47 protein-coding genes (2 of these 47 running past the window's edge) are annotated in these 57,671 nt (G+C 36.6%); 23 read left to right on the top strand and 24 right to left on the bottom strand.

Annotated elements, in window-relative coordinates:
* From J2X31_RS03490 to J2X31_RS03475, 4 genes are all read left to right on the top strand, one after another.
* Nucleotides 1–900 carry the end of a transporter-like protein gene (locus J2X31_RS03490; RefSeq protein ID WP_310024443.1) on the top strand. The gene continues 1,170 nt to the left of window position 1, outside the view, so the window shows 900 of its 2,070 coding nt (coding positions 1,171–2,070); its start codon lies beyond the left edge, outside the window; the stop codon is at nt 898–900.
* 22 nt (nt 901–922) lie between these two features.
* A complete protein-coding gene (gene dinB / locus J2X31_RS03485; RefSeq protein ID WP_310024440.1) occupies nt 923–2,005 on the top strand; it encodes a DNA polymerase IV in 1,083 nt (360 codons plus the stop codon).
* A gap of 84 nt (nt 2,006–2,089) precedes the next feature.
* On the top strand, nt 2,090–2,605 hold the full coding sequence (locus tag J2X31_RS03480; protein WP_310024438.1) for a PAS domain-containing protein: 516 nt from the start codon (nt 2,090–2,092) through the stop codon (nt 2,603–2,605).
* A 32-nt stretch (nt 2,606–2,637) separates the two neighbouring features.
* Nucleotides 2,638–3,675 (top strand): NADP(H)-dependent aldo-keto reductase, encoded by a 1,038-nt coding sequence (locus tag J2X31_RS03475; protein WP_310024437.1) that lies wholly within the window; start codon nt 2,638–2,640, stop codon nt 3,673–3,675.
* Between the two features lie 134 nt (nt 3,676–3,809).
* Here J2X31_RS03475 and J2X31_RS03470 read toward each other — a convergent pair whose 3' ends face one another.
* From J2X31_RS03470 to radA, 6 genes are all read right to left on the bottom strand, one after another.
* Entirely contained in the window at nt 3,810–5,174 is a 1,365-nt protein-coding gene (locus tag J2X31_RS03470) for a PQQ-dependent sugar dehydrogenase (RefSeq protein WP_310024436.1), read from the bottom strand.
* A 70-nt stretch (nt 5,175–5,244) separates the two neighbouring features.
* The gene (locus J2X31_RS03465; RefSeq protein WP_310024435.1) at nt 5,245–6,312 is read right to left on the bottom strand and encodes an endonuclease/exonuclease/phosphatase family protein; all 1,068 of its coding nucleotides are present in this window, start codon (nt 6,310–6,312) and stop codon (nt 5,245–5,247) included.
* Between the two features lie 114 nt (nt 6,313–6,426).
* The gene (locus J2X31_RS03460; protein WP_310024434.1) at nt 6,427–8,043 is read right to left on the bottom strand and encodes a DUF4139 domain-containing protein; all 1,617 of its coding nucleotides are present in this window, start codon (nt 8,041–8,043) and stop codon (nt 6,427–6,429) included.
* Nucleotides 8,044–8,048: 5 nt separating this feature from the next.
* Complete coding sequence (locus J2X31_RS03455) at nt 8,049–8,810, bottom strand: hypothetical protein (RefSeq protein WP_310024432.1); 762 nt, start codon at nt 8,808–8,810, stop codon at nt 8,049–8,051.
* Nucleotides 8,811–9,112: 302 nt separating this feature from the next.
* Nucleotides 9,113–11,086 carry a transglycosylase domain-containing protein gene (locus J2X31_RS03450; RefSeq protein WP_310024431.1) on the bottom strand — a complete coding sequence of 658 codons (1,974 nt, stop codon included), beginning with the start codon at nt 11,084–11,086 and terminating at the stop codon, nt 9,113–9,115.
* An 80-nt stretch (nt 11,087–11,166) separates the two neighbouring features.
* Entirely contained in the window at nt 11,167–12,531 is a 1,365-nt protein-coding gene (radA, locus tag J2X31_RS03445; RefSeq protein WP_310024430.1) for a DNA repair protein RadA, read from the bottom strand.
* Between the two features lie 233 nt (nt 12,532–12,764).
* Here radA and J2X31_RS03440 point away from each other — a divergent pair, with 233 nt between their 5' ends.
* From J2X31_RS03440 to J2X31_RS03425, 4 genes are all read left to right on the top strand, one after another.
* Nucleotides 12,765–16,448, top strand: a complete 3,684-nt coding sequence (locus J2X31_RS03440) for a RemA C-terminal-like gliding motility protein (protein ID WP_310024429.1) — start codon at nt 12,765–12,767, stop codon at nt 16,446–16,448.
* Nucleotides 16,449–16,453: 5 nt separating this feature from the next.
* Nucleotides 16,454–16,684, top strand: a complete 231-nt coding sequence (locus J2X31_RS03435) for an Fjoh_0651 family PID-CTERM protein (RefSeq protein ID WP_310024428.1) — start codon at nt 16,454–16,456, stop codon at nt 16,682–16,684.
* Between the two features lie 113 nt (nt 16,685–16,797).
* The gene (locus tag J2X31_RS03430) at nt 16,798–17,418 is read left to right on the top strand and encodes a LuxR C-terminal-related transcriptional regulator (protein WP_310024427.1); all 621 of its coding nucleotides are present in this window, start codon (nt 16,798–16,800) and stop codon (nt 17,416–17,418) included.
* Nucleotides 17,419–17,430: 12 nt separating this feature from the next.
* Nucleotides 17,431–19,326: a tetratricopeptide repeat-containing sensor histidine kinase gene (locus J2X31_RS03425; RefSeq protein ID WP_310024425.1), complete on the top strand. Its 1,896-nt coding sequence runs from the start codon at nt 17,431–17,433 to the stop codon at nt 19,324–19,326.
* Between the two features lie 2 nt (nt 19,327–19,328).
* On the opposite strand, the gene J2X31_RS03420 is transcribed toward J2X31_RS03425, so the two are convergent.
* Genes J2X31_RS03420 through panC form a run of 4 tightly spaced genes read right to left on the bottom strand, consistent with a single transcriptional unit; the run spans nt 19,329 to nt 22,694 of the window.
* Complete coding sequence (locus J2X31_RS03420; protein ID WP_310024423.1) at nt 19,329–20,465, bottom strand: alpha/beta hydrolase; 1,137 nt, start codon at nt 20,463–20,465, stop codon at nt 19,329–19,331.
* 50 nt (nt 20,466–20,515) lie between these two features.
* The gene (locus tag J2X31_RS03415; protein ID WP_310024422.1) at nt 20,516–21,478 is read right to left on the bottom strand and encodes a lysylphosphatidylglycerol synthase transmembrane domain-containing protein; all 963 of its coding nucleotides are present in this window, start codon (nt 21,476–21,478) and stop codon (nt 20,516–20,518) included.
* A gap of 3 nt (nt 21,479–21,481) precedes the next feature.
* The gene (panD, locus tag J2X31_RS03410; protein WP_310024421.1) at nt 21,482–21,832 is read right to left on the bottom strand and encodes an aspartate 1-decarboxylase; all 351 of its coding nucleotides are present in this window, start codon (nt 21,830–21,832) and stop codon (nt 21,482–21,484) included.
* A gap of 13 nt (nt 21,833–21,845) precedes the next feature.
* A complete protein-coding gene (panC, locus tag J2X31_RS03405; protein WP_310024419.1) occupies nt 21,846–22,694 on the bottom strand; it encodes a pantoate--beta-alanine ligase in 849 nt (282 codons plus the stop codon).
* A gap of 107 nt (nt 22,695–22,801) precedes the next feature.
* On the opposite strand from panC, the gene J2X31_RS03400 reads away from it, so the two are divergent.
* The 9 genes from J2X31_RS03400 to J2X31_RS03360 all read left to right on the top strand — a co-directional run bounded on the left by J2X31_RS03400 (nt 22,802) and on the right by J2X31_RS03360 (nt 36,021).
* A complete protein-coding gene (locus tag J2X31_RS03400) occupies nt 22,802–23,608 on the top strand; it encodes a glycogen/starch synthase (RefSeq protein WP_310024417.1) in 807 nt (268 codons plus the stop codon).
* Nucleotides 23,609–23,630: 22 nt separating this feature from the next.
* On the top strand, nt 23,631–25,370 hold the full coding sequence (gene bamH, locus J2X31_RS03395; protein ID WP_310024416.1) for a BamH family beta-barrel-assembly machinery protein: 1,740 nt from the start codon (nt 23,631–23,633) through the stop codon (nt 25,368–25,370).
* Nucleotides 25,371–25,378: 8 nt separating this feature from the next.
* Nucleotides 25,379–27,226 carry a glutamine--fructose-6-phosphate transaminase (isomerizing) gene (gene glmS / locus J2X31_RS03390; protein WP_310024414.1) on the top strand — a complete coding sequence of 616 codons (1,848 nt, stop codon included), beginning with the start codon at nt 25,379–25,381 and terminating at the stop codon, nt 27,224–27,226.
* A gap of 289 nt (nt 27,227–27,515) precedes the next feature.
* Nucleotides 27,516–30,317 carry a TonB-dependent receptor gene (locus J2X31_RS03385; RefSeq protein ID WP_310024412.1) on the top strand — a complete coding sequence of 934 codons (2,802 nt, stop codon included), beginning with the start codon at nt 27,516–27,518 and terminating at the stop codon, nt 30,315–30,317.
* 36 nt (nt 30,318–30,353) lie between these two features.
* The gene (locus J2X31_RS03380) at nt 30,354–31,895 is read left to right on the top strand and encodes a G-D-S-L family lipolytic protein (protein ID WP_310024410.1); all 1,542 of its coding nucleotides are present in this window, start codon (nt 30,354–30,356) and stop codon (nt 31,893–31,895) included.
* A gap of 230 nt (nt 31,896–32,125) precedes the next feature.
* A complete protein-coding gene (gene atpD, locus J2X31_RS03375) occupies nt 32,126–33,637 on the top strand; it encodes a F0F1 ATP synthase subunit beta (RefSeq protein ID WP_310024409.1) in 1,512 nt (503 codons plus the stop codon).
* Between the two features lie 69 nt (nt 33,638–33,706).
* Complete coding sequence (locus tag J2X31_RS03370) at nt 33,707–33,988, top strand: F0F1 ATP synthase subunit delta/epsilon (protein ID WP_310024407.1); 282 nt, start codon at nt 33,707–33,709, stop codon at nt 33,986–33,988.
* Nucleotides 33,989–34,321: 333 nt separating this feature from the next.
* Nucleotides 34,322–35,590 (top strand): Y-family DNA polymerase, encoded by a 1,269-nt coding sequence (locus J2X31_RS03365; RefSeq protein ID WP_310024406.1) that lies wholly within the window; start codon nt 34,322–34,324, stop codon nt 35,588–35,590.
* Entirely contained in the window at nt 35,581–36,021 is a 441-nt protein-coding gene (locus J2X31_RS03360; protein WP_310024405.1) for a LexA family protein, read from the top strand. The genes J2X31_RS03365 and J2X31_RS03360 overlap by 10 nt, the downstream gene beginning before the upstream one ends.
* Before the next feature lie 5 nt (nt 36,022–36,026).
* On the opposite strand, the gene J2X31_RS03355 is transcribed toward J2X31_RS03360, so the two are convergent.
* The 5 genes from J2X31_RS03355 to tyrS all read right to left on the bottom strand — a co-directional run bounded on the left by J2X31_RS03355 (nt 36,027) and on the right by tyrS (nt 40,375).
* A complete protein-coding gene (locus J2X31_RS03355) occupies nt 36,027–36,320 on the bottom strand; it encodes a type II toxin-antitoxin system RelE/ParE family toxin (RefSeq protein ID WP_310024403.1) in 294 nt (97 codons plus the stop codon).
* Between the two features lie 4 nt (nt 36,321–36,324).
* On the bottom strand, nt 36,325–36,522 hold the full coding sequence (locus tag J2X31_RS03350) for a hypothetical protein (protein WP_310024401.1): 198 nt from the start codon (nt 36,520–36,522) through the stop codon (nt 36,325–36,327).
* 124 nt (nt 36,523–36,646) lie between these two features.
* Entirely contained in the window at nt 36,647–37,690 is a 1,044-nt protein-coding gene (locus J2X31_RS03345; RefSeq protein ID WP_310024399.1) for a UDP-glucose--hexose-1-phosphate uridylyltransferase, read from the bottom strand.
* A gap of 3 nt (nt 37,691–37,693) precedes the next feature.
* Entirely contained in the window at nt 37,694–38,863 is a 1,170-nt protein-coding gene (gene galK / locus J2X31_RS03340; RefSeq protein WP_310024396.1) for a galactokinase, read from the bottom strand.
* 216 nt (nt 38,864–39,079) lie between these two features.
* The gene (gene tyrS / locus J2X31_RS03335) at nt 39,080–40,375 is read right to left on the bottom strand and encodes a tyrosine--tRNA ligase (RefSeq protein ID WP_310024394.1); all 1,296 of its coding nucleotides are present in this window, start codon (nt 40,373–40,375) and stop codon (nt 39,080–39,082) included.
* Nucleotides 40,376–40,603: 228 nt separating this feature from the next.
* Between tyrS and J2X31_RS03330 the strand changes: the two genes are divergently transcribed.
* Entirely contained in the window at nt 40,604–41,779 is a 1,176-nt protein-coding gene (locus J2X31_RS03330; protein WP_310024393.1) for an NAD-dependent epimerase/dehydratase family protein, read from the top strand.
* On the opposite strand, the gene J2X31_RS03325 is transcribed toward J2X31_RS03330, so the two are convergent.
* The 3 genes from J2X31_RS03325 to J2X31_RS03315 are packed head-to-tail and all read right to left on the bottom strand — an operon-like array spanning nt 41,776 to nt 44,316.
* Entirely contained in the window at nt 41,776–42,225 is a 450-nt protein-coding gene (locus tag J2X31_RS03325) for a DUF4296 domain-containing protein (protein ID WP_310024392.1), read from the bottom strand. The genes J2X31_RS03330 and J2X31_RS03325 overlap by 4 nt on opposite strands.
* Before the next feature lie 11 nt (nt 42,226–42,236).
* Entirely contained in the window at nt 42,237–43,577 is a 1,341-nt protein-coding gene (locus J2X31_RS03320) for a dihydroorotase (protein WP_310024390.1), read from the bottom strand.
* 13 nt (nt 43,578–43,590) lie between these two features.
* Nucleotides 43,591–44,316 (bottom strand): polyprenol monophosphomannose synthase, encoded by a 726-nt coding sequence (locus tag J2X31_RS03315; protein WP_310024387.1) that lies wholly within the window; start codon nt 44,314–44,316, stop codon nt 43,591–43,593.
* Between the two features lie 305 nt (nt 44,317–44,621).
* On the opposite strand from J2X31_RS03315, the gene J2X31_RS03310 reads away from it, so the two are divergent.
* From J2X31_RS03310 to J2X31_RS03295, 4 genes are all read left to right on the top strand, one after another.
* Nucleotides 44,622–45,287 carry a DUF4271 domain-containing protein gene (locus J2X31_RS03310; protein ID WP_310024384.1) on the top strand — a complete coding sequence of 222 codons (666 nt, stop codon included), beginning with the start codon at nt 44,622–44,624 and terminating at the stop codon, nt 45,285–45,287.
* Nucleotides 45,288–45,307: 20 nt separating this feature from the next.
* Nucleotides 45,308–46,060, top strand: a complete 753-nt coding sequence (locus tag J2X31_RS03305) for a uroporphyrinogen-III synthase (RefSeq protein ID WP_310024383.1) — start codon at nt 45,308–45,310, stop codon at nt 46,058–46,060.
* A gap of 111 nt (nt 46,061–46,171) precedes the next feature.
* Complete coding sequence (locus tag J2X31_RS03300; RefSeq protein WP_310024380.1) at nt 46,172–46,927, top strand: SGNH/GDSL hydrolase family protein; 756 nt, start codon at nt 46,172–46,174, stop codon at nt 46,925–46,927.
* A 690-nt stretch (nt 46,928–47,617) separates the two neighbouring features.
* Nucleotides 47,618–49,030, top strand: a complete 1,413-nt coding sequence (locus tag J2X31_RS03295; RefSeq protein ID WP_310024378.1) for a T9SS type A sorting domain-containing protein — start codon at nt 47,618–47,620, stop codon at nt 49,028–49,030.
* Between the two features lie 84 nt (nt 49,031–49,114).
* Here the strand turns inward: J2X31_RS03295 and J2X31_RS03290 are convergent, their stop codons facing one another.
* The 4 genes from J2X31_RS03290 to J2X31_RS03275 all read right to left on the bottom strand — a co-directional run bounded on the left by J2X31_RS03290 (nt 49,115) and on the right by J2X31_RS03275 (nt 52,173).
* Nucleotides 49,115–49,444: a 2Fe-2S iron-sulfur cluster-binding family protein gene (locus J2X31_RS03290; RefSeq protein ID WP_310024376.1), complete on the bottom strand. Its 330-nt coding sequence runs from the start codon at nt 49,442–49,444 to the stop codon at nt 49,115–49,117.
* Nucleotides 49,445–49,447: 3 nt separating this feature from the next.
* Nucleotides 49,448–50,500 carry an NAD(P)/FAD-dependent oxidoreductase gene (locus J2X31_RS03285; protein WP_310024372.1) on the bottom strand — a complete coding sequence of 351 codons (1,053 nt, stop codon included), beginning with the start codon at nt 50,498–50,500 and terminating at the stop codon, nt 49,448–49,450.
* Nucleotides 50,501–50,733: 233 nt separating this feature from the next.
* Nucleotides 50,734–50,973 carry a NifU family protein gene (locus tag J2X31_RS03280; RefSeq protein WP_026704627.1) on the bottom strand — a complete coding sequence of 80 codons (240 nt, stop codon included), beginning with the start codon at nt 50,971–50,973 and terminating at the stop codon, nt 50,734–50,736.
* A 69-nt stretch (nt 50,974–51,042) separates the two neighbouring features.
* The gene (locus J2X31_RS03275) at nt 51,043–52,173 is read right to left on the bottom strand and encodes an Mrp/NBP35 family ATP-binding protein (RefSeq protein WP_310024368.1); all 1,131 of its coding nucleotides are present in this window, start codon (nt 52,171–52,173) and stop codon (nt 51,043–51,045) included.
* Nucleotides 52,174–52,412: 239 nt separating this feature from the next.
* On the opposite strand from J2X31_RS03275, the gene J2X31_RS03270 reads away from it, so the two are divergent.
* Nucleotides 52,413–53,705: a Fic family protein gene (locus J2X31_RS03270; RefSeq protein ID WP_310024367.1), complete on the top strand. Its 1,293-nt coding sequence runs from the start codon at nt 52,413–52,415 to the stop codon at nt 53,703–53,705.
* A 33-nt stretch (nt 53,706–53,738) separates the two neighbouring features.
* Here the strand turns inward: J2X31_RS03270 and J2X31_RS03265 are convergent, their stop codons facing one another.
* Nucleotides 53,739–55,037 carry a TolC family protein gene (locus J2X31_RS03265; protein WP_310024365.1) on the bottom strand — a complete coding sequence of 433 codons (1,299 nt, stop codon included), beginning with the start codon at nt 55,035–55,037 and terminating at the stop codon, nt 53,739–53,741.
* Between the two features lie 216 nt (nt 55,038–55,253).
* Nucleotides 55,254–57,671, bottom strand: partial view of an ABC transporter permease gene (locus tag J2X31_RS03260; protein ID WP_310024363.1) — the 3' portion only. Its footprint extends 3 nt past the window's final position; 2,418 of the gene's 2,421 nt are visible here — the last part of the coding sequence; its start codon lies beyond the right edge, outside the window; it ends in the stop codon at nt 55,254–55,256.

The raw sequence follows: 57,671 nt of genomic DNA, 5'->3' as shown, positions 1-57,671 counted from the left end.
AATTATTCGTTTGGTTTTATCGCCATCTACATTCTGGGTTTCACCCTTGCCACAAAGCAACCCGCCATGACCGCTGCCGCATTAGTTAGGGCTTTGGAAGAGGGAAAAAAGAAACAAGGCGATAAGATTGAAAAGTATGGTGCGTTTGCAATTCTTTTTGCGAGGGTTTTCCGTTCACAGTTTATAGCCTTTGTAGGCAACGTGATTATGGCTTTCCCCGTTTCGTTGTTGGGTATTTGGCTCATTGATTATGCTTTTGATTATAATCTCGCTCAAGACAAATGGCTGAAACTTCTAACCGACATCAGTCCTTTGCATTCTGCCGCTATTTTTCATGCCGCAATTGCAGGGGTTTTCCTTTTCCTGTCGGGAATTATATCGGGAAGTGTAGCCAATAGGGACAAACATGCTCAAGTATATTTCCGAATTCAGGAGCATCCTTTTCTAAAACGAACCATCGGCAAGAAACGCACATTGAAATTGGCCAACCTTTACGAAAAAAGATGGGCCGGAATTATATCCAACTTTTGGTTTGGTATTTTTATGGGAAGCACGGCTTCAATAGGAATGTTCTTGGGATTGAATCTCGATATCCGACACATTACTTTTGCCAGTGGCAACCTTGCCCTTTCGATGTATGGATCCAAGTATGTAATGGACAATGCCATGCTCTTTTGGGGTATTTTCGGAATAGGAATGATTGGTTTGGTCAATTTCTTGGTTAGTTTCGGACTCTCATTAGGACTGGCTTTCCGTTCAAGGGATATTTCGATATTTGAACTGCGTTTTGTGACGGGTGCCATTTGGAAGCATTTCAAAAGAAAACCCTTGAGTTTCTTTTTGCCAACCGAAAGAAAGAAAAAAACCATCGTTGAAGATAAATTTCTTCATCATGAATAATTAATTCCATATCATTTTAGCAATGTATCCTTTTAATACCGACAGGAAAATTATCCATGTAGATATGGATGCTTTTTATGCATCGGTAGAACAAATGGACAATCCTGAACTTCGCGGAAAACCGGTTGCCGTTGGCGGAAGCGAAATCCGAGGTGTGGTTTCGGCGGCAAGTTATGAGGCGAGAAAATTTGGAGTTAGGAGTGCCATCAGTGGTGTTTTGGCCAAGAAATATTGTCCACATATTATTTTTGTTCGACCAAGATTTGATAGGTATAAGGAGATTTCACGTCAAATCCATAAGATTTTTCATGATTATACGGATATGGTCGAACCGCTTTCGTTGGATGAAGCCTATCTGGATGTTACCCAAAACAAAAAAGGAAACCCAAGTGCAACATTGATTGCCCAGGAAATCCGGAAAAGGATTTTTTATGAAGTGGGTTTGACGGCTTCGGCAGGAATTTCAGTCAATAAATTCATAGCAAAAGTAGCCTCGGACATCAATAAGCCAAACGGACAAAAAACAGTAAATCCCCATGAAATTCTTGAATTTCTAGAAGAACTTCCCATCCGAAAGTTCTACGGAGTTGGAAAAGTCACGACCGAAAAAATGTACCAGCTCGGCATTTTTAAAGGATCTGATTTAAAAGCAAAATCACAAGAATTTCTGGAGAAGCATTTTGGGAAGTCGGGGGCCTACTATTACAATGTGGTTCGTGGCATCCACAACAGTGAAGTAAAAGCAGAACGTATTGCAAAATCCGTTGCAACAGAGCATACTTTTGACGAAAACATTTCTTCGGAAATTTTTATGATCGAAAAGCTAGAAATAATTGCCCAACAACTCGAAAAGCGTTTAAAAAGACACAATGTTGCAGGAAAAACCGTCACCCTGAAAATCAAATACAGCGATTTTACCCAGCAAACCCGAAGCAAGACTTTGCCTTATTTTATTTCGGATAAGGCTCTTCTTCTAGAAACTGCAAAGGAATTGCTCTATCAGGAACGAATGAAGGATTCGGTTCGATTACTCGGAATTTCGCTTAATAATCTAAATACCGAACAAAAGAAGGCGGTTGCAGTTCAGTTGAAATTTGACTTTTGATACTGCCTAAACAACAGTTAAACTTATACTTATTTATTTTTTGGTTTGATTTAAAAGATAACTTTGCTTAAAATTATTCATACAATGGTTGGTTTAAAAGAATACGAAAAAGCTCAATCGGACTATTCAAGCAACTTGACTTTAAACAGGATGCCTCTTGCTTCGTGGGATTTTTATGGTGCATTTCTTCAAGATCTAAACAGTAATTTCTTGGATCTAAAACAACTTAAAGCATTGACAATTAACAACAATTGGATTTCTGATTTTGATTTTGAAACAGAACTGCAAGACGAAAATGTGATTGTGGTTACGGATTCAACCCTGAAAATCGTTTTTGCCAGTCATACTATTCTTAAAATGACGGGTTATCAAAGCCAGGAAGTTATCGGCGAAAGCCCAAAACTATTTCAAGGCAAAGCAACTTCTCGAAAAACAAGTGCCGAAATCAGGATGGCAATTGAAAATCAGGAACCATTTGAGAAAACGGTTGTGAACTATCGTAAATCTGGTGAAACCTATGATTGCCATATTAAAGGTTTTCCTATTTTTAATAAAAAAGGAAAACTCTCCCACTTTATTGCTTTCGAAAAAGTGGCATAAGTGTTACTTTTGCATACTTTCAAACTATTCAAATGAACTATACTACACTGCCTGGAACTGATGTGAAAATCAGCGAAATTTGCTTGGGAACCATGACTTTTGGTCAGCAAAACTCCGAAGCCGACGGGCATTCTCAAATTGATTTTGCATTAGATAAGGGAATAAATTTCATTGATACGGCCGAAATGTATTCGGTTCCGTCAAGGGAAAAAACGTCTGGAAGTACCGAAAAAATCATCGGAACATGGTTGAAAAAATCGGGCAGGAGAGATGAGGTGGTTTTGGCAACGAAAATTGCGGGACCCAACCGCGGATTGGAATACATCCGGGAAGATTTGACTTTTAATAATACTACGATTCGACTTTCGGTTGAAAAAAGCCTGCAACGCCTTCAAACCGATTATATCGATTTATACCAATTGCATTGGCCGGAACGGAATGTGAATTTCTTCGGACAACGAGGTTTTAAAGTAAAAGAGGAAACTTGGGAAGATAACATCCAGCAGGTTTTGGAAACGATTCAAGCTTTGATTAAAGAAGGAAAAATAAAACATTTTGGACTTTCAAACGAAACTCCTTGGGGTTTGATGCGTTTTTTGGAAGAAAGTAGAAAGCACAATCTGCCAAAAATTGCAACGGTTCAAAATCCGTATTCGCTCTTGAACAGGAGTTTTGAGGTTGGAAATGCAGAAGTTTGTTGCCGAGAAAATGTCGGGCTTTTGGCCTATTCGCCTTTGGCTTTCGGGGTTTTGTCGGGTAAATTTCTAGCAGACGAAAATCATCCGAATGCAAGAATCAATTTGTTTCCGAATTTTTCACGGTATAATTCTGAAAATTCCAGAAGGGCTTCGGTTTTGTATAATGAAATTGCCAAGAAGAATGATTTGAGCTTAACGGAAATGGCATTGGCGTTTATCCGTCAGCAAGAATTTGTTTCGGCTACAATTATTGGAGCTACAACATTGGAACAATTGGAGGAAAACATCAATACAACTTCGGTTTTCCTTTCGGAAGAAATTCTAAAGGAAATAGAAAAGGTGCAAAATCTTATTCCAGATCCTGCACCTTAAAATATAAGTTACCAATTCTATACATTGTATTCTACAAATTTGTCATTCCGAGGAACGAGGAATCTCATAAAGTAGCTCTTATAACCTTGATTCAGATTATGAGATTCCTCGTTCCTCGGAATGACAAACAGGTGTTACTTCACAGCCAATTTAGAAGTAGCATTTCCTCCTGCATTATCGGTAACATTCACCATATAAATTCCAGATTCCAATCCGCTTGTGTTGATGGCGGTTTGGTTGCTTTCGATTTTTGCATCAATCAATAATTTTCCGGTTATATCATAAATGCTGACAGTTGCCGGAAAATCGATATCCGAAAGATAAAGTGTTTCTTTTGCCGGATTTGGGTACATTTTAAACTTCTTCAATTCAGTTTCCTTAACCGAAAGTGGATTGGTATCCACCAATTTATAAACCACTCCATTATCGGCGGAAGCCACATAAATTTCTCCATTGATATCTACACCAAAAGAAGTATAGGAACCACCAGGCATTGTTGGAGAGAAGGTCAAGGTGCCGTCTGTTTCAACCTTTCCGATTTTATTGGAGCAATAATCGGCAAAGAAATACTTGCCTTGCATGGCAGGATAGGTATTTCCTCTATAAACATATCCTCCGGTAATAGAGCAATATGGACTTCCAGTTGCAGATGAATATTCGGCATAAGGAAAGGTCATGGTTCCAATTGGAGCACAACCTGATGTTGCATAAGGAGCACTTCCTTCGTAGCATTTCCAACCGTAGTTTAGGCCAGCTGAAGTGTATGGTTCTTTGTTGATTTCCTCTACGTTTTGCTGGCCAACATCGGCAATCCATAAATCGCCATTCAAACTGTCAAACGAGAACTTCCAAGGATTTCTGAGTCCGATTGCCCAAATTTCATCGGCTCCTGCAACTCCAACATACGGATTTGTTGCCGGACTTGTGTAAGGTGCTGTCCCATCTACATCGATACGGAGCATTTTTCCTAGAAGGCTGTTGATGTTTTGTCCATATCCATTGGGATCACCACCGCTTCCGCCATCCCCCATTCCGATGTAGAGATAACCGTCAGGACCAAATTTTATGGTTCCTCCGTTATGGTTGGAGAAAGGCTGATTAATAGTAAGTAGGATCGTTCCAGGGGTTTGTGCCAAATTTGGATTACTAGTATTAACCGAATAACGGGCAATCACTGTATGTCCGCTTGTATTGGTATAATTCACATAAAAATAGCCATTGTTTGCATAATCCGGATGGAACGCCAAACCAAGAAGTCCACGTTCGCCTCCAGTACTGATTAGGGTTGAAATATTCAAGAAAGGAGTTGTGGTTACAGTTCCTGTAGCACTAACGATTTTTATGGTTCCGCCTTGTTCTACTACGAAAAGACGGTTGTCTCCAGCATTTACAATTTCAACTGGATCAGAAAATCCTGTGGCAAAGGAAGTCAATCCTAGCGTTTGGGCAAACAAAGCATTTGCAAATAAAAGTAATAATGAGAGTAGTGTTGTTTTCATAAAAAATACATTTGGGTTTAAGTAAAGTTAGTTAATATAATAATCTAAAAATCTTATTGTTAAGTTAATTTTATAGAGGCTCGTCTTTAATTCCGGCTTCAATTTTTTCTTCCACTAATTCCTTGTCTTCGGCATCGGCGGTCATTTTATTTTCTTCGTCCTCATGCGAAAGCAATAGGCATATGCTAATCGGGAAATGGTCGGAATTGATATGTTCTTCCACTTTCATATCTACTAACCTGAAATGACTGCTCACAAAATAATGGTCTAACGGCCAACGAAGTAGTTTGTATTTTGCATGGAAAGTGCTGTACATTCCCCGACCACGTCTGGGATCCAGCAACTCGCTCGATTTCAGGAATAGTTTTGTGGTATAGCTCCACGCCACATCGTTCAAATCGCCAATAACCAAACAAGGCTTGTCGTATTCCTTAGCCATTTTTCCAATCAATAGAATTTCGGCATCACGATCGGTACTGTGCGGATTTTCTTGGGGAACGGGTGGTGTTGGATGCAATCCGTAAATCCGAACAATTTCATTGTCAAATTTCACATCGGCAATGATGGACGGAATTTCTTCATCAATCAAGTAATTAATTTCGTGATGCACAAAAGGAAGCTTGCTGTAAAACAACAAACCATAGGTGTTTTCTTGTGGAATTTCAATATGATGCGGATAATTTTCCCGAAGCGATTTTACGCCTTCCAGCCATTTTTTATCGGTTTCCAAGAGGAAAATAATATCTGGATTTCTTTTTTCAACCAAACTCAAAAGTTTTTGATAATTGGTATTGTGTTGATAGATATTGGCAACCAATAAATTCAGGCATTCTTTTCCATCGCTTTTTTTAACTTCACTAATCATTTTTTTGCCGAAAGGCGTGAAGGGAAGAATCAGGTAACCGAGATACAGAAACGAAATTCCAAGCGAAGCCATCAGGATAATATCAAAGAGGATTTCGGTTTTCGGGAAAAAAGCCATCCATAAAACCGACAGTATTCCTACGATGGTAAATTTCTGAAACCTCGGATAATCAAAAACGCGGAACATCCAAAAATCCTTCTTGATAAAAGGAATCAGGACCGTTAGCAAGGCAAGTATCGAAAAAAGGTAAAGTGTAATTTTAAAAATAGTCATCTTTGGGTTTTGATGTCCTAAAGATAGAAATTTATTTTTTTAGGCTTTTCCGATTTGTTAAAGTTTTAGGAGACAAAAAAAGGTGCCGTTTTTGAGCGACACCCTTTCTTAGGTTTATAAATTATCGATAATCCTATCCTTTGGATATTTCACCTTATAACTGATGCGGATTTTCTTGGTTTCATTCGGTTTCAAATTCAAATCCCAAGTCAGGATTCCCGTTTCGGTATTGATTTTGGCTCCATCACTTTCTTTGAGTTCAATCTCGATTTCCTTGTCAGAACTCAACGGATATTGGTCTTTCAGCAACAACTCAACCGCTTCTTTTTTATTGTTTCGAGTTGTGATGTCAAATGTGAAAGTCTGCTCTTTTTTGGAAGACAGGAATTTAGTACCCGATTTGTCCACCACTTTTTCTCTTTTGATGGAGATTTTCTTGTCCCTTCCCATACTCAAATTCAACGTGTCAGAAGTTTGATTTGGGTTGATGAAGGTTTTTCCAACATACATGCCTTCGAAGATGATATTCGCTTCGCCTTGCAACAAATTATACTTTGAATAATCGCTGATTTCCGCCAAAAGGAAAGCCTCTTTCTCAACCCTTGGAGCCGCATAATATTTGTAGGTTGCCGGAAGATTGATTTCTTTCAAGGCTACACTATGGGCTTTTCCATTGGATAAAATATCATACGGAATGTCGATGTCAAAAGAAATATTGAGCTGGTTTTCTTGGATGGTGGTGTAGTTGGAAACCGATGCTTCTGCTTTTTCACTTTCTTTCACTTTTAGACCTGAAACGGCACCTCTAATTGCAATCTTATTCATAACGGATGCATCATTCAAATAGCCAAAATTTTTATCATATCCATACCTCAAAAACCAAGAACTCAAAAGCGGAGCCTGATTGTTTTGGTTCGGATTTCCACTTGATAAAGTCAATTTTACTTGTTTCCAATCGATTCCTGTGTTTTGAACCACTTGTGCTTTATACATCATTTCAATTGGTGCCGAAACACTGTTGGCTCTCAAATCGTAGAACGGTTTCCAATTAGCATTGTTGGTCAGATAGTTGATGCTGAAGTCCACATTTCCTGCAGTTTCGTTCATTACCTGAAGCACCAATTTCCCTTTCGAAGTCTTGTCTTCTTTCTGGGTGTTGATTTCCAATTTGTTTTTCAAACGCGACAAAACGATGTTGAGGTTTTTTAATTTTTCCTCCAAAGCGTCATAAGCATTGCTGACTTCCGTTCGTTTGGCTTTATAGTAATCGACCATCTTCATCAATTCCGCCACACTCAAACCCGAATTCACGCCATTCACCTGATGATTTTTGTCCAATAATTCAATTGTTTTTGCTTCAGAATCTTTCGCATTGTTGATTTTCAACAGCTCTTTTTCCACCAAATTAATACTGTCCCGCACTTTTTTGATGAGAGGAGAATTTTCATCGATTTCATATTCCGAAATATAATTGTTGGTGAACTGAACCGAAAGCACCGTCACATTCGATGGAGCACCAATCTGAACCGTGTTTTCATTCAAATAATCGGCCACGTTTTTAATCACGATTTCGCTTGTCCCTTTTGGCAAAACTGCCGAAGTGCTTTGCGAAATTTCAGCCGAATTAAAATAAACCGTTGCAGCTTTTACCTTGGCAGTTGTGAAGATTGGTTTTTGGGCAAAGGCGGTAAACGCCATTAATAATGCGAAGATGGAAAATAGATTTTTCATTGGTTCTAAGAGTTTGTTTTTGTTGTTTTATTTTGAAAAATGACACCCATTCCACCGGCAATTTTCAGCATCATAAAATCTTTTGGATCAATGCTAAAAGTGAGATTCAAGGTGTTTTTCCGAATCAAATTTAAATCGATTTTATAGTTTTTGTCCAGATAATAGTCGTTGCTCGAAAAGTTAAAGCTCAATTCTTTTGTGTTTGTTGGAACGGTTAGTGAAACAGAAAATTCACCCGTTTTCGGATGAATGTCAACTGCTTGTTCAGCTCCCGAAATATAAACCGAAATTTTAGAAAAACGTTTGTCGTCAATTGCTTTTCGAGTGTTTACATCTAGTAATTTTCCTTTTAAAACAAAAGTAACTGTTTTTTGAGTCGGTTGTTGATAGGCTATTTTTCCCAAAGCAAATGATTCTGACGGTCGAACCTGCTCTACAGCCGGAGTTGATTTTTCTTGTCCCGCAACGTTGGAACTAAGCAAAACTGAAGCCGCTACAGCAACAGCATATTTTAAACTGGAGATTGGATTTATAGGTTCCAAAATAGAAAACTCTTCTTCAAGTTGTGTTGTTTTTAAACGAGCACAAATAGAGTCTCGGTCTTTGGTTTCGGTAATGAATTTCGAAATTTCATAATTTGATTTTCCACTAAGGTCAACAACGTTTTTCGCACAGGAATCGCAAAAGAAACCTGAAGTTGTTTTCTGCATTGCCTCTAAATTTGCATCGCATGGAGCGTTTATTTCTAATTTGAATGTCTTTTTCATACCCTAAATTTTTAAAAGTGAACTTGTCTTTTTTTATATAGAGTATGAAAAAAGGAAAAAGGTTGGGAAGGAATTGATTTTTTTTGTTTTCAGGTTTATGATTAGCCTTTTACCCCCGATTGTAGCTCAATCTTGTCCTCCCGACGAAGGAGGGAACTCACTAGAAGCTAACCCAAAGAAAGACAAGGTTGTAAATCGATTGCGATTCCTCGTTCCTCGGAAGGACAAAACAATGGCTTTATTTTCTTAACTTAATGACATTGCCCGAAGCTTCAGGATGAAAATGCCCGAGCGATTCGGTCCTAAAAATCAAACTCATCACTAATTTCAACTGAATCAATAGCAGTAGAATCGATTTCTTTGATTCGGATAAACGATCTGGCTCGACCGGAAACCACAACTGGAAACGACTTGTAAATCGTGTCATCGGCCGTCAAAACGCCTCTTCGAAGCATTAAATTAGTGAGATAATTTTGCATCTTTACGGCACCGTCTCTCAAGTTTCCTTGGTCGTCAAATTTCCACATAAAACCTTTTGGTCGCGGAACAATACTGGCTAAAAACAGGCATTCGTTCAAGTTCAATTGCGAAGGATGTTTCTGGAAATAGAAGTTTGAGGCTTCGCCAATTCCGTACACATTTGGTCCCCATTCGATGACATTGAAATAGACTTCGAGCATTCGTTCTTTGCTGACGATTCGGTTGTTTTCGAGGATGTAAACCAGTAAAATCTCCTCCAATTTTCTCGAAAGTGTTTTTTCCCTTGTCAGGAAAACATTTTTCACCAATTGCATACTGATGGTACTTCCGCCACGACTAAATTTCTTGGTCTTGATGTTCTTGATAATCGATTGCTTGAAAGCTTCGGTAATAAAACCTTTATGCGAAAAGAACGATGGATCTTCGGTTGTCAGGACACTTTTTCTTAAATAAGGCGAAATTTCACTTAAAGGTGTGTAATTCGGATTGGCATTTCCAACTAAAACTCCTCGTTGAGCCCGACCGTTTTCGATAGCCCGATAGACAAATTCGCCATTCAATTTACTCAAATTCGCTTCGCCATATTTCAGAATTTTGAAGCCGTTTTTGCTCAATTTGCTGTCAAAAACCAAATCGTTCGGTTTGTTTTTGTTGAAGATAAAACTCAAGTTGAAATCGAAATTTCCTTCGGTTTCCATACCTTCAAAATTCGTAAACAAACCTTCGGGAAGCGACGTGATAAAATCCTGTGCTTTCATTTCGGGAATCACGACTTTCATCTTATAAATCGTGTCTTCCTCGGTATTGAATTCTAAAAACGGATTGAATTTTATCTTGTTGAGCATCACGGTCGAACTACTGTCAACCAAAACAAAATCTTCCCCAAGCAGCAAATGATAATCAAAACGAGCGTCTTTAATCACGACATCTTTCTTGGCAATTTTGATGTGATTTACAGTAAGATTTTTTATCGAAGAAAAACCGTCAATATGCAATTCGCCACCACTCATGTCAATGTTTTCAACGTTTACACGGATGGAATCGAAGCTGGATTTCAAGTTAAAACGTTCGTCGAAATAGGGCATTTTTATTGCTCCAGTGTCGATATTGGTAAAAGCAATATCGGCTTTTTTGTTTCTTGGATCAGCAAAACCTTTTATTTTCCAACGTTGTGTGAAAGTGTTGGTTTGAACCCGAATAGAAGTTTCGAGTTGCTTGTCGGCCAATCGCAATTCGTTGAATTTGATGTTGGCTTTCTTGCCGTTATCGTCTAAACGAAAGGCAAGATTTTTCACATTCATATCGGTCGGAATCAAATTAAGTCCTTTAGATATTAGGTTGTAGGCAAGTTCGGCATAATCCCTTTTTTCAGACTTTTCAGAAGATAAATTAGCCTCCGAAGCATCTCTTTTTAGGAATTTGCCAAAGTTTTTGACATCACCTTTTTTAACCAATTGCACAAAACCGTTTTCCACATGAAGCGTTCCCAATTGAACATTTCCCGTGATAATGTGCCAAAAGCTAACACTGGTTTCCATTTTTTGAATGCTGAAAAGCGTGTCCTGACCTTTTGGAACCAATGTAATTTCCTGCATCGAAACACCTGTTAATCCTTGGAAAGAGGCTTCCTTAACTGTAAATTTACTGTCGTAATCGCGTTCCATTTTATTGGCAATTCTATCAATCGCTTTATCTAAAATGGTATTTCTAAAAGCAAAAAACAAGACAATCAAAAGCACGAGAAAGATCCCAATGCCGATTAAAATGCGTATTATTTTTTGTTTTTTTGTTTTCATTAAAGTGTGGAGTTGTTCTCGCAAATATAAATTATAAATAGAAAGTGAATCGTTAAAAGTACAGAATTAACAAGCCATCATCACCCAAACAATTCCCCCACAACATCCTCAATCTTCGAAACCAATCTAATTTTAATAAACGTGTTTTTCAGGGTAATCTTATTGTATTTCGAAACAAAAATCGTGGAAAAACCTAATTTCTCTGCTTCTTGAATTCTTTGATCCACTCGATTTACAGGACGGATTTCGCCTGAAAGTCCAACTTCTCCAGCAAAACAAAAATCTTTTCCAACTGGAATATCTTCATTCGAGGAAAGGATTGCGGCAACAACGGCTAAGTCAATTGCGGGATCGTCAACGGAAATTCCTCCCGTAATGTTGAGGAAAACGTCTTTAGCACCTAATCTAAAACCAGCTCTTTTTTCTAAAACAGCCAGAATCATGTTGAGTCTTTTGGCGTTATAACCCGTTGTGCTTCGTTGTGGTGTTCCATAAACTGCCGTACTGACCAAGGCTTGGATTTCAATCATAATCGGTCGCATTCCTTCCATCGTGGTGGCAATTGCAGTTCCGGAAAGTTCTTCTTCCTTATGCGAAATCAAAATTTCTGAAGGGTTGGAAACTTCTCTTAAACCTGAACCTTGCATTTCATAGATTCCCAACTCGGCTGTAGAACCAAAACGGTTTTTGAGCGAACGAAGAATCCTGTAAATGTGGTTTCTGTCGCCTTCAAATTGCAAAACGGTATCGACCATGTGTTCCAAAATTTTCGGACCAGCAATGTTTCCGTCTTTTGTAATATGTCCGATTAAAATAACTGGAATATTGGTTTCCTTCGCAAACTTTATCAATTCGGCAGTAGTTTCCCTGATTTGTGAAATACTTCCCGGTGAAGATTCGATATAATCGGTGTGAAGCGTTTGGATCGAATCGATGATGACAATTTCGGGTTCGATGGCCTCAATTTGCTTGAAGATATTTTGGGTTTTCGTTTCAGTAAGAATATAGCAATTATCACTTAAAGGATTAATCCTTTCGGCTCTCATTTTGATTTGCTTCTGACTTTCTTCGCCCGAAACATATAAGGTTCTGTACGGTAATTTCAGCGAAATCTGCAACAGCAAAGTACTTTTCCCGATTCCTGGTTCTCCACCCAAAAGTATCAAGGAACCCGGAACGATCCCGCCTCCAAGAACTCGGTTCAATTCGCCATCACGAGTGTCAAGCCTAATTTCTTCCGCACTATCAATCTCGTGTACTTTTAAGGGTTTGGTGACACGTTTTGAATCTGGAGAAGTAGCGATTTTCCAGTCTTTCTTTTCTTCTTTTTGTATAATTTCTTCAACAATCGTGTTCCATTCTTTGCAAGCGTTGCATTGGCCTTGCCATTTTGAATATTGAGTGCCACAATTTTGGCAGAAGAAAGCGGTTTTTATTTTTGACATTGATGGGCTGTAAATCGATTTAATTCAAACTATCCTTTATCTTTTCTATCCATGGACATTCCATCAAAAGTACTATATTTTATCCAAATTTTAAGCAACACTTATTCTTCAAAAAAAACATAATCATGTTACTTCAGGGAAAACCCTGAGTGTGAATTTCCCGATTTACCCTTAAAAGAATCATCTTATTTACATTCAATTTTGCCTTATCAATTAATAAACTCATAAAGGTTATGAAAAATTTTACTTTCCAGTTATTGATTTTCTGCATAATTCTAGTCCGTTTTGATGGCTTTTCACAATGTGGAAGCGGTACTTTGACGCTCAATTCCCAACAAGCTGTTGATGAATTTGTAATTAATTATCCCGGTTGTACGGAATTTACGGGCACATTACAAATTAGTGGAAGTGACATCTCAGATTTATCTCCATTATCTTCGATAACTTCAATTGTTGGAGGCCTTCGACTTTGGAACAATCCCTCGTTAACCTCACTTCAAGGTTTGCATAATATTACCAACATTGGAGGTAATTTGGAATTGACCGGTTCTAATTTTCCTATTGTAAATTTAGACGGACTTCAAAATTTGCAAACCATTGGCGGAATGCTTTTGGTTCAGCATCTTCAAAACCTAACTTCGGTTCAAGGCCTTTCGAATCTATCCACTGTTGGTGATAGTTTCCATGTTGATAATATCAATGATGCAGATTTCACTTCTATTTCATTGCCTAATCTTACGAATGTTGGTCGATTTAACCTTAGAAATTGCAGCAATTTGATTACCATTGATTTTGTCAACCTTGAAACTGTTGGTACTTCATTTCATCTTTACTCGAATGAAAATATTGTAACCGCTAATTTTCCTGCATTAGAACAAGTAGGTGCTAACTTAATTAGTGAATTTCAAATTAACAGCGGAATATTGGAAGTTTTTCAAGAAATTAATCTAGAAAACATAGATTTTTCGAGTTTGCATACAATAAAAGGAAGAATAGATTTCATTCAGAATAATGAGTTGATGGATTTAGGTTTCCAAAACCTAGCCACTGTTTTAAGGGCTATTAGGATCAATGTAAATCCAGCTTTGACCTCTATTGATGGATTATCGGGATTATCTGGTACTTTGACCAATCTTAGTATCATTGGAACCAATATTTCAAACCTAGATGCTCTCGAAAATATTACTGCTATTGGAACAGGAACTACTGGAGATTTAATTATTAATGACAATCCTTTATTGACCGATATTAGCGGTTTAAATGCGATAACAACCATCAACCGAAACCTGGAAATTCACAACAATGATGCATTGGTAAACCTAAACGGACTCAATGCTGTATCATCAATTAATTATGGCTATTTATCGATTCAGGAAAATGCGGTTTTGGAAGAAATAGATGGGTTGCAAAACCTTACTTCAGTAGGACTTTCAGGAAATGCTGAAGGAATTCTGATCATCAACAATACTGCTTTGGAACATCTGGACGGATTAGCTTCATTAGCTTCACTAAAAGGCAGTTTTACGCTTCGAAATAATACTTCTTTGCTAGATGTTTCGGCAATCAATATTACTTCGGCAGTTTTTGGTTTTAGCAACAGTATTGTTATAGAAAACAACGATGCCTTGCCCAATCTTGATGGCTTTTTTATTGAAAAAATAAATGCTTACTTTCATATTTTAGGAAATGATTCGCTTCAAGCGATTGATTTAGAAATTGGAGTCGCATCGACAGTCCTTTCATTATTAATGGACAACAATCCTTTATTGACCGATATTTCTGGACTTCAAAATATTACTCAAGTGACTAACGGTTTTAGAGTAATCAACAACGACAGCCTTCAAAATCTTGACGGATTGAGTTTCACGAGTATTACTTCGGGCTATTTGATGATAAAAGACAATCTGGTTCTAAACAATACTGACGGCCTTCTTTCCTTGACAAATGCAGTAAGTAGCGTGAGTCTTGAAGTTATGAACAACGCAGCATTGACTAATCTTGATGGTCTAAAAAATCTTACAAAAGTTGGGCGGATTCTGATTCACAATAATCCAATGCTGAATAATATCAATGGCCTTTCTGGAATAACGCTTCTGAATATGACATCTGATACAAAATTGCTGTCTATCTTCAACAATCCAAATCTCGAAAGCATTCAAGGTGTTCGAAATATCAATCAAACCACGATTTTCAATCTTCTTATTTCAACAAACCCAAAAGCGGAAGTATGCGATTTGAAAAACATCTGTGATTATTTGGCGACAGCCAAACCACGAAGCATCAACAGCAATGCATCAGGTTGCAATAGTGTGGCAGAAATTCAAAGTTCTTGTCCAACAATCTGGAACGGAATAGCTTGGAGCGATGGCGAGCCAAATACAAGTCGTTCGGCAATAATTGAAGGAAATTTGGAATTGAACGGTAGCCTTTCGGCAAAAAATTTCACGGTAAACAGTGGCGTTTTCAGTATTTTGCCCGAAGCATCTCTTTCTATCGATGGTTCGATCATCAATAACCTTGAACCAGCGAATTTTATTGTAGAAAACGACGGTAATTTGGTGCAAACCACAACGGCTTCAATGCGAAAAAATCAATGCGAAATTACAGTTTACAAAGAAAATACTCCTTTCAAGCGTTTGGATTATACGATGTGGTCTTCGCCAATTGCAAATCAGAATTTATTTGGATTTTCTCCCGAAACTATAAACGGAGTGACCAATTATATTGGCTCAACCGGCCGAATTTATGTGTACGAAGGAACGAGTGGCTACATCAACCCAACTCCTTTTACTGAAGATGCTGTTTTTGCAGATGCAAAAGGATACCTTTTTAGAGCTCCAAACACTTGGGATGAAAATATTCCGATGGCGTATGAAGGTGAATTTATTGGAACTCCAAACAACGGAACCTTCAATGTTTCAACTTATGAAGATAGTTTTACATCCATCGGAAATCCATATCCTTCAACTATTGATGCTTTGGAGCTTTTTGATGCCAATCCGTCACTTGGAGCCTTGTATTTCTGGACCAATACCAATGCCGCTGAAGATGGAGATTATACACAAAACAATTATGCAAGTTATACCATTGCTGGAGGAACGTCCGTGAATGAAACTGGTGTTGAACCTACAAACTTTATTGCTGTTGGACAAGGATTTATAGCTTACAATGATGCGACACAGGTAACTTTCAATAACGGAATGAGAGTTGGAAATTCAACCCATTTCTTTAGGATGAATACTGCCGAAAGGCATCGTTTTTGGTTGAACCTAAAAGGAGAAAACGATATAAATTTCAACCAGATTTTAGTGAGCTACATGGACGGTGCAACTGATGGAATTGATACTCAAATTGACGGAAAAATGTTTGGTTATGAAGGCTCGGCTTTATACAATTTGATTAATGATGAGAAATTCAGCATTCAAGGAAAAGCTTTGCCATTTGAAGTTTCTGATGTGGTTCCGTTAGGATTTAAAGCTCAAAATGCGGGGACATTCGCGATTTCTTTGGCTAATTTCGACGGATTGTTTTCAGAAGGAGATGTCACCATTCATTTGAAAGACAACCAAACCGGTATGGCTCATAACCTACAAACTCCCTACAGTTTTTCATCAGATGCAGGAACATTTAATGCACGATTTGAAGTCATCTACCAATCAACATTAGGCATCGAAAATCCAAATAAAATGAGCAATCTTATTATTTACCATAATCATGAAAACATCATCGTCAAATCATCTGAAGAAATTCAAAAAATAAAGGTCTATGATGTTTTGGGTAGATTGATTTATAGTGATGAAAAAGTGAATACAACTATTTATCAAATACCATCAACTACTTTGAATGCTGAAATGCTCCTTATTTCAGTAGAAATCAACGACCGAGTTACAACTAGAAAAATAATCAATCAAAAGTAAAAGTTATGATAAGTACCACTTTAAAATTTAGCCTAGTTTTTATTTTATTATTTATTGGCCGTGTTCAGACTATAGAGTTCTTAATGCAGGGTCCGGATTCTCCTGATGGCGATGAAGATCCCTATCCTGAAGGAGCTCCAATTGATGATCATTTGTTTGTATTGTTTATTGCTGGTTTGTTGTTGGGCGTTTATTTTGTATTGAAAAGAAAACATATTTTGAATGTAAAATCCTAAACCACTTAGCAGCCTGATTTTAAATAAACTAATACTTTTAGATTTTTGTTGATATTGGAAATTTGTAGTTACTATTTTCTTAAATTTGTTTCTCACCTATCAATTTGAGGAACATGAAACTAGTACTTGCTGACGACCATTTTCTTGTTTTGGATGGATTAGAACTGTTGTTATCTACTTTTGATTTTGTAGAAAAAACGGCAGGAGCATCTGATTATCCATCCTTAAAAGAAGTGCTGGGACAAGATGAATATGATGTTTTATTGCTTGATATTCATTTTGGAAAATTTGATGGCAGGGAAATTATCTTGGAAATCAAAAAGAAATACCCTGAAATTAAAGTTATCGCACTGACGAGTTATAGCGATATGGCCACAATAAAATCAGCTGTAAATGTAGGATTTGATGGCTACTTGCTTAAAACCGACAGTAGAGTTGAAATTGAAAAAGCGTTGAAGGCGGTCTTTAAGGGAGAAAAATATTTCAGTTCGCAAACTCAGCAGACCTTTTTTGAAACCCAGACCCTCAAGCCTAATGTAGAACTTACGCAACGCGAAAAAGACATACTGCAACACATTGTAGAAGAAAAAACCACCAAGGAAATAGCTGAACATTTGTTTATTTCTGAAAAAACAGTAGAAACGCATCGAGGTAATCTGATGCTAAAATTAGAAGCCCGAAATATTGCTGGAGTGGTTAGAAAAGCCATTATGTTGGGACTCGTTGAAATTTAAGCCCTAGTTTTTATGAAAAATAGTATTCTTCTTATTGTGTTCTTTTTGTCAGGGATTATCTTTTCTAATGCTCAAGAGAAGCAACGCTACAAGGAGCTTTCAAAAGAAACCTTATCCTATTCCAGCCAGGCCAAAGATTGCTGGCAAAATTCGGACGAAAGTTGTATTCCGTTTTATAAAAAAATGGTGGCTTCGGCCAAAAAAAATAAGGAATGTGTGCCTTGTGCAGAAATTGAACTTGTGAAAGGCTACTATAATGAATACGAAGTTGATTCGGCAATTCATCATATAAAGAATGTTCTTAAAGATGCCAAAAGCCAAAAAGAGCATATCAAATGGGAATTGGAGCAAGATGGCTACGGAATGTTATCCCACAGTTATTACTTAAAAGGCGATACTCAAAAGGCCATCAAGTATTTACTAGAAAGCTCTAAATATGCCGATAAGCTTGGAAACAAGGAACAAGCCGCAATCATAAAAGCAAATTTGGGGAACTACTACAATAACATGCAGAATTATAAAGAAGGCATTCGGTTTCAAAAAACGGCTATAAAGGATTTGAAAGCATTGGGGATATCAAAAAACACTGCTGTTTTTGCAGGTAACATAGCGGGAGCCTACATAGATAGCAATCAACCTGATTCTGCATTGGTTTGGGGGAAAAGAACCATCAAAATGGCCCTTGAGCAAAAAGATGCAAACTCTTTGACAGCAGGCTATTATTTGACAGGAGCTGCTTTCGAAAAAACCAATATAGACAGTGCTTTCTATTATGTGAACAAATCCCTTCCGTGGGCTAAAAGTACCAACAATTTACTTTCCATGGCAACAGCACATAATATTCTTGGGAATGTTTACAGTCAAAAATCAGAATACCAGGAGGCAAAAAAGAATTTTATGCTATCCATAGACTTGTATAAAAAAATAGGCAAACCCATTGGCTTGTATGCACCGTTAAAAACTTTAGGTTTAGAAGCAAACCGTTTTAAGGATTATGAGATAGCTTCAAAATATATGAGTGAATATATAGAATATCAGGACTCTGTAGTATCTGAAGACAACAGAAAATTGGTACACGAATTAAATACTAAATATGGAGCTGAAAAAAAACAAAAACTCCTTGCCGAACAAAAATTAATTATAGAGAAAGAACAAAATCAAAAAAGGCTGATTCTAATTGTCGGAATTGTTTCAGTTTTAACGGTTTTAAGTATTTTAGTACTCTACCGAAAAAACCAAAAAATCAAGCAAGAAAAAACCATTCGTGAAAAAGAAAATGAGGTTCTAACAGCCTTTATCAATGGAGAGGAGCGGGAACGTAGTCGGATTTCGCAAGAATTGCACGATGGTGTTGCCTCAATGATTGGTGTCGCCAAGATGAATATGGAAACGCTTCCGCATCTTTCTGAAGAAAAACAAAAACACCAAATTCAAAAAGTAGTGCAGATTTTGGAAAACACCCATTCGGATATCCGGCATATAGCTCATAATTTATTACCCATAACACTTGAGAAAGAAGGGCTTGTTAAAGCCACAGAACAATTTGCAAACGAAATCAACGAAACGGGAATCCTAAAGATCACCATCACAAATCAAACAGATGGAACTTTAAACCTTTCTACCCAGAAACAACTGATGCTGTTCAGGATGATTCAGGAACTTGTCAACAACAGCATTAAACACTCCCAGGCTCAAAAAGCAACCATTGTCTTTCGTCAAAACCAGCATAACCTTCTAATTGAAATATCCGACGATGGAATAGGATTTGATGGCGGGGTAACCCGCGAAAATCAAGGGTTATATAGCATCCACCAAAGGATGTCTTCTATCTTGGGCCGTTTTTCGTTTGAACAAGGCGAGAACAATAGAGGCGTTAGGTCTATTTTAGAATTGAACACATCAAAATAATCTTATTTCGTCTTCATTTCATCGGCTTTTTCAAGCATAAAATCTTTGGTTAGATCGCCAATTTCATCCAGCATATAACCACTCATATAGGCTTTTGCAGCTTTTTTTGTGTCGCCCGTTTTTTCATAAAACATCCCTAAATGATATTGAAATAACATTGCTTTAGGATAGCTCTTTTTTGAAAGTGAAGCGAGCTGCTCAAATTCTGCGAAAGCATTATTTTTTAGAATTGCCGCCTCGATGGCTTTGAAGTCAGAGACCCGAATTGGCATTTTTATTCCGAATGATTTTTCAATCAAGTCGTATTTCTTGGTTAGATAACCTACATAATTGCTTGGAAGCGTAACGATTTTTTCTTGAAATTCTGTATTTGAAATCGGTTGATAGGCACCAAACAAATGATACAAAGCATTTGGAATTGAATGTACAACCAACGAATAATGGGAAGCGTTTTTAAACTCATCCAACTGATAGTATAAATTCGGATTTACAATTGTTTTGATGTTGGCATCCAAATCTTTTATCCGCTTCTGCATTTTCTTCATGTCGCCATCGGCCATGGACTGGTAATAGAAAAGTGGTTTTTTTGTTAGTCCCAATCGGGTTGGAATTCGGGTCTCCATATCGATTCCCAATTCTGGACTCAAAGAAATATAAGCGTCAAAAATAGGGTTGTCTTTGTATAGGAATAAATTCAAATAGCTAGCTGTGACGTCGTGTCCGGCAATAATTTTGAAGGGAGCTACTCGGTATTTTTTTTCAAGAGCAGGAAGTAGTTCGGCTCCTATAAATTCGAAGAATTTAGCTCCTTTTTCGATCGGAAGCCCTGACTCAACCTCGACATCGGTGTCGTATTCGCGTTCTTTACCTTGATGAATCCCAACGATGATAACTTCCGGTAAGTCATCCCAATAATTACCATAGGAAAGTGTTCCGTTAAAAGGGTCAAAAAGATAATCGCCGTCCAACAGAACCAATAGAGGGTATTTTTTGTCCTTGTTTTTGTTGTAGGAAGGAGGTAGGGAAAATGAAAAAACACGATCCTCATTCATTTTTGCTGAATGGATTGTATCGATACTTTTTTGTGAAAATGCAGGAAAACAAAAGATTAGGGCGAGAAACAGATAAAGATTTTTCATACTCAACTGAAGTTTAATTTTGTTTTGAATCAGATGAGCAAGATAGTAAATTATTTGTTTTTCCTTACAAACGGCAGTGCTAAAAAGGAAAAAAGGCCCAGGAAAAGAGTGATGATTAATTGAGATGTCCAAGCAATCCAGCCGAATGCATTACCGGCTTCAATTGGAATATCATATAAAAATAAAATCTTGGCAATCAATACAGGAAAAAAACCGAAGCCTCCATTGGTAAATGAAACGGTCAGGCTTCCAATTACAAAAGCAACCAAGGCTGTCCCGAAACTGATGGAACTGGTTTCTTTTAAGGCAAATGTTGTTACATAAAACATCAAGACGTAGGAAAGCCAAATTAGCAAGGTATAGATTAAAAATTCCCATTTATGAGGCATTTTCCAGATGCTCAATGCACCTTCCTTCAATCCTTCTACTTTTGATTTTATACTCAAAATAAATTTCCACTTCGAATAAAAATAAAGATAGAGCGAAAATAAAAACCCGATTAAACCTATGACTAAAAGAAGGATTAGTTTTCCAACAGGGATATAGCTTAAAAGAAAACTCTTTAAAGTATCAAATTCTACAATAAGCGAAAGGAAAATAAAAAAAAGCAAAATGAAAAAATCCACGATTCGTTCGCCAATTATGGTTCCAAAAGCTTTATCAAACGGAATGTTCTGGTATTTTTTTAGAATCAAAGCTCGTGAAACTTCTCCTGAACGTGGAATTGTGAGATTTACAAAATAGCCAATACTTACTGCCAAAAAGTTGAGTTTGAAATTGGGAACATAGCCAATCTGTGTCAGTGTATATTTCCATCGGTAGGCCCTTAAAACATATCCGGCAAAAGCAATAAGCAGGGAAATCAACACATAATTGTAATCAGCGGTCTTGAAATAGCCTTTCATGACTGCCAACTGCTCTTCGGTAAACGAATTATAAGAATAAGCCATCAATCCGAACCCTAATAAAAGGGGGATAATGATTGACAGTAGATTGCTTATTTTCTGTTTCAAGGCTTATGTCAGGGAATTGTCTTTTTCGTTCGGGAACACCAAGGTTGGCTTGAATGATTTTGCTTCTTCAAAATCTAAAATTCCGTATGAAATGATGATGATGATGTCTCCTTTTTGAACTTTTCGAGCGGCAGGACCGTTTAGGGTAATTTCGCCACTGTTTCGGTTTCCTTTAATCGCATATGTTTCTAAACGTTCGCCATTGTTGATGTTGACGATAGAAACTTTTTCACCTTCAATAATGTTTGAAGCTTCCATCAAAGCTTCGTCTATAGTGATGCTTCCTATATAATTTAAATCTGCTCCAGTTACCGTAACACGGTGAATCTTGGATTTTACTACTTCAATTTGCATGGGGCAAAGGTAATTAATTTAATGAAATGGTATCTATCAATCTGATTTCGTTAACAAAAACAGCGATGAAAGCTCTGTATTTTTTGCCTTCTTGTTTTGATTTAGAAGGTATTAGGGTTGATTCATCTGCAATTTCGAAATATTCAAGTTGGAAATCGGTTTGTTTGTTGAAGGTTTTCTCCACCCATTCAGCAACCTCTTTTGCATTTTTCGTGCCAAATTGTTCCTTTGCTTCAAGCAGAATTTTATAAATAAAAGATGCTTTTTCTCTTTCTTCGATAGTCAATCGTTCGTTTCTGGAGCTCATTGCCAAGCCGTTTTCTTCCCTAAAAATTGGTCTTCCGATAACATTCACGGGAAGATTTGTCTTTTCAACCATCTTCTTTACAATTTGCAATTGCTGGAAATCTTTTTCTCCAAAATAGGCATTTGTTGGCTGAACGATTTCGAAAAGGCGTTTTACAATAGTTCCAACACCGTCAAAATGTCCGGGTCTGTGTTTGCCTTCCATCTGATTTTCCAGTCCGTCAAAATCAAAAGATTGTGAGATTGTTTTGCCTTCATAAATATCATCAACCGTTGGAGCAAAAACAATAATGTTGTCGTTCAAGGTTTTCATTTTTTCAACATCGCTATCCAAGGTTCGAGGATATTTTTCCAAGTCTTCCTTGTTGTTGAATTGTGTCGGGTTCACAAAAATGCTCACAACGGTCAAGTCATTTTCTTTCAGGGATTCAGCCATCAAAGAGAGATGTCCTTTGTGTAAGGCTCCCATTGTTGGCACGAAGCCAATAGTTTTTTTTGAAGAAGAAACCGATTGTAAATGTGACTTTAAATCGACTTGTGTTGAGAAAATGAGCATGAGCTTAACATTAAATAAGGTGCAAACTTAAGATATTAGTTAATAACTCCATAAATTTTTGTAATTTTGCACGTTATTTATTGCCAATAAACAAAGTACAACACAATATGGAGGAAAAGAGGATATTATTCGTATCATCTGAAGTGGTGCCTTACCTAGCAGAAAATGAAGTTTCGTCAACATCGTATGATGTTCCGAAAATGATTAACGATCAGGGAGGACAAATTAGAATTTTTATGCCAAGATATGGCAATATCAATGAAAGAAGACATCAATTGCATGAGGTTATTCGATTATCGGGTATGAATTTGGTTGTGAATGATCTTGATATGCCGTTGATTATAAAAGTAGCTTCTATTCCTAAAGAGCGGATTCAGGTCTACTTTATTGATAATGATGAGTACTTCAAAAGAAAGGCAACTTTTACAGATGAAGAAGGTGTTTTATATCCGGATAATGACGAACGTGCTATTTTCTTTGCAAAAGGAGTGGTTGAAACGGTAAAGAAACTGAATTGGGTTCCAGATATCATTCATGTTCACGGCTGGTTGGCGGCAATGCTTCCTATTTATATGAAGCACTATTACAAGGACGAAGCTTTATTTGCTGATACAAAAATCGTTACTTCTGTTTACAGTCAGTCATTCGACGGAACTTTAGATAAAAAAATGATTGATAAAGTGAAGTTTGATGGAGTTCCGGCCGATGCCATTGCTGATTTAGAAATCCCTAACTACGAAAACATTTTAAGAACTTCGGTAATGCACTCAGATGCAGTGATTATAGCCTCTGAAAGCGTGTCTCCAAGTTTAACAAAATTTATAGAATCATCAGGAAAACCTTTTTTACCTTTCACACCGAAAGAAAAATTTGCAGAGGTTTATACTAACTTCTACAAAACCAAGGTTCTATAAATAATTATTTTTAAAATTAAGCATGAATAAGAGTTCTATTTTTAGGTTGATACTAGTTGCTGCAGCGGCAATGTTTTTATTGACCTCTTGTGACAAGGATTTTAACCAAATAGGTTCGGATGTTATCGGCGACGATCATTTTGATCTTCTTCCTGATGATTTGGCGACAGTTGTAGCTCATAACAGAGGGACAGGAATTGTTCAAACCAACAATATGTTAATCAATTCATTAGGGATATATGACAATCCGGTTTTTGGAAAAACAAAGGCCAACTTTGTGACAGAGTTACAAATGGCAAGCGTAAATCCAACGTTTAAACCAGAGTTATTTGTTTCATTGGATAGCGTGGTTTTGAGTGTCCCATATTTCAGCACCAAGACAGCAACCGGTTCTGACGGTAAAGGTACCTATAGATTGGATTCTATTTTTAGTGCAGATCCGGAAAATCTAAAACCAATTAATCTCAGGATTTATGAATCGGGATATGTCCTAAATGATCTTGCTCCGCCAAATTTTCAAAATTCCCAAAAATATTTTTCAAACGAAGATTCTTTTTTTGACAGTAACAAAAGGGTTTTGTTGTATTCAAATGATGCATTCAAACCAAGTGATAAAGAGATAATCACCTATAAAAGAGACAAGGGATTGGTTTTAGATACAACTAGCATCGAAGCACGCCTAACACCTAGGATGAGGTTTCATTTGAACAAGAGTTTTTTTCAAGATAAAATCATAAATGCTCCCCAAGGCAAATTGGTAAGCCAAAGTATTTTTAAAGAATACTTTAGAGGTGTATATTTTCAGGTACAGGATAGCCAAGATGGAACTTTAGTGCAATACAAGTTTGGAGATGGAGACATCACCCTTTATTATACAGAATATTCAGGACTAGAAGACGCAGATGATAATCCAAACACTCCAGAAACCCCTATTAAGTTTCCAGAAGATGATCCATTATATCCAAATATTCCTAGAAAAACAGATAGAAGTTTTGTTCTGAAGATGGCTGGAAACACAGTTAATTTGTTAGAAAATACCCCGACGCCACAATATGCGGCAGCGCTTCAGCCAACGAATTCGATTTCAGGTGATGATAAATTGTTCATAAAAGGAGGCGAAGGTTCAATGGCAGTGCTGGACTTGTTTGGGGTTGATAATTTTGGTTCCAATGGATTGACTGGAATTCCAAATGGCGTTCCGGATGAATTGGATATCATTAGAGAAAATGTTAGAATTAAAGGATGGCTTATCAATGAGGCAAGTCTGACTTTTCATATAGATAACAGTACCGAAGGAATGAACTTGCCAATTGGCGATGTAAAAAAAGTAAAGGAACCTCAAAGGCTTTATTTGTATGACTTAAACAACAAAAGACCACTAATTGATTACTATAATGACGGTTCAACCATTTCTAGCCGACCAAAGTTCAATAAATTTGTTCATGACGGACTTATTAGGAGAGAGGAAGTTGCAGGAGGAAGAGGTGTGAAGTACAAAATTAGAATTACAAATCACATTAGAAATTTAGTAAAGGTACAGGATTCTACCAATGTTAAGTTAGGATTAGTTGTTACAGAATATATAGAGAATATTCAAAATGCTTGGTTCAAAACCCCTTCAACCATTGGAGGTGTTTCTGTTGATAGAACTCCTCAGGCGTCGGTGATGAATCCTTTAGGAACTGTTCTTCACGGAACGGGAGATAATGTGCTACCTGAAAAAAGAGTGCGACTTGAAATTTATTATACAAAACCTAATTAATAAAGTATATGTGTGGAATTGTAGGTTATATTGGGCATAGGGAAGCTTATCCTATTGTTATCAAAGGACTTAAAAGATTAGAATACAGAGGTTACGATAGTGCCGGAGTAATGCTTTTTGATGGAGAAAATTTAAAAGTTTCCAAAACAAAAGGAAAAGTTTCTGATTTAGAAGAGAGATCTTCAAAAGATATTACAACGAATGGTAGTATCGGAATGGGACATACAAGATGGGCAACCCATGGTGTTCCAAATGATGTAAACTCACATCCGCATTTGTCCAATTCTGGAGAACTTGCAATAATCCATAACGGAATTATTGAGAATTATCAACCTTTGAAGACTGAATTGATGAAAAGAGGCTATGTCTTTCATTCAGATACTGATACGGAGGTTTTGGTAAATCTTATAGAAGAGGTTCAGAAAAAGGAAAATCTAAAATTAGGGAAAGCCGTTCAAGTAGCCTTGAACCAAGTTGTAGGAGCTTATGCCATTTGTGTTTTTGATACAAAAAAACCAAATGAAATAGTAGTAGCTCGTTTGGGTAGCCCTTTGGCAATAGGTGTTGGAGAAAATGAGTTTTTCATTGCTTCGGATGCATCACCATTTATTGAATATACATCAAATGCTATCTATCTTGAAGATGAAGAGATGGCAATTGTTAGATTAGACAAAGGCTTGAAAATAAGAAAAATCAAAGATGATTCATTAGTTGATCCTTATGTTCAGGAATTGCAAATGAATCTGGAACAGATTGAAAAAGGTGGTTACGATCACTTTATGTTGAAGGAAATTTACGAACAGCCAAGTGTAATTAAAGACACTTACAGAGGAAGACTTCTTGCTAATAAAGGAATCATCCAAATGGCAGGAATTGAAGACAATCTGGAGAGATTCCTAAATGCAGATCGAATCATCATAGTGGCATGTGGTACTTCGTGGCACGCTGGTTTGGTAGCAGAATATGTAATCGAGGAGTTTACAAGAATTCCTGTAGAAGTGGAATATGCTTCGGAGTTTAGATACAGAAACCCAATCATCGGACCAAAAGATGTTGTGATTGCCATTTCTCAATCTGGGGAAACGGCAGATACTTTGGCGGCTATTAAATTGGCTAAAGAAAATGGTGCTTTTGTTTTTGGAGTATGCAACGTTGTGGGTTCATCTATTTCTAGAGAAACTCATGCAGGAGCTTATACCCATGCAGGTCCGGAAATAGGTGTTGCATCTACAAAAGCTTTCACAACACAAATTACCGTGTTGACGATGATTGCTTTGAGAATTGCAAAAGCAAAAGGAACACTCTCAAATTCAGATTTCCACAGGTATCTGCAAGAATTGGAGATAATTCCGGAAAAAGTACAAGAAGCCCTATTAACTAATGATAAGGCCAAAGAAATTGCAGCTGTATTTAAAGATGCACCAAATTGCCTCTATTTAGGTAGAGGATATAATTTCCCAGTAGCTTTAGAAGGAGCTTTAAAATTAAAAGAAATTTCATACATACATGCAGAAGGATATCCTGCTGCAGAAATGAAACACGGTCCAATCGCTTTGATTGATGAGCATATGCCGGTTATTGTAATTGCTCCAAAACAAGGTCATTATGACAAAGTGGTGAGCAATATCCAAGAAATCAAATCAAGAAGCGGGAAGATCATTGCCGTAGTAACAAAAGGCGATGTTCAAGTTAGAGAATTGGCCGATTATGTAATTGAAATTCCAGATACAGTTGATGCATTGTCCCCATTGCTAACAACAATTCCGTTGCAATTATTGTCCTACCATATTGCAGTTATGAGAGATTGCAATGTTGATCAACCAAGAAACTTGGCAAAATCAGTAACAGTAGAATAATTTTTACATATATAAGACAAAAAAAAGGCGAGATTTTCTCGCCTTTTTTTATATAACTATATCGATTGAATTTTTAGGGATAATTTATTTTTTTGGTTAAATTATATGCTTGCATAATAGTTTCGTCAAGCTATTGATTGAAAAGTTAATAAATATCTAAAAACTTGATAATGCGGAATCAATATAAAACTATATAAAATTTTAATAAATATTAAAATATCCTCTTGTATTTTTATTAATATCAAAAATATTCGTACTTTGGCTACACTAACCAACAAAATCAAACCAAATGAAAGTGTATTTTTTTATTTTGTCATTGTTTTTTTGTGGCATTTCTTTTGCCCAAAATACAATTTCGGGATCTGTAACCGACAATAATGGACTTCCTCTTCCGGGAGCCAATATTGCAATAGTAGGCGAAAGTATCGGTACTATATCAGATTCTGATGGAAAATTTAGCCTAAATACGTCGAAACAACCGCCTTATGCAATCGAAATTTCAAGTGTTGGATTCACTACCCAAAAAGTCAATATCACAAGCAACAATCAAAAAGTTGCTGTAAAGCTTTTGGAAGAAGAAAACAAGCTGAATGAAATAGTTGTATCTGCTTCAAGAACTCCAGAGCGAGTGCTTGAGTCGCCAGTTACGATAGAAAGAATGGGGCTTCAGGAAATCAGAAACACCTCTTCGCCTTCGTTTTATGATGGTTTAGAAAACTTAAAAGAAGTTCATTTCAACACAAGTAGCTTGTCATTCAAATCAATCAATACAAGAGGTTTTGCAACAGTTGCAAACACTCGTTTCATGCAATTGGTTGATGGTATGGACAATTCTTCTCCGGCTTTGAATTTTGTACTTGGTAACTTAATCGGATTGTCAGAGCTAGATGTTGCAAGCGTAGAACTTCTTCCGGGAGCTTCATCAGCATTATATGGGGCCAATGCCTTTAATGGTATTTTGTTTATGAACAGTAGAAGTCCATTTACGAGCCAAGGTCTTAGTGCTTATTATAAGCAAGGAATCACTTCTCAAGAAGCTGCGGGAGATAATGTTTACAGAGATCTAGGAGTTAGGGCTGCACATGCATTTACACCACATTTTGCAATGAAAGCGAATTTCAACTACATGAGTGGAACAGAGTGGATTGCAAACGATTCAAGAAGTATGACAGGAGGAACCAGTCATTTGGATAATCAAAACTTTGATGGATTAAATACTTATGGTGATGAGGTTACTACTTTTATTCCAAATGTAGGACAGGTTAGTAGAACAGGTTATAGAGAACAAGATTTGACCGACAATAAAATCGAAAGCGTAAAGGCAGATTTCTCTGTACATATCAAGCCATGGGCAAATGATTTCGAGATAATCTTGCAACATAAATTAGGTTTCGGAAATACAATCTATCAAGGAGCTAACAGATATTCCTTGAAAGATTTCTATATGGACCAGACCAAAGTTGAAGTAAAAGGTAAAAACTTTTTTGTTCGTGGATATATGACAACTGAAGACGCTGGAAATTCTTATGACATGCGTTTTGCAGGTTGGAACGTTAACAGGTTGGCAAAATCAGATGTGGGTTGGTTTACAGATTATGCCACAGCCTTCCAATTGTCTAGTGCAATAATGGGTGCTAACACGAATGATGCAAGTGCGATAGCAAGAAACTATGCCGACAACAACATCCTTCCGACTCAAATACAAGGATTGCCACAATTTGCAAATGGTCCATCAGGAAGTGCAAGATTTGTGCCTGGAACTTCTGAATACAACAATGCTTTAGCTTCTGTTACTAGCAATCCAGATTTAACAAGAGGAGCTAAGTTTCAAGATGAATCTAAAATTTACCATGCAGATGCCAATTATAATTTTAAAGACATGATTGATTTTGCTGAATTCCAAGTTGGGGGTTCGGTTAGACAATATGAATTAAATTCTAAAGGAACCATCTTTACTGATTTTGACGGGCCAATTACTTATGATGAATTTGGAGTTTACGGTCAGATTCAAAAGAAATTCATGGAAGACAGATTGAAATTCACAGGATCTGTTCGTTATGACAAATCACAAAATTTTGAGGGTCAGTTTTCTCCAAGGATATCATTTGTTTACTCTGCTGGAGCACAAAAAAATCATAATTTCAGAGCATCTTTCCAAACAGGTTTCAGAAACCCTACAACCCAAGATCAATATATTGGTTTAGATTTAGGTCCATTTGCCTTGATAGGTTCGGCTCCAGAAAATTTAGATCGCTATGTAGAAACTATGAATGTTAGTTTAGCTGGACAATTAATTCCAGGTGTTGAAGCCACTAGAACTTTAACTGGAAATGATGCTTATAATTCGCCAGTTTATTCAGTTCCTTCTGTAACAAGATTCTCTCAAACAGGAAATACGGCAGACTTGGAAGTGGTTAATATTAATTTAGTAAAACCAGAACAAGTAAAAGCTTTCGAAGTAGGTTATAAATCAATTTTAGAAAATGGATTATCAGTTGATATGAATGTTTATTACAATATTTACAACGACTTTATGAGTACTTCAAGAGTAATTAAACCTTATTATGGAGAAGTGCAAGAAAATCCTACTATAGATGATGATGTTGTAAAAGCATTGTCAAATGGTGATAGAAGAGTTTATCAAGTTTATACCAATACCTCTGAATCTGTAAGCTCAATGGGATTCGGTTTAGGGTTATCTAAAAAAGTCTATAAAGATTTTGAAGTTGGAGCAAATTACAGCCATTCTCAATTTGAATTCGATCAATCAAAAGATCCTTCTTTCATAGCTGGATTCAACACACCAAAACACAGGGTTAAAGCTTCTTTAGGAAATACGAAAGTGTTTAAAAACTTTGGTTTTAATGTAAACGTAAGATGGAACAGCGAATATTTATGGCAGGCTTCTTTCGCTGACGGAATGGTGCCAGAAAACACTGTTTTGGATGCACAAATCAACTATGCAATTCCTGCAATCAAGTCTGTTCTAAAACTGGGAGCGGCAAATTTGTTTGGGAAAGATTATATTCAAGTTATTGGTGCTGGAGCTATCGGACAGCAACTATTTGCTTCTCTAACAATCAATCCTTAATCTAAATCTAGTCGAAAATTATAAAATTATATGATCATGATAAAAAATATAAAATGGCTGTTTTTGGTTTCCTTAACCTTTGCAGCATGTAGTTCTGATGATGAGGGTTCTTCTGTAACGGAGCAACCAATAACAGCGGGATCAGCAAATTTTTCTAAATACATTGCCTTGGGAGATTCATTTGCTGCAGGATATAGTGATAATGCACTTTTTAAGACCGGACAGGAAAATTCATATCCTAATATTTTAGCACAACAATTTGCATTAGCAGGAGGAGGAAGTTTCACAACTCCTTTTATGAACGATGATATTGGAGGATTGCTTTTTGGAGGAAATGTAAATCCTGCTTTCGGAAAAAGAATATACCTACAAGGATTTTTGAATGCTACAACTCCAAATATTATTCCCGTTCCAGGAAATTCAACAACGGAAGCTTCTACTCAGTTGGCAGGTCCATTTAATAATATGGGAATTCCTGGTGCAAAAAGCTTTCATTTGACCGTTCCAGGTTACGGTACATTAAATCCATACTTCGGAAGATTTGCTTCTTCTGCAGGAGCTTCGGTAATTGGTGATGCTGTAGTTCAAGACGCTACATTTTTCTCCTTGTGGATTGGAGGAAATGATGTTCTGACTTATGCTAGTTCGGGCGGAACAGGAACAGATCAAACAGGGAATTTAGACCCTACAACTTATGCTGCTAATGATATTACCGATCCAATGGTTTTTGATAATGTTTATAATGGATTGGTCAATGCTCTTACAGTGAACGGAGCAAAAGGTGTTGTGGCAAATTTGCCTTATATCAATACATTGCCTTATTTTACGACAGTTCCTTACAATCCAGTTCCTCCGCTTCCTGCTGAAAATGCGGCTCAGATCAATCAAATTGGTGGTGCAATCAATCAGATTAATGCTGCTATGGGAGAGCCAGCGAGATTTGTAACTTTATCAAGCACGGCAAATAATCCATTGTTAATTCTTGATGAATCATTACCAAATATTTCTGCCCAAATCACGGGAGTTCTAACTCCTGTTGTAGGTGCTCAAACTGCTGCATTTTTAGGAAATCTTTACGGAAGGGCAAGACATGCAAAAAACATAAAAAATGAGGATCCAAATTTGTCTTTTATAGATTATATCTTATTGCCAACACGTGCAATTATTGGTACAAATCAGGCAGGAATTCCAGCCCCTTTCAATGTGGTAGGGGTAACATTCCCTTTGCAAGACGGAAATGTTCTGACGAATGATGAAGCAGGTAAAATTAAAGTTGCTACAGATGCTTACAATATCACCATTCAAAATGCGGCCGAAGCTAAAGGTTTGGCCTTCGTAGATACAAAAGTAATTATGAATCAACTTTTAAATGGTGGTATACGTTTTGGGAACCATCATGTAACTGCTGCCTATATCACTGGTGGTGCTTTCTCACTTGATGGAATTCATCCTTCAGCAAGAGGTTATTCTTTGATAGCGAATAAATTCCTAGAAGCAATTGCTCAAAAATATGGTTCTTCGATTCCAGCAGTAAATATGGGTTCATATCCTATTCAATATCCAGTAACCATGAATTAATTCAATAAAAAGATTTAAATATTCTATAAGCCATCACTTGTTGATGGCTTATTTATTTCGTATTATGAATAATTCTTTGTCTTTACACAGGAGTTTGAATAAAGTCGTAATTTTTAAATAAAAAAATAGCCGAATACTATTGATTTTATATTTTAAAAAATTATCTTTGCACTCTGAAAAAAGAGGTGTTTTTCATAAACCTAAATAGCTATTTAATAAATACATAAGTAATGTCAAAAGTAATAGGAAAAGTTGCTCAAATCATTGGTCCAGTAGTGGACGTTGTTTTCAACGGTCAAGATGTTGAACTTCCAAAAATTTATGATTCATTAGAAATCACTAAAAAAGACGGTACATTATTGGTGCTTGAAGTACAATCTCACATCGGAGAAAACACAGTTCGTACAATTTCTATGGATTCTACTGATGGATTAAGCAGAGGATATGAAGTTGTTGCGACAGGAAATCCAATCAAAATGCCAATTGGGCCAGATGTTTACGGACGTTTGTTTAATGTAATTGGAGATGCAATTGATGGTTTAGGAGATTTGCCTAAAACGGGCGAAAACGGATTGTCTATCCACCGTTCAGCACCAAAATTCGAAGATTTATCTACATCTTCTGAAGTTTTATTCACAGGTATCAAAGTAATCGATTTGATCGAGCCTTATGCAAAAGGAGGAAAAATTGGATTGTTTGGTGGTGCTGGAGTTGGGAAAACAGTATTGATTCAGGAGTTGATCAACAATATCGCAAAAGGTCACGGTGGTCTTTCTGTATTCGCAGGAGTAGGAGAAAGAACACGTGAAGGAAATGACTTACTTCGTGAGATGTTAGAGTCAGGAATTATCAAATACGGTGAAGAATTCATGCACTCTATGGAAAATGGAGGTTGGGATCTTTCTAAAGTTGATATGCCAGGAATGAGAGAGTCAAAAGCTACTTTCGTTTTCGGTCAGATGAATGAGCCACCTGGAGCTAGAGCACGTGTTGCTTTGTCAGGTCTTTCTATCGCTGAATATTTCCGTGATGGAGCTGGTTCTGATCAAGGAAAGGACGTTCTTTTCTTCGTTGATAACATCTTCCGTTTTACACAAGCTGGTTCTGAAGTGTCTGCACTTTTAGGACGTATGCCATCTGCGGTAGGTTACCAACCAACATTAGCAACAGAAATGGGTGCGATGCAAGAACGTATCACATCAACAAATAAAGGATCTATTACATCTGTACAGGCGGTTTACGTTCCTGCGGATGATTTAACGGATCCAGCACCGGCAACAACGTTTGCCCACTTGGATGCAACAACGGTATTGTCTCGTAAAATTGCTGAGCTAGGTATCTATCCTGCAGTGGATCCTTTGGATTCTACTTCAAGAATCTTGACGCCACAAATTCTTGGTGATGAGCATTATGATTGTGCACAAAGAGTGAAAGAAATTCTTCAAAAATACAAGCAATTGCAAGATATTATTGCGATTTTGGGTATGGAAGAACTTTCTGAAGAAGATAAACTATCAGTTTCTAGAGCACGTCGTGTGCAACGTTTCTTGTCTCAACCTTTCCACGTAGCGGAGCAATTTACAGGTATTCCTGGAGTTTTGGTTGATATTAAAGATACCATCAAAGGATTCAATATGATTATTGATGGAGAACTAGATCATCTTCCAGAAGCGGCTTTCAACTTGAAAGGAACTATCGAAGATGCTATTGAGGCTGGACAAAAAATGTTGGCGGAAGCTTAATAAAGTATTCAGTTTACAGTCGCAGTGTTCAGTACTGAGACTGTTAACTGAGACTGTAAACTAAAAATTATGACTTTAGAAATTGTATCGCCAGAGGCAAAATTATTTTCAGGACAGGTAACTTCTGTTACTGTTCCGGGAGTTGACGGTGAGTTTCAAATGTTGAACCATCACGCAGCGATTGTTTCCATCCTTACAAAAGGTGATGTCAAAATTGAAGCTGTGAACTTTGCAGCAACAAAGGAAGGTGAAGCAAAGTTTTTTGTTGGCAATGATAAAAAACACCACTTAACCATCAATTCTGGTACTTTGGAAATGAAAGACAATAAAATTATTATCCTTGTTGATTAAGAGATAATAATTCAATAAATAGTAAAGCTATCCTTTTGGGTAGCTTTTTTTTGTTTCTAAAAGGTTCCAAAGAGAAGTGTCTTATTGATTTTAGCCCTGATTACCTCACATACAATTATTTACATAAGTGTTCGGTGAACACTTCTTGTTTGAAGTGGAAATCCTTTTTTCTCGCTTCTTTAGCGAGGAAAAAGATTGGGAACGGAAAGCAGGAATGACGATTCCGAAAATGCCTACTGTTTCGCTCCTAATTTTGCTTAAAGGTTATCAACAATGCTTTAAAATTAACTTTTGTATTTCTCCACGAGAGAGCATATTCTTTAATTTTACACTATGTATGCTTTAGTTGATTGCAATAATTTTTATGCCTCATGCGAACGGGTTTTTCAGCCTGAATTCGTAGGGAAGCCTGTGGTTATTTTGTCCAATAACGACGGTTGCATTATTTCGAGAAGTGACGAGGCCAAGGCTTTGGGTGTGAAGATGGGAGCTCCGGAATTTAAAGCTAGGGCGATGCTCAAGGAAAACAACATCGCAGTTTTTTCGTCGAATTATGCATTGTATGGCGATTTGAGTAATCGAGTTATGAAGATTTTGGAGCTTTTTACCCCAAACGTTGAAGTATATAGCATTGATGAATCATTCTTGAATTTTGATGGCGTGAGGGAGGATGGTTTTGAGGAATATGGAATGGAAATGAAGCAACGGATTATGAAGTGGTTGAGTATTCCGGTTTGTGTGGGTTTCGGACCAAGCAAGACGTTATCTAAAATGGCGAACAAAATTGCCCGAAAATATCCTGAACAAACAAAAGGCGTTTATGTAATAGATACTGATGAAAAGCGAATCAAGGCACTAAAGTGGACTAAAATTGGTGATGTTTGGGGTATTGGTTATCGGATGAAGAAGAAGTTAGAGGCTCGAAAAATTTTGACGGCTTTTGATTTCATACAACCACAGAGCGAGGCTTTTATTAAAAACCAGATGGGTGTTGTGGGATTACGGCTTATCGGTGAATTAAAAGGCAATCCAGTTTTAGGAATGGAACTGCCGGAAACCAAAAAAAGTATTGCCATAACCAGAAGTTTTCCGAAGCAACTGACCGATTTTGATTCACTTCGGGAGCGGGTTTCAACCTTTGCAATGGTTTGTGGTGAGAAATTACGCAACCAAAATTCCTGCTGTAATACCGTAATTGTAATGCTTGGAACGATGGATCACAATGCGGAAAATACAAGAGGCTATTACCATCAATCGGCTACGGTTCCGTTTGCTACGAATTCGGGAATGACCATAGCAAATATGTCGGTTAAAATTTTAGAAAAATTATACGAAGAAAACAAAGGACTCCGTTTCAACAAAGCTGGCGTTATCGTAACACAACTGACGAAGGAAAGCGAAAAGCAGTTTCAACTTTTCGAAGAGGAAAATCCAAAGCATTTGGCCTTGATGAAAACAATTGACCTGATTAATGAAAAGGCAGGAGAACGAAAGGTGAAACTTGGAACACAAGGAAGAGTGACGTGGAATATGAGGCAGAACCTACTATCGCCAAGATATACGACAAGGATAACGGATATAATGAAAGTGAAATGTCAATAGAGAAAAAACAGAAGCTTACTTTTTTTAGACCCGATTTGGAAAGCGAAATAAAAATTCCGTACATCAGTCATGGTGTTTCGGCAGGATTTCCTTCTCCAGCGTTGGATTTTATGGAGACGAGTATCGACTTGAATAAAATTCTAATTGAAAATAAAATAGCGACTTTTTATGTTCAAGTAGAGGGAAATTCAATGATTGATGCCGGAATTCAGGACAAGGATATTCTGGTAGTGGACAGAAGCATTGAGCCTGCAAATAAAAAAATAGCGATTTGCCTGATTGATGGTGAATTTACCGTAAAGCGGATAAAAGTGGATGTAGATTGCTTGTGGCTGATACCGGAAAACGCAAGTTATACTCCTATAAAAGTTACAGAAGAAAACCAACTTGTTATTTGGGGAATTGTGACGTATGTGATTAAGAAGATTTAGTCAATCTATTTTGAAGGCTTTTTGTCTGGGTTTCGCCAAGTATTGAACACCGCATAAACAATTACTTTGGTAGCCTCAATTTCATAAATGATTACAAATGGGAAGTCTTTGATAAATGCTTCTCGGTAGGGTACTCGTTTTATTTGATAATGTTCGGGATATTTTTGAACTCGCTCTAAATATACTTCTAAAGTATCTAAAAAACGTAAGCCCAAACCAATCCTCTGCTCTTCATAGTAAAGATAGGATTCTTTGATGTCTAGAACAGCTTCTTCCTTAAGCTCTAATTCATACTTCATTCAGCTATGATTTCAGTATGTTCTCTTTGGCTTGTTCCCAAGAAAAAGATTTGCTTTCTCCTTTCAAATGCTTTTCTCTTCTAGCATCAATAATTTTATAATCAGCTTCAGTAAGTCCGTCTTGTTCTGCCTCTAAAATAGCTTTTACTTTTTTTAAGACTGCTATTTTTTTAGTGTTTAGAAGCATTTCTATTAGCTCCATTTTTGTGAGTTGCAAGTCCATGATTCATGATTTATGTAAACCAAAGATAGCATTTTTATAGCATAATTGCTTTTACTTATAAAATGCTTTTTTGATAATTATGAAAGAATCCCATCAAAAAATTTTAAGCTTTATAATGAACATCAGGCAATCCTCTTAAAATCGCCACGCTTTTTTCTGGTGAAACATCACGTTGGGCTTCGGCCATCATTTCATAACCTACCATAAATTTCTTTACGGTCGCACTACGAAGCAAAGGCGGATAGAAGTGCATGTGAAAGTGCCATTCCGGATGCTCTTTGTTATCCGTTGGCGTTTGATGAATTCCGGACGAATAGGGGAAAGAAGTTTGAAAAAGGTTATCGTATTTGACAGTTATGATCTTTACTATTTCGGCGAAAGCCAGAATTTCCGCTTGCGTCATCTGGGTAATATTTCCGAAATGTCTTTTGCTTACAATCAATGTTTCATAAGGCCAGGTTGCCCAAAATGGAACTAAAACCACAAAATGTTCGTTTTCTGAAACAACACGTTCCTTTCTTTTAAGTTCTTCTTCTATGTAATCCTTCAGCAAGCTCCTTTGGTGTTTTGCATAATAATCCTTTAGATTTTTCTGCGTTTTCTCTACTTGGGTTGGTAGGGAAGATTGGGCCCAAATTTGTCCGTGTGGATGCGGATTACTGCAACCCATAACACTTCCCTTGTTTTCGAATATTTGAACGTAGTTGATAAAATCCTTGCTTCCCAATTCGATATATTCTGTTTTCCAAGTTTCGATTATTTTTTGGATTGCCTCAACTTCCATTTCTGGAAGGGTAAGGTTGTGTTTTGGCGAAAAACAGATGACTTTATTGATGCCACGTTCGGGTTTAAATTGAAATAAATCCGATTGTGGCGTTTCATCCCGAACTTCCTCCTGAAGCAAAGCGGCAAAATCATTCTCAAAAACGTAAGTATCCGAATAGTTTTCATTCTGAACCCCATTCGAACGTTTATTTCCAGCACACAAATAACATTCAGGATCATATTCTGGAAGTGTATTTGCTGAAACAGATTCATTTTGTCCCTGCCAAGGTCGTTTGGAACGATGTGGTGAAACTAGAATCCATTCGTCTGTCAACGGATTATAGCGTCTGTGTGGATGTTCGTTGTTGTTGAAGGTTTCCATAACTTATTTTTTGTAGAGCGAAGTGCCTTTTGAAATTTTCACTTTATACGATTGTAAATCGATTCCAAAAGCTTCTTTGTATTTTTCAGAAACGGTCTTTATGATTTCCTTTTCGCTTCCTTTTTCGACTAAATTGATGGAACAACCGCCAAAACCGCCACCCATCATTCTGGAACCTAAAACTGATTTTTCGTTTTTTACAGCATCAACTAAAAAATCTAATTCCTCACAGCTCACTTCGTATTCTTTTGAAAGACCTTCGTGGGTTTCACACATCAATTCGCCTAATTTTTTGAAGTTGCTATTTTCTAAAGCATTAACAGCATCCAAAACCCTTTGAATTTCCTTTACAACAAAAAAACATCTTTTGAAATGGACTTCGCCCAAAAGCTCACGTGTTTCCAAAACCATAGCTTCGGTACAATCCCTGAATGATTTTATATGTGGGAATTGTTGTTTTAATATTGAAAATCCTTGTTCTACTTCTTCTCTCCTTGTGTTATAGCCTGAAGTAAGATGCGTATGTTTTACCTTGCTGTCCAACAGAAGCAGTGAGTGATTTTTGAAATCGGCTTTATGGTATTCATATTCCAAAGTCGTACAATCCAATTTGATTACTTTGTTCTTCTTTCCGAAAACACTCGCAAATTGATCCATAATACCGCAATTCACACCCACAAAAGTATGTTCTGATTTTTGTCCAATCAAGGCGATATCTTCCTTAGATAAATCCAGATGAAACAATTTTCGCATCGCATATCCGAAACCACATTCTAACGCGGCAGAGGAAGAAAGGCCGGCTCCCATGGGAATAGAACTACTGAAAACAATATTAAATCCTTCCAGATTGTTTGTTCTTTCCTTGAGCTGATGCAAAACGCCAAGGATATAATTGGCCCACATCTTATCAATCGGTTGCAAAGTGTCGTTGAGATCGAATTCGTGTTTTTCGTCAAGATCTTTCGCAATGACGGTACATTTGCTGCTTCCAGATTTAGAAACTGCAAAGCAAATGTATTTGTTGATGGCCGCCGGAAGCACAAATCCGTCGTTATAATCTACGTGTTCGCCAATAATGTTGATTCTTCCCGGAGAAAGAAAAATATATTGGGCATCGTTTTGAAATGTTTGTATGAAATGGGATTTTGTATCCTGAATTAATTTTTTCTTCATTAGGGAAAAATAGCTTTTCAAATAGGGTTGCAAATTACAAGTTTTGCAAGAAATTCTTTTGTTTTAAATCATCAATTTACAATAATATAACGACTCTTGTGATGAAATATCAATAGTGGGTAAAAAATAAACCATTAAGGTATTAAGTTTCATTAAGTCCTCCTTAATTTATCTTAATACCTTAATGGTTTAAATTTTTATAAAATTGAGCTTGTTTTAGACCACTCTCAAAATAAAATAATTTTTCCTTCCACTTTGCAATAATACAAACTGATTATTAACCAAATCATTCGCTGTTAATACAAAATCTTCTTTAATTTTTTCTCTGTTTACAGAAATTGAATTTGCAGTTAAAGCACGTCTTGCTTCTCCGTTTGATTTGAAAAAACCTGATTTCTCGTTCAAAACATCTACGATATTGATTCCGTTTTCAATATCAGTTCGTGTAATTTCAGCTTGCGGAACACCATCAAAAACTTCCAAGAAAGTAATTTCGTCCAACTGTTTCAAATCTTCCGAAGACGAATTTCCAAACAAGATGTTCGAAGCCTGGATTGCCTTTTCTAACTCTTCTTTCGAATGCACAAAAGTCGTAATTTCTTCCACCAATCGTCGTTGCAAGACTCTTAAATGTGGAGCCGTTTTATGTTCTTCAATCAAACCATCAATTGTTTCCTTATCCAAAAACGTAAAGATTTTGATATATTTCTCAGCATCGACATCGGTACTGTTCAACCAAAATTGGTAGAATTTATATACGGAAGTCTTATCAGCATCCAGCCAAATATTTCCACCTTCTGATTTTCCGAATTTAGAACCATCAGCTTTTGTAATCAATGGCGTTGTCAAGGCAAATGCCTTCGAATTTTCGCCACCCATTCTGCGAACCAATTCCGTTCCCGTCGTGATATTTCCCCATTGGTCCGAACCACCCATTTGCAAAAGGCAGTTGTAGTTTTTATACAAATGGTAAAAATCATATCCTTGAATCAATTGGTACGTAAATTCCGTAAACGACATTCCTTCGCCTTCACCACTGAAACGTTTTTTCACCGAATCTTTCGCCATCATATAATTCACCGTGATGCGTTTTCCCACCTCACGGGCAAAATCGATAAACGAAAACTCCTTCATCCAGTCGTAGTTGTTCACCATCATCGGAGCGTTCGAATCTTTTGAATCAAAGTCCAAAAAGCGCGACAAAACACGTTTCAAACCCGCTACATTTTTAGCTAAAGTTTCTTCATTCAACAAATTTCTATCTTCAGATTTTCCCGATGGATCGCCAATCATTCCCGTTGCACCACCCACCAAAGCAATCGGTCGATGGCCGAAATTCTTCAAATGTACCAACAAGATAATCTGAACCATACTCCCAATATGAAGCGAATCTGCAGTCGGGTCAAACCCAATATAAGCCGTCGTCACTTCCTTTAGCAATTGCTCCTCAGTTCCCGGCATACTATCGGCATAAAGCCCTCTCCACTTCAATTCTTCAACTAGATTCTTCATTTTTTGTAAAAATTTTGTCGCAAAGATAGTTAATTTTAGAGTGTTGATTTTAGATTTTAGATTCCAAATTTTGGGTTGAAAATGGTTTATCAAAATTAGAAACGAATCGTTAGTGCGTTTTGGTAAACCATTTTCCCGCCTTCCTTCCAAATCTTTTTGTCTCGTTAAAGAAACGAGACAAAAAGGATTTTCCCTCCAGTCGGGGTTAGAGGGAAAACTATTTGCACTTTGGAACCGACCTTTCCAATCTTTGTCGATATCCTAACAGGTTTCCAGAACCTGTTAGGTATTATTTTCCACAATCAAAATATCAAAATAACAAACCTAACAGGTTCTGAAAACCTGTTAGGAATTCACAACCAACAATTACTTCAATTTTCCAATTATCTCATTACCTTTGCCACTATGGTTTTAGTTACAGGAGCAACAGGTTTGGTAGGTTCGCATTTGGTACTGCATTTACTCGAAAATGGAGATGATGTTTCGGCTATTTACAGAAGTGAAAAGTCAATCGAAAAAACAAAATCCATATTTCAACTCTACAAAAAAGAACAATTTTTCGAAAAGATTAATTGGATTCAAGCCGACATCAACGATATTCCTTCCCTAGAAATTGCTTTTCAAAACATCGACTATGTCTATCATTGTGCGGCGTTCATCTCCTTTGAACCAACCGATGAAGAGAAAATCAGAAAAATCAATATTGAGGGAACGGCCAACATTGTAAATTTTTGCTTGTCCAAAAACGTCAAGAAATTATGTTATGTCAGCTCGATTGCTGCCTTGGGCGATTTGCCTGAACACGAACACATCATTACCGAGGAAACCGACTGGAATCCCGAAAAACCCCACAGCGATTACGCCATCTCAAAATATGGAGCCGAAATGGAAATTTGGCGTGGCCAGCAGGAAGGTTTAAATGTTGTAGTGGTAAATCCAGGTGTGATTTTCGGAATTGGAAATTGGAACGAAGGAAGCGGAAAAATCTTTACAACCGTTGCCAAAGAATATAAATATTATACCAAGGGTTCAACTGGTTTTATTGCGGTTTCGGATGTTGTGGAGATAATGTCTTTGCTGATGAAAAGTGCAATTTCAGGCGAAAGGTATATTCTTATTGCCGAAAACATCATCTTTCAAGACCTGATTAATACAATAGCCGAAAGCTTGAAAGTAAAAAAGCCAACTGCTTATGCTAAAAAGTGGATGACGGAAATTGCCTGGCGATTGGATTGGTTTCGGGCTCATTTATTCTTCTCAAAAAGAAAACTTCCGAAAGCTGTTGCAAGATCCCTTCATACGACAGATGTGTATTCTAATGAAAAAGTGAAAAAGGAATTAGGATTTCAATTCACGGATATAAAAGCCTGCATTCAGGAAATAGCGGGGCATTACAAAAACTAATTTTTTTGTTCCAGTTTTTCCTTCAATCTAATTGCACTTTTTATAGAATCGGTAGTTTTTAAAGGTTTTATTGGTTTTGGCTTTTTGATTTTTTTAGATTCCTGAGCAAGAATAGTATCAATTTTTGTTTTTTCTTTTCCCAATCGCTCTTCAATGCGTTGGTACATTTTCATATAATTGTGTACGTCGGAGGCATAATAATGGTTGCTTTTTACAAATTGCAAACTGTCAATGTCATATTTGTCATATACATAAGTTGAAGCTGTTATGTTTTTGTTCTCCAGTGTGGTAGGATTATTCGTTCTGATGGCTTCTAATAGGGCAAGATCATAGATGATTTCTTCCATTGTGTCTTCGTCAATTAGATTATCAGGCTTGTCAATTGCAGATTGCTGACAGCTGAATAGAATGAGAACGCCAATAAAAAAACAGAAAACCTTTTTCATCTTATAAAATTTTAACGGTCAAACAGCAGGCGTTCGCCACATTGAATGTCTTTCACTTTGAAATTGTTGTAAACCAATTGTCCGTTTACAAAAGTATGGGTTATTCTCGATTTAAAGTTATAGCCTTCAAATGGCGACCATCCACATTTGTATAGAATATTGTCCTTCTTCACGTTCCACGGCATTCCTGGATTTACAATCGCCAAATCGGCATAATAACCTTCCTTGATGAAGCCTCTTTTTTCAATCTTGAAGATTTTCGCAGGATTGTGGGCCATCTTCTCAACGATTTTCTCTACCGAAATTTTTCCTTGATGATGGGCCTCAAACATGGCTACAACGGCATGCTGAACCAATGGTCCGCCAGATGGAGCTTGCAAATAAGGCAAACTTTTTTCTTCTAAAGTATGTGGAGCGTGATCGGTTGCAATAACGTCAATTCTGTCATCGAGCAAAGCTTCCCAAAGAGCATCTCTGTCTTTTTCGGTTTTTACGGCTGGATTCCATTTGATGAAATTGCCTTTTTTTGCATAATCTTCATTGGTAAACCACAAGTGATGGATGCAAACTTCGGCTGTGATTTTCTTTTCTTCCAAGGGAATTTTGTTTGTAAACAACTCCATTTCCTTTGCTGTAGAAAGATGGAAAATATGCAAACGAGCTCCTGTTTTTTTCGCCAAAGCAATTGCTTTTGAAGACGAAATATAGCAAGCTTCTTCGCTTCTAATCAAATGATGAACCGTTGCTGGAACATCATCTCCATATTCGGCTTTGTATTTTTCTAGGTTTGCCTTTATGGTTGCTTCATCTTCACAGTGAACTGCAATTAGCATTGGTGTGCTTGAGAATATTTTTTCTAAAACTTCTTCGTTGTCCACCAGCATATTTCCGGTTGAAGAACCTAGGAATAATTTTATTCCGGCAACATTTTTTGGATTGGTTTTGAGAACTTCTTCCAAGTTGTCGTTTGTTCCACCCATCATAAAAGAATAGTTGGCAAACGATGTTTCGGAAGCGATCTGGTATTTTTGTTCTAGTAATTCCTGAGTAACGGCATTCGGAACCGTATTGGGTTGTTCGATGAAAGAGGTGATTCCTCCGGCAACAGCGGCTCTTGATTCGGAGGCGATGTTTCCTTTATGTGTTAATCCCGGTTCTCTAAAATGCACTTGGTCGTCGATGGCTCCTGGGATCAAGTAGTTTCCTTCGGCATCGATGATTTTTGTGGTGGAGGATTTGGCACTTATGCTTTCGGCTATCTCGACGATAAATTTGTCTTCTATGAGCAAATCTCCTTCGAAAATAGTTCCTTCGTTAACGATTTTGGCATTCTTAATTAAAACCCTGTTCATTTTTCTCTTCTTCTTATAACCTATTAAAAAACTGTCGAAACCTTAATGATATTACTCCAAATACGGCTTCTTTTATGATAGAACCGCTCATTTTGGATTGTCCTTTTGCCCTATCGGTAAAAATAATCGGGACTTCTATTATTTCAAATTTTTTGGCGTAAGCCCTATATTTCATTTCAATCTGGAAAGCATAACCAATGAATTTTATTTTATCAAGGTTGATGGTTTCCAAAACTTGGCGTTTGTAGCACATGAATCCGGCTGTTGCATCCTGGATTTTCATTCCGGTAATCAATCGCACATAAACCGATGCGAAATAGGAAAGCAAAACTCGGCTCAAAGGCCAGTTTACCACGTTTACTCCAGTGATGTATCGCGAACCGATGGCGACATCTGCCCGACCGAAATGGCAGGCATCATAGAGACGTTCTAAATCGTTTGGATTGTGCGAAAAATCGGCATCCATCTCGAAGATGTAATTGTATTGGTTGTCCAAGGCCCATTTGAATCCGTGAACGTAAGCTGTTCCCAGTCCTGATTTTTTTTCTCTTTGTTCGAGAAACAATCTATCGGGGAATTCGTTTTGGAGTTCAATTACTTTTTGGGCGGTTTTGTCTGGCGAATTGTCGTCGATGATGAGGATATGAAAGGGCTTGGGTAAGGAAAGTACCGCTCTGATGATGCTTTCGATGTTTTCAATTTCGTTATAGGTTGGGATTATAACAATACCGTCGTTCATAAACTCTTAAATTTCCACGCAAAAATAAACTTTTTATGGGTGTTTGGTCTTAATTAAATTATAATAAATTTTTATTTTATTGGCTTTTGATAAAGGTTGGAATGTTTCTGGAGTTAAAATGGATTTTTAACTAGCCCCGATTGAAGTGGAAATCCTTTTTGTTCTGGGGTTCAGAACAAAAAGATTGCAACGTAAAGCGGGAACAACGATTCCAAAAATGCCCAAACGATTCGCTCCAAATTATTGCAATCGAAATTTTTTATTGCAGTTGAATTTGGTTGCTGAATTGTTATCTTTGCGGGACTATGATGGATGTTGTTTTACAGGAACGGGTTGTGGAGAGTAGGGATTGGGCTACGGTTTTGTTCGTGCTTTGTTTTGTGCTGATTGCTGTTACGAGAAGCACTTTTGAAAGTCGTTTTGCCGATTTTTCGAGGTTGCTTTTTTCGGACAAATACAACAAGATTTATAAGGACAGTTCGCATTTGATGAGCTGGTTTAATATTGCACTTTTTGTGGTGCAGTTGATTTCGTTGGCTTTTTTCGTGCAATTGCTGTTGGCTTATTTTGGCTATGTTTCAAAAGCGGATTGGCTGATTTATATTCAGATTATCACGTTGATTGGGATTTTTATCTTATCGAAATATTTGATTGAGAAGATTATTTCGACCTCTTTTGGCATGGAGGAGTTTGTTGAACAATATAATTTACAAAAAGTTAACTATAGAACTTATATCTCTTTATTGTTGTTGCCTGTTAATGTTTTCTTGTTTTATAATGATAATGTATCGATAATGGTAATTTATGTAATTATCGCTATTGTTTTGGTAGGAAATCTGCTAACTTATTTGAATTCCTTAAAAATCTATCAAAATCTAATTATCGGCAAGTTGTTTTATTTTATTTTATATCTTTGCGGTCTTGAAATAGCACCTTACTATTTCCTGTATTATTGGTTTACTAGAAGTTAGTGCATTAGAAAATATCAAATATGAAAGTGAAAACAATTTTGGTGTCGCAACCGGAGCCTAAAGTAGAAAATTCACCTTACTTTGAGTTACAACAAAAGCATAAAGTAAAAATTGATTTCAGGCCTTTTATACACGTTGAAGGCGTTAGTGCAAAGGATGTTCGACTTCAAAAAATCGACCTAAATCACTACAGTGCAATCATCTTAACGAGCAAGAATTCGGTCGATCACTTTTTTAGAGTGGCTGACGAGATGCGATATAAAGTTCCTGAAGATTTAAAATATTTTTGCCAGTCGGAAGCTGTTGCTTTCTATCTTCAAAAATATGTGGTGTATAGAAAACGTAAGATTTATGTGGGTCAGAAAGACTTTGCAGATATGTCTTCGTTGTTTAAAAAATACAAAGACGAAAAGTTTTTGTTGCCTGCTTCAGACCAGTTGAATGCTGATATTCCTCAAACTTTGAACGGTTTAAAAGTAGATTGGACGGTAGCGACTTTGTATAAAACGGTAATGAGCGATTTGTCTGATTTGGCAGATGTTTATTATGATGTTTTAGCGTTTTTTAGTCCAACAGGAATCAAATCTTTGTTCATGAATTTTCCTGGTTTTGAACAGAACAATACAAGGATTGCCGTTTTTGGAAGTACGACCCAGAAAGAAGCCCTTGATCACGGATTGAGAGTGGATATAATGGCTCCGTCTCCAGAAGCTCCTTCAATGACAATGGCATTGGAGAAATATATTGCGAAAGTAAACAAGGAAACAAAATAATATATTCCTTTTGAAAATATAAAGAGCCATACATAGTATGGCTCTTTTTTTTGTGCTTTTTTGAAACTAATTTATTGAATATGACGTAAATAAGTAGTAAATTTATTTTTTATGAAAGCTTTCCTGAATATATACTATTTACTTTTTTTAATTGTTTTTGCTTCCTGTTCTAGCAACGATGACAGAGGTTTGATTACCAATAATCCAATCCAGAATCCAATTGTAGAAGATTCTATTCCTGAAAATCCAGAAGAGGAAAATCCTGAAACGTATGATTTTAGATACTTGGCCTTGGGAGATAGCTATACGATTGGACAGAATGTTTGCGATACGTGCAGATTTCCTTATCAGCTGAAAGTAGGTCTGGAGTTGGATCTGAATGCCGATATAGAACTTCAAATTATTGCCCAAACGGGATGGACTACAACAAATCTTAAAAATGCAATTGCGACTCAAAATCCACCTTCGCATTATGATCTCGTGACACTTTTGATTGGAGTAAACAATCAATATCAAAGCAAGCCTTTTTCGTTGTATGAACAGGAATTCCCAGAGTTGTTGGCCAAGGCGATTTCTTTGGCAAAAGGCGATAAGAACAATGTGATTGTGGTTTCGATTCCGGATTATGCGTTTACACCTTATGGTAATGGTTCGGCAACTATTTCAACCCAGATTGATGCTTATAACGCTTTCGCGGAAAATTATACAACACAACAAGGAGTTGTTTTTGTGAATATCACTGACATTACACGTCAAGGCCTTGCCCATCCAGACTTGGTCGCTTCGGATGGATTGCATCCTTCACAACTGGCATATTCAAAATTTGTGGAAAGGATTTTGCCAAAAGCAGTTTTGATGTTGGAATAAACTTGTGTCTAAACAAAACAGCCGGAAAGTAATTGCTTTCTGGCTGTTTTAATTTTAATAGATTTGAATATCCAAACTCTACTTTAATGAAGTATTGATATCTTCAAATTGTTCTAAATGTTATGGATGCCTTTTTTTGAGTATTCAGTATTTTCATTTCCTTCCTGATCTTTGATAATTGAAAAACATGATTCTTATTGTTCATTTCAGACGTCCTTTTTTCTATTACTTTTTTATTTTAATGTTTTAGCCGTTTTTCCCTGACTTCTCCTGCGATTTAATAATCAGTTGCAAAATTCCCAAAAGAGAAATTAAAGGCTGGTGTTTCTTCATTTAGTTTCAAAAAAACTATATAGATGGATGAACTTGAAATCTTTAGGTTTCCTTTTCAAGTCAATCTGGTTATTTCATAGTATGAAAATAATGCAAAAACACGAAAAAGCAATAAAAGCACAAATTAGCTAATTTATTTGTCGGCATTATATCATGATTAGTCTATGAAATTGGCTCATTAGTATATTTAAAAAAAATAAAAGAAAAATAGAATTTACTTTTAATCACTTATTTATTAACTAATAACAATAAAGATGAAAAAACTATTGGCTACTCGTTTATTAATTACTGCAATTTCAACTTTCGCCAAAAAAGAAATAATGAAGCAAACTAGAATTAATTATTAATATTTAATGTATGAAAAAAATAATTTCAGCAAAACTACCCATTCTGCTATTATTAATCATTATTGTGTTTAATTCCAATGCCCAGACTAAAGCACAAAAAGGGAGAAAGATTTTTGGAAAAACAATTGAACGAATAAATCCCGTAAATGGATTAATTAGATGTGTTTCCACAGAATATGAAGAATATCTTAAAGGTAAGATATCCAAAAGAGCAACCACTAATGAGTTTGAAACTTGGATTGCTCCAAAAGTTGAGCTCATGAAACAGCGTTTGCAAACGGCTAACACTCCTAACGTCGTTATAATTCCGGTAGTTGTTCATGTTATCCATAATGGTGATGCACTAGGAGTTAATGAAAATATTTCAGAAGACAGAATTTTATCTCAAATAACGGTCTTGAATCAGGATTTTAGAAAATTAATCAATACTCCAGGATATAACTCAAATGCCATTGGAGCTGATGTCGAAATAGAGTTTTGCATGGCCCAAGTAGATCCAGAAGGCAATGCAACATCAGGAATCCATAGAGTAAATCTTGGGGTTGCAAGCTGGTCAACCGAAGCTAGTGTAGAGGGAATTCTAAAACCACAAACTATTTGGGATCCAGAACAGTACTTTAATATTTGGGTTTGTCAATTCAGCTCTAGCCAAAGTGCCGAGTTGGGAGGGGTTCTGGGATATGCTCAATTCCCTAGTAACTCTGGACTTGGGGGTCTAAATATTGATGGAGGTGACGCAAATACAGATGGAGTTATTATAGATTACAGATGTTTTGGCTCGTCAGATTATGTAACTGGAACTTATTTCTCTGGATATGATAAAGGAAGAACCGCAACTCATGAAATCGGACACTGTTTTGGTTTGCGACATATTTGGGGAGATAATTCATCTTGCACGATTAACACTACTGATAGTTATAAAGATTATTGTCCAGACACACCGGCAGCTTCGACAGAAAATTATGATTGTCTTTCTGTTTATAATTCTTGTACAACTGCTACAGGAAATGATATGACCGAGAATTATATGGATTATACAAATGATACTTGTATGAATACTTTTACCCTGGACCAAAAAGCGCGTATTTTGGCAGTTCTAGAAAATTCACCAAGAAGAGCGACATTGGTTACTTCAACCGTTTGCAGTAGCACCTCTTTAGGGAATTCTACTAACAGTTTTCAAAATGAAGTATCAATCTATCCAAATCCGGCAAACGATGTACTTAATATTTCGTTAGGAGGATCAAGTAATTTGCCAAAAGCTTACAGTATTTATAATAATTTAGGACAATTGATTACTCAAGAAACTATTTCTTCTACTGCAGATTTATCAATAAATACATCTGATTTTAGTTCAGGAATTTACTTTATAAGAATCGAAAAAGAAAACGCTGTTAAAACACTTAAGTTTTTGAAAAAATAATTTTAAGAATTGGGCCTAAACAACTAAACAAAACAGCCGGAAAGTAATCACTTTCTGGCTGTCTTTGTTTTAATTTAGAAGTATTTATTCTGGAGCTAATTCCAATTCCAAGCCTTCCAATTCTTCCGTAATATGAAGCTGGCAACCCAAACGGCTGTTTGGTTTTACATGAAAAGCTTCGGATAGCATTGCTTCTTCATCATCACTCATTTCGGGTAATTCAATTTCATTCAACACATAGCATTGGCAGGAAGCACACATGGCCATTCCGCCACAAATTCCGATGGTCCCTTCTGGAGCAAGTTCATAAGCCCGAACAAGTTCCATAATGTTCATGTTCATATCCGTTGGTGCTTGAACTTCGTGTTGGATGCCTTCTCGGTCGGTAATTTTTATGGTAACGTCTTGTGACATAAATTAGTCTATCGATTTAACAACTGCTTTTTCAGCCTCTTTTCGAGTTCCGTCAAAACCGTCAACACCAGAAACGGTTGTATATTTCATTACATATTTTTTCCCCGGATTCATTCGTTGGTAAACGCTCTGACACATTAAAGTCGCTTCGTGAAAACCGCAAAGAATCAGTTTTAATTTCCCAGGATAGGTGTTTACGTCGCCAATTGCATAGATTCCCGGAATATTGGTTTGATAATCTAAAGAGTTATCAACCTTGATGGCATTCTTCTCAATTTCCAATCCCCAGTTTGCGATTGGGCCTAATTTAGGCGAAAGTCCAAAAAGCGGAATAAAATAATCGGTTTCTATAATTCTATGAGCTCCATTTTCTTCAATGTCAATGGATTCAAGATGTTCGGCACCGTTTAAACCTACCACTTCAGCAGGAGTAATCAGTTTTATTTTTCCCTCGTTTTTTAATTCCTGTACTTTATCTACAGAATCCAAAGCACCACGGAATTCATTTCGTCTGTGGATCAACGTTACTTCTGAAGCAACATTCGAAAGGAAGATACTCCAGTCTAAAGCCGAATCTCCACCACCTGCAATTACAACCCTTTTATCCCTGAATTTTTCTGGATTTTTGATAAAGTATTTCACACCTTTGTCTTCATAGAATTCAATGTCTTCTATTAACGGTTTTCTTGGTTCAAAACTTCCCAAACCTCCAGCAATTGCTACCGAATTGGCGTGGTGTTTTGTTCCTTTATGAGTGGTTACGATAAATGTTCCGTCTTCGAGTTTTTCAATGGTTTCCGCACGTTCTCCAAGCGTAAATCCTGGTTGGAATTGTTTGATTTGTTCCATCAAATTATCCACTAAATCGCCAGCTAAAACTTCTGGAAATCCAGGAATATCAAAGATTGGTTTTTTAGGATATAATTCAGATAACTGACCTCCGGGTTGCGGAAGGGCATCGATGATGTGGCATTTTAATTTTAATAATCCGGCTTCAAATACGGCAAAAAGTCCAGTTGGACCAGCTCCAATAATAAGTATATCTGTTTTGATCATTTGTTTCAAGGTTTTCGATGTTTCTGAAGTGCAAATTTCGAGAAACAAAGAAGGTTTTTCTATGATATTTGTCAGTTTTGGAAACGAAGTATTTTCTAACTGATTATGATTGTTTGCGTGAGGGATAGTAGTGGAAATCCTTTTTTATTTTTTCTTTAAAAATAAAAAAGATTGCAACAGATAGCCCGACCCCGCCATTAAAAGCGGGGTCACGCCCAAAATATTTTTAGAGTTTAGGCAACATTTACCACTGTTTCAATCTGTGGAGCATATTTCTTGATGGTCGTTTCTACACCAGCTTTTAGCGTCATTTGATTGACACTGCAAGAAATGCAAGCTCCTTCAAGACGCACTTTCACGTGTTTGTCATCTTCAATTGAAATCAGCTTGATGTCGCCACCATCAGAATTCAAAAACGGACGAATTTCTTCCAACGCTTTCTCGATGTTCAATGTTAATTCTTCTGTGTTCATATTTTTTGATTTAAAGTTTTCAGTACAGTTTTTAGGTTTTATGGGCCAACTGCTACTGTAAACTGAATACTATTTTTTTACTGCCGAACAACCTGCCATTGTAGTAATTTTCACCGCTTCGGATGGAGGTAGATTTTCATTTCTACTTACAGTTTCCTGCACTACGTTTCTAGCAATTTCTTCGTACACTTTTTCCAAAGGTGATGCGGTTTGCAAAGCAGCAGGACGACCATAATCTCCAGCTTCACGGATGGATTGCACGATTGGAACTTCTCCCAAGAAAGGAACATTTAAATCTGCTGCAAGATTTTTTGCACCTTCTTTACCGAAGATATAATATTTATTTTCTGGTAATTCTTCTGGTGTGAAATAGGCCATATTTTCGATGATTCCTAAAACAGGAACGTTGATGCTGTCCGATTGGAACATAGCAACTCCTTTTTTAGCATCGGCTAAGGCAACGGCTTGTGGCGTACTCACGATAACAGCTCCAGTGATGGGTAGCGATTGAACGATAGATAAGTGAATGTCGCCAGTTCCTGGAGGCAAATCGATTAGCATAAAGTCAAGTTCGCCCCAATCTGCATCAAAAATCATTTGGTTCAAGGCTTTTGAAGCCATTGGTCCTCTCCATATTACAGCTTGGCTTGGTGCTGTGAAAAACCCGATGGAAAGTATTTTTACTTCATAACTTTCAATTGGTTTCATTTTCGACTTTCCGTCAACGGTAACTGAAATTGGTTTTTCATTTTCGACGTCAAACATAATCGGCATGGAAGGTCCGTAAATATCGGCATCCAAAACACCAACATTGAAACCCATTTTTGCCAAAGTAACAGCAAGATTTGCAGTAGTGGTAGATTTTCCTACACCACCTTTTCCTGAAGCTACGGCAATTATATTCTTGATTCCAGGAATTGCTTTTCCTTTAATCTCATTTGGTTTTTCTGGAGATTCAACTTTTATGTTGACTTTTACTTTCGCGTCTGGATTAAACTTTTCCTGAATTAATTTTCGGATGTCGTCTTCAGCGCGTTTTTTGATGTGCATTGCAGGTGTTGAAATGGTCAAATCTACGATTGCTTCTTCGCCAAATGTCACCACATTTGTAACGGCTCCGCTTTCGACCATATTTTTTCCTTCTCCTGCTATTGTTAAAGATTCTAAGGCTTTAAGTATTTCTTTTCTATCTAATTTCATTGGATATATGAGGTGCAATTCTTTTCAATTGCTTTTTTATTAAGATTGAATTTAGATTGCAAAGATAATACGAAATGTTCTTAAAATAAAGATAAAGGATTGGTTTTGTTTATGGTGGTATCAGTTCCAAAAGCGAAATGTTTAATTTTATTTTTGATGATATTTGTAAATTATTTTAAAATTAGGAAATAATTACATAAATTTGTTTTTTGTAAATATTTTTAAAATTAGGAAATAAAATGGAATATCCACCTGAATACAGTTCTGATTCACCCCTGCTTTTTCTTAAAGAATCTGCTGATAATAGCTATTTTTATACAAGAATAGAATCAGAATACCTCTACTGGGATAAGGTTAAATATTTAGTTCCTAAAGAAGAAAGTGTCAATTTATGGAAAGATATAAAATTGATAAGAAGACTGAATTTCAAAAAAATATACATAAATAATAAATTCAAGTTAGAAGCCAATTATGGAATAAATGATTTTCTTCAACAAAAACTACATTATCTAGATTTTAATTTTGGAGTAGGAATTCAAAAAGAGCAGTTACTTTCGGATATTGACAAGCATCGTTATTTGACCAATTCATTAATGGAAGAATCCATATTTTCGTCGATGATAGAAGGTGCCACAACCACCCGAATTAAAGCAAAAGAAATGCTTCGAAAGGGGAAAAAGCCTATCAATAAGTCTGAACAAATGATATTGAATAATTATAAAACAATTCAATATATCAGTGAAAATAAAAACAATGATATTACAAAAGAGAGACTTTTTGAAATACATAAATTAGTAACAGAAAACACTTTAGAAGTTGAAAACGTTGGAGTTTTTAGAACTTCAGATGATGTAAAAGTAATGAACCAGATAACAGGAGAGATTGTTCATAATCCACCAGTATTTATTCAGCTTGAGCATTTAATGGATTCTTTTTGTGTTTTTTTTAATGAAAATCCAAAAGAAAATTTTATTCATCCGATAGTCAAAGCTTCGATTTTACATTTCTTAATTGGCTACATTCATCCTTTTGTAGATGGAAATGGAAGAACAGCAAGAGCTTTATTTTATTGGTATCTGCTGAAAAACGGCTATTGGCTAACGGAATATCTTTCCATTTCAAGAGTAATTCTCAAATCAAAAACGCAATATGAAAAAGCCTATTTACATACAGAAATTGATGAAATGGATTTGTCCTATTTTATTCATTATCAGGTGAAAGTATTGACTCAAGCCTTTGAAGATTTGAAAGAATATATTTCAAGTAAGAAAAAAGAAGAAAATCAGTTTTCAAAATTTCTCAAGTTACCCAATATTAATGATCGTCAGGCTCAAATTTTGTTTTGGGTAGAGGAAAATCCAAATCGATTTTTTACTGTAAAAGAAATAGAAAATATCTTTAAAATTACCAATCAAACTGCTCGAACAGACATTGAAGAACTTGTAGCTTTAGAATATTTAAAGAAAATCAGCATCAATAAAAAATCTTTTAACTACTGGAAGGGTTCAAAATTCGACAAAACGTTTTTGTAATTATTTGTAAATAAATTTAAAATTAGGAAATAATTACAAAACGTTTTTTTGAATTAAATTTATTTTCAACGAGGCATATTGCATCAATAAATTATTTTTCAGAAAATCATACTCGGAAGAAAGCAATTGATTTTTGACCGAATTATACCCAACAGCATCAATTTTTCCGCTGGTGAATTTAGACTGTGTGGTTTTGAAAGATTCCTGGGCATATTTCAAGGTGTTTTTTAAGTTGTTGGACAACTTTACGTATTGCTTTTTACGTGTGTTTTCAAGTTCGATCTGTTGTTCGATTTTAATTTTTTCTTGTTCCGAAAGTAGTTTTGTCCTTTCAGATTCTATCTTTGAAGCCTTGATTCGCTTGTTGTTTCTGAATCCTGTAAAAATAGGGATGCTCATTTGCAAACCAACCTGATGGTTTTTATTATCGTCTAATTGCGTTCTGAATGCGACGACATTAGCATTTGGTTGATTGATTGGAGAAGAGTAGAAACTAGACAATTGATAGAAAGCCGAAAGTGTAGGTCGATTCACAGAACGTTGAATGGAAATATCGGTCTTGGAACTTTTGTACAGCAATTCGGCAAATTGAATTTTCGGATTATTGATTTCGGTGGAAACAGCTTCAGCTTCATTTGCCAAATAGGTTTCTAAAATTACATCATCTAGATTTTCTACTTTAAAATTCATCAATTGAAAAAGTTGCAGTTTTTGGGTTTCAAACAATTGTTCGGCTTCCATAAGGCGTTTTTCGTCTTGAGAGTAACTCAATTGAATGTCGTATAAATCGCTTTGAGGCTTGTTGCCGATTTCAACTTCCTTCTCAATTCTGGTTAGGTTGAAGGTGCTATTTTTTAATTGCTCTTTTTGGATTTTAACCAATTCCTGTGAGAACAAGGCATCGAAATATTTCTCGAGCAATTGTAATTTATATTCATATTCAATGACGGATTTATCGGCTCTGGCCATTTCAATTTCGATTTTGTTTTTTTTGGCTGTAGCCAAATTATTAAAGTCGAGAATATTCATATTGGCACTTAGGAAAAAATTGTCCCATTGAATGTCGGAACTTACCCTGTTATTGGTTGTTGGGTCGATGGTGGAACCGAAGTTATAACTGTGATTTCCGTTCAAACTCACGCTTGGAAATAATTCCAAAAGTGGATTTGTGTATAGTTTTTGAGCCTTTGTGACTTCAAGTTGCTTTACTTTAATGTCGATACTGTTTTGCATCGCGGTATCAAAACACTTTTGCAATGACCAGGAATTTTCCTGGCCATTCACAAAAATGCTCGAAGTAATGATGAGCAAACTCAAAATTAGTTTTTTCATTGTATTTTATTTTGAACTCTTTCAGGGTTTTAAAACCTGAAAGAGTTTGGGATTACTCTAAAATATCGATTCTTATAAATGGTTTAAAAGAAGCCTAAGGATTTTATTCTAGCCCCGGCTGGAGCAAATAGCTTTTTGTTCTGGGGTTCAGAACAAAAACTATTGTGGAAGACGGGAACATGGATTCTGAAAATGCCTTATGTGATGCTCCTTAAATTATTCATATTTTAAATAGTTCAACACGTCAATTCTGGTTGCTTGATAGGCTTTTGACAATACAATAAGCAAGGTGAGAATCAGTAAAACTACAAACCCAATGATGAACGGGAGGATTGAGATTTCGATTCGGAAAGCAAAATTCTCCAGCCATTTTCCAAGTAAATAATAAACCGGAAATAGGGCAATCAAGAATCCAATTACACAAAACATGATGTACTGTCTTGAAAGTTCCTTGAGTAATGTTTTGGTTTCGGCACCAAGGGTTTTCCTGATGGCGATTTCCTTCATTCGTCTTTCGATCGAGTAGGAGGCGAGGGCGAACAATCCGAAAACGGCGATTAGAATTACGACTATATTCAATAAACTAAATAGGTTTCGTTGTTTGACGTAGGTTTGATAGGTTCGGGCATAATTTTTATCAACAAAATCATATTCAAACGGATAATCGGTATTGACTTTTGAGGTCCAAAATTTTTCGATTGCAGTCACCGTTTCTTCCATGTTTTCGGCTTGGACTTTGATGTAAACGCGGTTGAGATTATAGGACATCCAATCGATGGTTTTGAAATGAAAGAAGGCCATCGGCGGAATTTCGGCCTGTGGTCCATAAAGATGAAAATCTTTAACGACGCCGATAATTTTTAGTTTTTCATCGTTCCAATCTACAACCTTTCCGATTGGATTTTTTTCGTTCATTTGCTTTAAAGCCGTTTCGTTTATCATCATGGAGTTAATCGTGTCGGATGAAATTTGAGGGTTGAAATTTCGACCTTCAAGCATTTTTATTTTCATCATGTCGAGAAGTTCAAAATCGACCGCCATGTTTTGGCCTTGAATGGCGATACCGTTGTAAGTGAAACTTGAAGACGAACTCGAATTGTTGCCAAAAGAAAACGCTCCTGTCGAAACTTCTTCGACCCCCTTAATTTTTAGAAGCTCTTGTTTTAGCATATGATAGCGGTTGAAGATTATTTTTGGGTCATCATGATCGGGTCTTCTATAATAGATGTCCAACACCTGATCGCCTTGAAAACCAATTTCTTTAGTGCTCATGAATTTTACTTGTTCATGTACAATATAGGAACCAATTATAAAGAAAGAAGCAATGGCAAATTGAAGAACCAGCATTCCGTTTCGTAGCCAGACGCCACTTTTGCTTCGTCCGAAATTGCCTTTCAGAACCTTTAGCGTCTCAAAATTAGCGACGTAAAAAGCAGGGAAAATTCCGGCAACGAGAATCACTACACAGAAAATAGCAAGGAGCTGTATATAGAACAAACTTTCTTGAATGACCAATTGTTTTCCTAGAAAATCGTTATAGAAAGGCAAAGAAAGTTCAACAATCACTAGAGCCAATAATAGTGCGAAAGAAGTGATTAGAGTGGCTTCAAAAATAAATTGAGTGATGATATTTTTTTTAGTTGCACCAATAATTTTTCGAACGCCTACTTCTTTGGCTCTTTTTATGGCATTTGCTGTTGCAAGATTGATGTAGTTAACAATAGAGAGAAAGAGGATTAAGATTGATAATCCCATCATGATCATCAAGAATTGATAATTTCCTCGACCTTCTGGATAACTGTCGGACACAGCATAGAGCCTAGCCTTTGAAAGCGGTTCAAGGATTACTTTGTTTCTACCATTTTTTTTGATGTATTCCTCTGGCGAGATTCCTTCTTTTTTTGCCCATTTTTTAATGCTGTTTTCATAAAACAAATCTTCAATTTTATCGATAACAGCTTGGGTTTTTGTTGGGTCTTTCAATTTTACTAATAAGCCAAAACTAAAATTTCCCCAGTTTTCATTTTTGCTTTCGTTGGCAATTCGTCCATCAATGATACTGGTCACGGCCAAAGGTGCAAATGATGATTTGCCGGGGATTCTATAAACGCCACGAACCACCATTGTTCGTCCAGAATAGCGAAGTTGTTTGCCTAAAGCGTTTGAAGTTCCAAACAGGTTTTGGGCTGTAGCTTCAGAAAGTGCAATACTCGTGTCGTCTTTTATGGCTGATATTGGATCGCCTTGAATAAATTCGAATGGGAAATAGGAGAAAAACGTAGATTGTGCATCCAAGATACCATTGAGTAATGTTTTTTTTCCGTTATATTCTAGGATTTCATTAAAATACCAATTGTTTAAAAAACAATGACTTTCGAGTTCTGGGAAGTTTTTTAAATGATTTTCAAGTGGAGCAACATTTGTATTCCAATAGGTGCCTTCGCTGACATTATTTAGTACCTGAAAAACTTTTTCTTTCTCCGGATTCCAAACATTATAGGAATGTTCGTCGTTCCAATACAGAATGGCAAAAACAAGTCCGGCGATTCCCATACTCAATCCTAAAATATTGAGAGCGGTAAATAATTTATTGTTTTTTATCTGATACAGAAATATTTTAAACCAATTTTTAAG

This window comes from Flavobacterium arsenatis, from assembly GCF_031456785.1.
GTDB lineage: Bacteria > Bacteroidota > Bacteroidia > Flavobacteriales > Flavobacteriaceae > Flavobacterium > Flavobacterium arsenatis.
This window is presented reverse-complemented; position numbering and strand designations above follow the sequence as displayed.

What these genes read in the sequence shown, in the direction of transcription:
- dinB (WP_310024440.1), top strand. Translation starts at nt 923, where the DNA reads ATGTATCCTTTTAATACCGACAGGAAAATTATCCATGTAGATATGGAT.
- J2X31_RS03480 (WP_310024438.1), top strand. Translation starts at nt 2,090, where the DNA reads ATGGTTGGTTTAAAAGAATACGAAAAAGCTCAATCGGACTATTCAAGC.
- J2X31_RS03475 (WP_310024437.1), top strand. Translation starts at nt 2,638, where the DNA reads ATGAACTATACTACACTGCCTGGAACTGATGTGAAAATCAGCGAAATT.
- J2X31_RS03470 (WP_310024436.1), bottom strand. Translation starts at nt 5,174, where the DNA reads ATGAAAACAACACTACTCTCATTATTACTTTTATTTGCAAATGCTTTG.
- J2X31_RS03465 (WP_310024435.1), bottom strand. Translation starts at nt 6,312, where the DNA reads ATGACTATTTTTAAAATTACACTTTACCTTTTTTCGATACTTGCCTTG.
- J2X31_RS03460 (WP_310024434.1), bottom strand. Translation starts at nt 8,043, where the DNA reads ATGAAAAATCTATTTTCCATCTTCGCATTATTAATGGCGTTTACCGCC.
- J2X31_RS03455 (WP_310024432.1), bottom strand. Translation starts at nt 8,810, where the DNA reads ATGAAAAAGACATTCAAATTAGAAATAAACGCTCCATGCGATGCAAAT.
- J2X31_RS03450 (WP_310024431.1), bottom strand. Translation starts at nt 11,086, where the DNA reads ATGAAAACAAAAAAACAAAAAATAATACGCATTTTAATCGGCATTGGG.
- radA (WP_310024430.1), bottom strand. Translation starts at nt 12,531, where the DNA reads ATGTCAAAAATAAAAACCGCTTTCTTCTGCCAAAATTGTGGCACTCAA.
- J2X31_RS03440 (WP_310024429.1), top strand. Translation starts at nt 12,765, where the DNA reads ATGAAAAATTTTACTTTCCAGTTATTGATTTTCTGCATAATTCTAGTC.
- J2X31_RS03435 (WP_310024428.1), top strand. Translation starts at nt 16,454, where the DNA reads ATGATAAGTACCACTTTAAAATTTAGCCTAGTTTTTATTTTATTATTT.
- J2X31_RS03430 (WP_310024427.1), top strand. Translation starts at nt 16,798, where the DNA reads ATGAAACTAGTACTTGCTGACGACCATTTTCTTGTTTTGGATGGATTA.
- J2X31_RS03425 (WP_310024425.1), top strand. Translation starts at nt 17,431, where the DNA reads ATGAAAAATAGTATTCTTCTTATTGTGTTCTTTTTGTCAGGGATTATC.
- J2X31_RS03420 (WP_310024423.1), bottom strand. Translation starts at nt 20,465, where the DNA reads ATGAAAAATCTTTATCTGTTTCTCGCCCTAATCTTTTGTTTTCCTGCA.
- panD (WP_310024421.1), bottom strand. Translation starts at nt 21,832, where the DNA reads ATGCAAATTGAAGTAGTAAAATCCAAGATTCACCGTGTTACGGTAACT.
- panC (WP_310024419.1), bottom strand. Translation starts at nt 22,694, where the DNA reads ATGCTCATTTTCTCAACACAAGTCGATTTAAAGTCACATTTACAATCG.
- J2X31_RS03400 (WP_310024417.1), top strand. Translation starts at nt 22,802, where the DNA reads ATGGAGGAAAAGAGGATATTATTCGTATCATCTGAAGTGGTGCCTTAC.
- bamH (WP_310024416.1), top strand. Translation starts at nt 23,631, where the DNA reads ATGAATAAGAGTTCTATTTTTAGGTTGATACTAGTTGCTGCAGCGGCA.
- glmS (WP_310024414.1), top strand. Translation starts at nt 25,379, where the DNA reads ATGTGTGGAATTGTAGGTTATATTGGGCATAGGGAAGCTTATCCTATT.
- J2X31_RS03385 (WP_310024412.1), top strand. Translation starts at nt 27,516, where the DNA reads ATGAAAGTGTATTTTTTTATTTTGTCATTGTTTTTTTGTGGCATTTCT.
- J2X31_RS03380 (WP_310024410.1), top strand. Translation starts at nt 30,354, where the DNA reads ATGATAAAAAATATAAAATGGCTGTTTTTGGTTTCCTTAACCTTTGCA.
- atpD (WP_310024409.1), top strand. Translation starts at nt 32,126, where the DNA reads ATGTCAAAAGTAATAGGAAAAGTTGCTCAAATCATTGGTCCAGTAGTG.
- J2X31_RS03370 (WP_310024407.1), top strand. Translation starts at nt 33,707, where the DNA reads ATGACTTTAGAAATTGTATCGCCAGAGGCAAAATTATTTTCAGGACAG.
- J2X31_RS03365 (WP_310024406.1), top strand. Translation starts at nt 34,322, where the DNA reads ATGTATGCTTTAGTTGATTGCAATAATTTTTATGCCTCATGCGAACGG.
- J2X31_RS03360 (WP_310024405.1), top strand. Translation starts at nt 35,581, where the DNA reads ATGTCAATAGAGAAAAAACAGAAGCTTACTTTTTTTAGACCCGATTTG.
- J2X31_RS03355 (WP_310024403.1), bottom strand. Translation starts at nt 36,320, where the DNA reads ATGAAGTATGAATTAGAGCTTAAGGAAGAAGCTGTTCTAGACATCAAA.
- J2X31_RS03350 (WP_310024401.1), bottom strand. Translation starts at nt 36,522, where the DNA reads ATGGAGCTAATAGAAATGCTTCTAAACACTAAAAAAATAGCAGTCTTA.
- J2X31_RS03345 (WP_310024399.1), bottom strand. Translation starts at nt 37,690, where the DNA reads ATGGAAACCTTCAACAACAACGAACATCCACACAGACGCTATAATCCG.
- galK (WP_310024396.1), bottom strand. Translation starts at nt 38,863, where the DNA reads ATGAAGAAAAAATTAATTCAGGATACAAAATCCCATTTCATACAAACA.
- tyrS (WP_310024394.1), bottom strand. Translation starts at nt 40,375, where the DNA reads ATGAAGAATCTAGTTGAAGAATTGAAGTGGAGAGGGCTTTATGCCGAT.
- J2X31_RS03325 (WP_310024392.1), bottom strand. Translation starts at nt 42,225, where the DNA reads ATGAAAAAGGTTTTCTGTTTTTTTATTGGCGTTCTCATTCTATTCAGC.
- J2X31_RS03320 (WP_310024390.1), bottom strand. Translation starts at nt 43,577, where the DNA reads ATGAACAGGGTTTTAATTAAGAATGCCAAAATCGTTAACGAAGGAACT.
- J2X31_RS03315 (WP_310024387.1), bottom strand. Translation starts at nt 44,316, where the DNA reads ATGAACGACGGTATTGTTATAATCCCAACCTATAACGAAATTGAAAAC.
- J2X31_RS03310 (WP_310024384.1), top strand. Translation starts at nt 44,622, where the DNA reads ATGATGGATGTTGTTTTACAGGAACGGGTTGTGGAGAGTAGGGATTGG.
- J2X31_RS03305 (WP_310024383.1), top strand. Translation starts at nt 45,308, where the DNA reads ATGAAAGTGAAAACAATTTTGGTGTCGCAACCGGAGCCTAAAGTAGAA.
- J2X31_RS03300 (WP_310024380.1), top strand. Translation starts at nt 46,172, where the DNA reads ATGAAAGCTTTCCTGAATATATACTATTTACTTTTTTTAATTGTTTTT.
- J2X31_RS03295 (WP_310024378.1), top strand. Translation starts at nt 47,618, where the DNA reads ATGAAAAAAATAATTTCAGCAAAACTACCCATTCTGCTATTATTAATC.
- J2X31_RS03290 (WP_310024376.1), bottom strand. Translation starts at nt 49,444, where the DNA reads ATGTCACAAGACGTTACCATAAAAATTACCGACCGAGAAGGCATCCAA.
- J2X31_RS03285 (WP_310024372.1), bottom strand. Translation starts at nt 50,500, where the DNA reads ATGATCAAAACAGATATACTTATTATTGGAGCTGGTCCAACTGGACTT.
- J2X31_RS03280 (WP_026704627.1), bottom strand. Translation starts at nt 50,973, where the DNA reads ATGAACACAGAAGAATTAACATTGAACATCGAGAAAGCGTTGGAAGAA.
- J2X31_RS03275 (WP_310024368.1), bottom strand. Translation starts at nt 52,173, where the DNA reads ATGAAATTAGATAGAAAAGAAATACTTAAAGCCTTAGAATCTTTAACA.
- J2X31_RS03270 (WP_310024367.1), top strand. Translation starts at nt 52,413, where the DNA reads ATGGAATATCCACCTGAATACAGTTCTGATTCACCCCTGCTTTTTCTT.
- J2X31_RS03265 (WP_310024365.1), bottom strand. Translation starts at nt 55,037, where the DNA reads ATGAAAAAACTAATTTTGAGTTTGCTCATCATTACTTCGAGCATTTTT.